This is a genomic window from Candidatus Limnocylindria bacterium (assembly GCA_036523395.1).
Lineage (GTDB): Bacteria > Chloroflexota > Limnocylindria > P2-11E > P2-11E > CF-39.
This window is the reverse complement of the sequence record DATDEH010000090.1, coordinates 1-54,964: the sequence shown is the minus strand read 5'-3', so window position 1 is coordinate 54,964 and position 54,964 is coordinate 1. Positions and strand designations below refer to the sequence as shown.

66 protein-coding genes are annotated in these 54,964 nt (G+C 68.4%); 34 read left to right on the top strand and 32 right to left on the bottom strand.

The window, feature by feature from the left end; genetic code table 11:
* Positions 1–383 (top strand): phosphoribosyltransferase family protein (locus VI056_12085; protein ID HEY6203767.1); only part of this gene is annotated, 383 nt, incomplete at its 5' end.
* 124 nt (positions 384–507) lie between these two features.
* Here the strand turns inward: VI056_12085 and VI056_12080 are convergent.
* Together VI056_12080 and VI056_12075 are read right to left on the bottom strand one after the other, a co-directional pair.
* Complete coding sequence (locus tag VI056_12080; GenBank protein ID HEY6203766.1) at positions 508–1,257, bottom strand: SDR family oxidoreductase; 750 nt, start codon at positions 1,255–1,257, stop codon at positions 508–510.
* 115 nt (positions 1,258–1,372) lie between these two features.
* Entirely contained in the window at positions 1,373–4,030 is a 2,658-nt protein-coding gene (locus tag VI056_12075; GenBank protein HEY6203765.1) for a GNAT family N-acetyltransferase, read from the bottom strand.
* Between the two features lie 186 nt (positions 4,031–4,216).
* Between VI056_12075 and VI056_12070 the strand changes: the two genes are divergently transcribed.
* Positions 4,217–4,369: a hypothetical protein gene (locus VI056_12070; GenBank protein ID HEY6203764.1), complete on the top strand. Its 153-nt coding sequence runs from the start codon at positions 4,217–4,219 to the stop codon at positions 4,367–4,369.
* Between the two features lie 93 nt (positions 4,370–4,462).
* A complete protein-coding gene (locus tag VI056_12065; GenBank protein ID HEY6203763.1) occupies positions 4,463–4,936 on the top strand; it encodes an SRPBCC family protein in 474 nt (157 codons plus the stop codon).
* A 26-nt stretch (positions 4,937–4,962) separates the two neighbouring features.
* Here VI056_12065 and VI056_12060 read toward each other — a convergent pair whose 3' ends face one another.
* The gene (locus tag VI056_12060) at positions 4,963–5,196 is read right to left on the bottom strand and encodes a BON domain-containing protein (GenBank protein ID HEY6203762.1); all 234 of its coding nucleotides are present in this window, start codon (positions 5,194–5,196) and stop codon (positions 4,963–4,965) included.
* A gap of 357 nt (positions 5,197–5,553) precedes the next feature.
* Here VI056_12060 and VI056_12055 point away from each other — a divergent pair, with 357 nt between their 5' ends.
* Positions 5,554–8,004, top strand: coding sequence for an HAD-IC family P-type ATPase (locus VI056_12055; protein HEY6203761.1), 2,451 nt, complete (start codon positions 5,554–5,556; stop codon positions 8,002–8,004).
* A 74-nt stretch (positions 8,005–8,078) separates the two neighbouring features.
* Here the strand turns inward: VI056_12055 and VI056_12050 are convergent, their stop codons facing one another.
* From VI056_12050 to VI056_12030, 5 genes are all read right to left on the bottom strand, one after another.
* A complete protein-coding gene (locus VI056_12050; protein ID HEY6203760.1) occupies positions 8,079–8,216 on the bottom strand; it encodes a hypothetical protein in 138 nt (45 codons plus the stop codon).
* 45 nt (positions 8,217–8,261) lie between these two features.
* A complete protein-coding gene (locus VI056_12045) occupies positions 8,262–9,977 on the bottom strand; it encodes a thiamine pyrophosphate-dependent enzyme (GenBank protein HEY6203759.1) in 1,716 nt (571 codons plus the stop codon).
* Positions 9,974–10,372, bottom strand: a complete 399-nt coding sequence (locus tag VI056_12040; GenBank protein ID HEY6203758.1) for a CBS domain-containing protein — start codon at positions 10,370–10,372, stop codon at positions 9,974–9,976. Before VI056_12040 ends, VI056_12045 begins: the two co-directional genes overlap by 4 nt.
* Positions 10,372–12,312, bottom strand: a complete 1,941-nt coding sequence (locus VI056_12035; protein ID HEY6203757.1) for a 2-oxoacid:acceptor oxidoreductase family protein — start codon at positions 12,310–12,312, stop codon at positions 10,372–10,374. The genes VI056_12040 and VI056_12035 overlap by 1 nt, the downstream gene beginning before the upstream one ends.
* A gap of 125 nt (positions 12,313–12,437) precedes the next feature.
* A complete protein-coding gene (locus tag VI056_12030; GenBank protein HEY6203756.1) occupies positions 12,438–12,671 on the bottom strand; it encodes a sulfurtransferase TusA family protein in 234 nt (77 codons plus the stop codon).
* Between the two features lie 401 nt (positions 12,672–13,072).
* Between VI056_12030 and VI056_12025 the strand changes: the two genes are divergently transcribed.
* The gene (locus VI056_12025; protein HEY6203755.1) at positions 13,073–13,363 is read left to right on the top strand and encodes a hypothetical protein; all 291 of its coding nucleotides are present in this window, start codon (positions 13,073–13,075) and stop codon (positions 13,361–13,363) included.
* On the opposite strand, the gene VI056_12020 is transcribed toward VI056_12025, so the two are convergent.
* Positions 13,360–14,292 carry a universal stress protein gene (locus VI056_12020; GenBank protein HEY6203754.1) on the bottom strand — a complete coding sequence of 311 codons (933 nt, stop codon included), beginning with the start codon at positions 14,290–14,292 and terminating at the stop codon, positions 13,360–13,362. The two genes, VI056_12025 and VI056_12020, sit on opposite strands and share 4 nt — an antisense overlap.
* 204 nt (positions 14,293–14,496) lie before the next feature.
* Between VI056_12020 and VI056_12015 the strand changes: the two genes are divergently transcribed.
* The 3 genes from VI056_12015 to VI056_12005 all read left to right on the top strand — a co-directional run bounded on the left by VI056_12015 (position 14,497) and on the right by VI056_12005 (position 15,840).
* Positions 14,497–15,168 (top strand): BON domain-containing protein, encoded by a 672-nt coding sequence (locus VI056_12015; protein ID HEY6203753.1) that lies wholly within the window; start codon positions 14,497–14,499, stop codon positions 15,166–15,168.
* 18 nt (positions 15,169–15,186) lie between these two features.
* A complete protein-coding gene (locus tag VI056_12010) occupies positions 15,187–15,489 on the top strand; it encodes a hypothetical protein (protein ID HEY6203752.1) in 303 nt (100 codons plus the stop codon).
* An 81-nt stretch (positions 15,490–15,570) separates the two neighbouring features.
* Positions 15,571–15,840 (top strand): hypothetical protein, encoded by a 270-nt coding sequence (locus VI056_12005; protein HEY6203751.1) that lies wholly within the window; start codon positions 15,571–15,573, stop codon positions 15,838–15,840.
* On the opposite strand, the gene VI056_12000 is transcribed toward VI056_12005, so the two are convergent.
* Both VI056_12000 and VI056_11995 read right to left on the bottom strand, forming a co-directional pair.
* Positions 15,837–16,853, bottom strand: coding sequence for a hypothetical protein (locus tag VI056_12000; GenBank protein ID HEY6203750.1), 1,017 nt, complete (start codon positions 16,851–16,853; stop codon positions 15,837–15,839). The two genes, VI056_12005 and VI056_12000, sit on opposite strands and share 4 nt — an antisense overlap.
* 80 nt (positions 16,854–16,933) lie before the next feature.
* Positions 16,934–17,212 carry a DUF4342 domain-containing protein gene (locus tag VI056_11995; protein ID HEY6203749.1) on the bottom strand — a complete coding sequence of 93 codons (279 nt, stop codon included), beginning with the start codon at positions 17,210–17,212 and terminating at the stop codon, positions 16,934–16,936.
* Between the two features lie 154 nt (positions 17,213–17,366).
* On the opposite strand from VI056_11995, the gene VI056_11990 reads away from it, so the two are divergent.
* A complete protein-coding gene (locus VI056_11990) occupies positions 17,367–17,735 on the top strand; it encodes a TraR/DksA C4-type zinc finger protein (GenBank protein ID HEY6203748.1) in 369 nt (122 codons plus the stop codon).
* Between the two features lie 10 nt (positions 17,736–17,745).
* Here VI056_11990 and VI056_11985 read toward each other — a convergent pair whose 3' ends face one another.
* Positions 17,746–17,868, bottom strand: a complete 123-nt coding sequence (locus VI056_11985; GenBank protein HEY6203747.1) for a hypothetical protein — start codon at positions 17,866–17,868, stop codon at positions 17,746–17,748.
* Positions 17,869–18,074: 206 nt separating this feature from the next.
* Here VI056_11985 and VI056_11980 point away from each other — a divergent pair, with 206 nt between their 5' ends.
* Positions 18,075–18,800 carry a HAMP domain-containing sensor histidine kinase gene (locus VI056_11980; GenBank protein ID HEY6203746.1) on the top strand — a complete coding sequence of 242 codons (726 nt, stop codon included), beginning with the start codon at positions 18,075–18,077 and terminating at the stop codon, positions 18,798–18,800.
* On the opposite strand, the gene nirK is transcribed toward VI056_11980, so the two are convergent.
* The 4 genes from nirK to VI056_11960 form a co-directional block, all read right to left on the bottom strand.
* Entirely contained in the window at positions 18,797–19,918 is a 1,122-nt protein-coding gene (gene nirK / locus VI056_11975) for a copper-containing nitrite reductase (GenBank protein ID HEY6203745.1), read from the bottom strand. The two genes, VI056_11980 and nirK, sit on opposite strands and share 4 nt — an antisense overlap.
* Before the next feature lie 271 nt (positions 19,919–20,189).
* On the bottom strand, positions 20,190–20,399 hold the full coding sequence (locus VI056_11970; protein HEY6203744.1) for a hypothetical protein: 210 nt from the start codon (positions 20,397–20,399) through the stop codon (positions 20,190–20,192).
* Between the two features lie 265 nt (positions 20,400–20,664).
* On the bottom strand, positions 20,665–20,922 hold the full coding sequence (locus tag VI056_11965; GenBank protein HEY6203743.1) for a dodecin family protein: 258 nt from the start codon (positions 20,920–20,922) through the stop codon (positions 20,665–20,667).
* 9 nt (positions 20,923–20,931) lie between these two features.
* Positions 20,932–21,804, bottom strand: a complete 873-nt coding sequence (locus VI056_11960) for a universal stress protein (protein HEY6203742.1) — start codon at positions 21,802–21,804, stop codon at positions 20,932–20,934.
* Between the two features lie 111 nt (positions 21,805–21,915).
* Here VI056_11960 and VI056_11955 point away from each other — a divergent pair, with 111 nt between their 5' ends.
* The 5 genes from VI056_11955 to VI056_11935 all read left to right on the top strand — a co-directional run bounded on the left by VI056_11955 (position 21,916) and on the right by VI056_11935 (position 24,982).
* On the top strand, positions 21,916–22,419 hold the full coding sequence (locus VI056_11955) for a hypothetical protein (protein ID HEY6203741.1): 504 nt from the start codon (positions 21,916–21,918) through the stop codon (positions 22,417–22,419).
* Positions 22,420–22,505: 86 nt separating this feature from the next.
* Positions 22,506–23,204 carry a sensor histidine kinase gene (locus VI056_11950; GenBank protein ID HEY6203740.1) on the top strand — a complete coding sequence of 233 codons (699 nt, stop codon included), beginning with the start codon at positions 22,506–22,508 and terminating at the stop codon, positions 23,202–23,204.
* Complete coding sequence (locus VI056_11945; protein ID HEY6203739.1) at positions 23,201–23,827, top strand: response regulator transcription factor; 627 nt, start codon at positions 23,201–23,203, stop codon at positions 23,825–23,827. Before VI056_11950 ends, VI056_11945 begins: the two co-directional genes overlap by 4 nt.
* Positions 23,811–24,020, top strand: coding sequence for a hypothetical protein (locus VI056_11940; GenBank protein ID HEY6203738.1), 210 nt, complete (start codon positions 23,811–23,813; stop codon positions 24,018–24,020). Before VI056_11945 ends, VI056_11940 begins: the two co-directional genes overlap by 17 nt.
* Positions 24,020–24,982, top strand: coding sequence for a GerMN domain-containing protein (locus VI056_11935; protein ID HEY6203737.1), 963 nt, complete (start codon positions 24,020–24,022; stop codon positions 24,980–24,982). Before VI056_11940 ends, VI056_11935 begins: the two co-directional genes overlap by 1 nt.
* Here VI056_11935 and VI056_11930 read toward each other — a convergent pair.
* On the bottom strand, positions 24,979–25,140 hold the full coding sequence (locus VI056_11930; protein HEY6203736.1) for a hypothetical protein: 162 nt from the start codon (positions 25,138–25,140) through the stop codon (positions 24,979–24,981). The genes VI056_11935 and VI056_11930 overlap by 4 nt on opposite strands.
* Positions 25,141–25,149: 9 nt before the next feature.
* On the opposite strand from VI056_11930, the gene VI056_11925 reads away from it, so the two are divergent.
* From VI056_11925 to VI056_11885, 9 genes are all read left to right on the top strand, one after another.
* Positions 25,150–25,530 (top strand): PCYCGC motif-containing (lipo)protein, encoded by a 381-nt coding sequence (locus tag VI056_11925; GenBank protein HEY6203735.1) that lies wholly within the window; start codon positions 25,150–25,152, stop codon positions 25,528–25,530.
* A gap of 268 nt (positions 25,531–25,798) precedes the next feature.
* The gene (locus VI056_11920) at positions 25,799–26,404 is read left to right on the top strand and encodes a DoxX family protein (GenBank protein ID HEY6203734.1); all 606 of its coding nucleotides are present in this window, start codon (positions 25,799–25,801) and stop codon (positions 26,402–26,404) included.
* 80 nt (positions 26,405–26,484) lie between these two features.
* Entirely contained in the window at positions 26,485–26,808 is a 324-nt protein-coding gene (locus VI056_11915; protein ID HEY6203733.1) for a hypothetical protein, read from the top strand.
* Between the two features lie 8 nt (positions 26,809–26,816).
* Entirely contained in the window at positions 26,817–28,232 is a 1,416-nt protein-coding gene (locus VI056_11910; protein ID HEY6203732.1) for a GAF domain-containing sensor histidine kinase, read from the top strand.
* Complete coding sequence (locus VI056_11905; GenBank protein ID HEY6203731.1) at positions 28,229–28,879, top strand: response regulator transcription factor; 651 nt, start codon at positions 28,229–28,231, stop codon at positions 28,877–28,879. The genes VI056_11910 and VI056_11905 overlap by 4 nt, the downstream gene beginning before the upstream one ends.
* A gap of 176 nt (positions 28,880–29,055) precedes the next feature.
* Positions 29,056–30,117, top strand: a complete 1,062-nt coding sequence (locus VI056_11900) for a copper oxidase (protein HEY6203730.1) — start codon at positions 29,056–29,058, stop codon at positions 30,115–30,117.
* Between the two features lie 16 nt (positions 30,118–30,133).
* On the top strand, positions 30,134–31,252 hold the full coding sequence (locus VI056_11895; protein HEY6203729.1) for a demethoxyubiquinone hydroxylase family protein: 1,119 nt from the start codon (positions 30,134–30,136) through the stop codon (positions 31,250–31,252).
* A 112-nt stretch (positions 31,253–31,364) separates the two neighbouring features.
* Positions 31,365–32,684 carry a citrate synthase gene (locus tag VI056_11890; protein ID HEY6203728.1) on the top strand — a complete coding sequence of 440 codons (1,320 nt, stop codon included), beginning with the start codon at positions 31,365–31,367 and terminating at the stop codon, positions 32,682–32,684.
* Positions 32,685–32,717: 33 nt separating this feature from the next.
* Positions 32,718–32,942 carry a hypothetical protein gene (locus VI056_11885; GenBank protein HEY6203727.1) on the top strand — a complete coding sequence of 75 codons (225 nt, stop codon included), beginning with the start codon at positions 32,718–32,720 and terminating at the stop codon, positions 32,940–32,942.
* 16 nt (positions 32,943–32,958) lie between these two features.
* Here the strand turns inward: VI056_11885 and VI056_11880 are convergent, their stop codons facing one another.
* From VI056_11880 to VI056_11870, 3 genes are read right to left on the bottom strand one after another with little or no spacing between them, the layout of a single operon-like run.
* Positions 32,959–33,735: an enoyl-CoA hydratase-related protein gene (locus tag VI056_11880; GenBank protein HEY6203726.1), complete on the bottom strand. Its 777-nt coding sequence runs from the start codon at positions 33,733–33,735 to the stop codon at positions 32,959–32,961.
* Complete coding sequence (locus VI056_11875) at positions 33,732–34,808, bottom strand: zinc-binding dehydrogenase (protein HEY6203725.1); 1,077 nt, start codon at positions 34,806–34,808, stop codon at positions 33,732–33,734. The genes VI056_11880 and VI056_11875 overlap by 4 nt, the downstream gene beginning before the upstream one ends.
* Positions 34,805–35,251, bottom strand: a complete 447-nt coding sequence (locus tag VI056_11870) for a hemerythrin domain-containing protein (protein ID HEY6203724.1) — start codon at positions 35,249–35,251, stop codon at positions 34,805–34,807. Before VI056_11870 ends, VI056_11875 begins: the two co-directional genes overlap by 4 nt.
* Positions 35,252–35,450: 199 nt before the next feature.
* On the opposite strand from VI056_11870, the gene VI056_11865 reads away from it, so the two are divergent.
* Positions 35,451–35,903 (top strand): DUF2269 family protein, encoded by a 453-nt coding sequence (locus VI056_11865; protein HEY6203723.1) that lies wholly within the window; start codon positions 35,451–35,453, stop codon positions 35,901–35,903.
* Here VI056_11865 and fabG read toward each other — a convergent pair.
* From fabG to VI056_11825, 8 genes are read right to left on the bottom strand one after another with little or no spacing between them, the layout of a single operon-like run.
* Complete coding sequence (gene fabG / locus VI056_11860) at positions 35,900–36,661, bottom strand: 3-oxoacyl-ACP reductase FabG (GenBank protein HEY6203722.1); 762 nt, start codon at positions 36,659–36,661, stop codon at positions 35,900–35,902. The two genes, VI056_11865 and fabG, sit on opposite strands and share 4 nt — an antisense overlap.
* On the bottom strand, positions 36,648–37,634 hold the full coding sequence (locus VI056_11855; GenBank protein ID HEY6203721.1) for an enoyl-CoA hydratase-related protein: 987 nt from the start codon (positions 37,632–37,634) through the stop codon (positions 36,648–36,650). Before VI056_11855 ends, fabG begins: the two co-directional genes overlap by 14 nt.
* Positions 37,631–38,437, bottom strand: a complete 807-nt coding sequence (locus tag VI056_11850) for an acyl-CoA dehydratase activase (GenBank protein HEY6203720.1) — start codon at positions 38,435–38,437, stop codon at positions 37,631–37,633. The genes VI056_11855 and VI056_11850 overlap by 4 nt, the downstream gene beginning before the upstream one ends.
* Complete coding sequence (locus VI056_11845) at positions 38,434–39,234, bottom strand: acyl-CoA dehydratase activase (GenBank protein ID HEY6203719.1); 801 nt, start codon at positions 39,232–39,234, stop codon at positions 38,434–38,436. The genes VI056_11850 and VI056_11845 overlap by 4 nt, the downstream gene beginning before the upstream one ends.
* Entirely contained in the window at positions 39,231–40,535 is a 1,305-nt protein-coding gene (locus VI056_11840; protein ID HEY6203718.1) for a 2-hydroxyacyl-CoA dehydratase family protein, read from the bottom strand. Before VI056_11840 ends, VI056_11845 begins: the two co-directional genes overlap by 4 nt.
* Positions 40,532–41,698 (bottom strand): 2-hydroxyacyl-CoA dehydratase, encoded by a 1,167-nt coding sequence (locus VI056_11835; GenBank protein ID HEY6203717.1) that lies wholly within the window; start codon positions 41,696–41,698, stop codon positions 40,532–40,534. Before VI056_11835 ends, VI056_11840 begins: the two co-directional genes overlap by 4 nt.
* Entirely contained in the window at positions 41,695–42,126 is a 432-nt protein-coding gene (locus VI056_11830; protein ID HEY6203716.1) for a GNAT family N-acetyltransferase, read from the bottom strand. Before VI056_11830 ends, VI056_11835 begins: the two co-directional genes overlap by 4 nt.
* A 37-nt stretch (positions 42,127–42,163) precedes the next feature.
* Positions 42,164–43,255, bottom strand: a complete 1,092-nt coding sequence (locus VI056_11825; protein HEY6203715.1) for a winged helix-turn-helix domain-containing protein — start codon at positions 43,253–43,255, stop codon at positions 42,164–42,166.
* 107 nt (positions 43,256–43,362) lie between these two features.
* Here VI056_11825 and VI056_11820 point away from each other — a divergent pair, with 107 nt between their 5' ends.
* From VI056_11820 to VI056_11805, 4 genes are all read left to right on the top strand, one after another.
* Positions 43,363–43,494 carry a hypothetical protein gene (locus VI056_11820; GenBank protein HEY6203714.1) on the top strand — a complete coding sequence of 44 codons (132 nt, stop codon included), beginning with the start codon at positions 43,363–43,365 and terminating at the stop codon, positions 43,492–43,494.
* Complete coding sequence (locus VI056_11815) at positions 43,487–43,720, top strand: hypothetical protein (GenBank protein ID HEY6203713.1); 234 nt, start codon at positions 43,487–43,489, stop codon at positions 43,718–43,720. Before VI056_11820 ends, VI056_11815 begins: the two co-directional genes overlap by 8 nt.
* A 199-nt stretch (positions 43,721–43,919) precedes the next feature.
* Complete coding sequence (locus VI056_11810; protein HEY6203712.1) at positions 43,920–46,121, top strand: ATP-binding protein; 2,202 nt, start codon at positions 43,920–43,922, stop codon at positions 46,119–46,121.
* Between the two features lie 11 nt (positions 46,122–46,132).
* The gene (locus VI056_11805) at positions 46,133–46,810 is read left to right on the top strand and encodes a response regulator transcription factor (GenBank protein ID HEY6203711.1); all 678 of its coding nucleotides are present in this window, start codon (positions 46,133–46,135) and stop codon (positions 46,808–46,810) included.
* A 199-nt stretch (positions 46,811–47,009) separates the two neighbouring features.
* Here VI056_11805 and VI056_11800 read toward each other — a convergent pair whose 3' ends face one another.
* Positions 47,010–47,378: a hypothetical protein gene (locus tag VI056_11800; GenBank protein ID HEY6203710.1), complete on the bottom strand. Its 369-nt coding sequence runs from the start codon at positions 47,376–47,378 to the stop codon at positions 47,010–47,012.
* Here VI056_11800 and VI056_11795 point away from each other — a divergent pair.
* Together VI056_11795 and VI056_11790 are read left to right on the top strand one after the other, a co-directional pair.
* A complete protein-coding gene (locus VI056_11795; protein HEY6203709.1) occupies positions 47,368–47,784 on the top strand; it encodes a hypothetical protein in 417 nt (138 codons plus the stop codon). The genes VI056_11800 and VI056_11795 overlap by 11 nt on opposite strands.
* Before the next feature lie 13 nt (positions 47,785–47,797).
* Positions 47,798–48,766: a plastocyanin/azurin family copper-binding protein gene (locus tag VI056_11790; protein HEY6203708.1), complete on the top strand. Its 969-nt coding sequence runs from the start codon at positions 47,798–47,800 to the stop codon at positions 48,764–48,766.
* Positions 48,767–48,844: 78 nt separating this feature from the next.
* Here the strand turns inward: VI056_11790 and VI056_11785 are convergent, their stop codons facing one another.
* A complete protein-coding gene (locus VI056_11785) occupies positions 48,845–51,250 on the bottom strand; it encodes a phosphoketolase family protein (protein HEY6203707.1) in 2,406 nt (801 codons plus the stop codon).
* 38 nt (positions 51,251–51,288) lie between these two features.
* Here VI056_11785 and VI056_11780 point away from each other — a divergent pair, with 38 nt between their 5' ends.
* Positions 51,289–52,398: an acetate/propionate family kinase gene (locus VI056_11780; protein HEY6203706.1), complete on the top strand. Its 1,110-nt coding sequence runs from the start codon at positions 51,289–51,291 to the stop codon at positions 52,396–52,398.
* Positions 52,399–52,452: 54 nt separating this feature from the next.
* On the opposite strand, the gene VI056_11775 is transcribed toward VI056_11780, so the two are convergent.
* Together VI056_11775 and VI056_11770 are read right to left on the bottom strand one after the other, a co-directional pair.
* Entirely contained in the window at positions 52,453–52,677 is a 225-nt protein-coding gene (locus tag VI056_11775; protein ID HEY6203705.1) for an SHOCT domain-containing protein, read from the bottom strand.
* Complete coding sequence (locus VI056_11770) at positions 52,677–53,468, bottom strand: hypothetical protein (GenBank protein HEY6203704.1); 792 nt, start codon at positions 53,466–53,468, stop codon at positions 52,677–52,679. Before VI056_11770 ends, VI056_11775 begins: the two co-directional genes overlap by 1 nt.
* Positions 53,469–53,680: 212 nt before the next feature.
* On the opposite strand from VI056_11770, the gene VI056_11765 reads away from it, so the two are divergent.
* A complete protein-coding gene (locus tag VI056_11765) occupies positions 53,681–54,115 on the top strand; it encodes a hypothetical protein (GenBank protein ID HEY6203703.1) in 435 nt (144 codons plus the stop codon).
* Positions 54,116–54,130: 15 nt separating this feature from the next.
* Entirely contained in the window at positions 54,131–54,736 is a 606-nt protein-coding gene (locus tag VI056_11760) for a hypothetical protein (protein ID HEY6203702.1), read from the top strand.
* The last annotated feature ends 228 nt before the right edge of the window (positions 54,737–54,964 follow it).

The following is a 54,964-nucleotide window of genomic DNA, read 5'->3' as shown; positions in this document are numbered from 1 at the left end:
CGGACCTCGAGCTCGTCATCGAGCGCGAAAGCGCCGAGCTCCTGCGGCGCGAGCGTCGGTATCGCTCAGGACGCGCGCCGCTCGACGTACGCGGGCGCACGGTGATCCTTGTCGATGACGGCGTCGCGACGGGCGTAACGGCACGCGCCGCCATCGCGTCGCTGCGAAAACTCGGAGCACGCCGCATCGTTCTCGCGGTCGGGGTGTGCGCCGCTGGGACCGCGATCGAGCTGCGCCGCGAGGTCGATGATCTCGTTTGCGTGCTCGAGCCGTCCGACATGGCCGCGGTCGGCCTCTACTTCGATGACTTCGAGCCCGTACGCGACGAGGAGGTCGTCTCGCTGCTCGAGGCGGCCCGGCGTCCAGCGACGGTGTCGCGGTGACGGCCGACATCGCTCGGATCGGGCGCCAGATCCTCCTACCGAGCTGGGCCACCCCATACCGGGGCGTCGCCGACCGCACGAGCGCCGTGCGGCGCAGTACTACAACGTCAGCGCTCTTCGTTTGCTACACAGCGGTCCAGCCGCCGTCGACATAGACCTCGGAGCCGGTCATGTACGAGGCCTTCGGTCCGCACATGAAGGCGATGACATCACCGATCTCCTTCGAAGTACCGAGGCGGCCCATCGGCGTCGACTCTTCGATCGTCTTCTCCATCGGCGTGCCGCGGACCGGGGCGACCATCGGCGTGTCGATGAAGCCGGGGTGGATCGAGTTCACTCGGACGCGCTCTTTCGCATAGCGGATGGCGGCGTTCTTCGTCATGAGCCGCACGGCGCCTTTCGAGGCGTGGTACGCGACCGAGCCGCCGAAGCCACCGACGGCACCGAAGATCGATGACACGTTGACGACGCTCCCGCCTCCGTTGGCCTTCATCGCGGGGATCGCGTACTTCATACCGAACCAGACCCCCATCTGATTGACGGCGATCACCTTGTCCCAGCCCGCGCGTGTCTCCTGCTCGACGTCCTCGAACGTCCCGATCCCCGCGTTGTTCACGAGGATGTCCACGTGGCCGAACTCGCGCACGATGTCGTCCACGAGCTGTTTCCACTGCGCCTCATCGGTGACATCGAGGTGCGCGTAGCGGACACACTTCCCCTGACCAGCGAGCCGCTTGGCGAGCGCCTCGCCCTCGTCCAGCACGTCGGCGACGAAGACGAACGCGCCCTCGTCACAGAGCGCCTCCACTGTCGCCGCCCCGATGCCGCGCGCACCACCCGTCACGATGGCGACCTTGCCCTCAAGCTCTGTCATGTCGATGCCTCCAACGCACGCCTTTTTGTCGAGTGTTGGAGGACCGGAGGAGTACCAATAGAGTCGAACGACGTTCGGCCGACGCCGTCCGGACCATACCGTCGGGAAGCCAGGGTCAGGAGCCCCGCTGCGCCTTTCGCTCCACGCGCACGCGCGCGTCCACGATGAGAGCGCCCGTCGGATGCGCGACGAGGGGATTCGCGTCGAGCTCCGCGATCTGCGGATGACGTTCGACCATCGCGGACAGCCGCAGGAGCGCCTCCTCTACCGCGGCGACGTCGCACTTCGCTGCGCCCCTGAACCCATCGAGCAGCGGGAAAGTGCGCAGCGATCGCACCATGTCATGAGCGTCGTGATCGGTGAGCGGCGTGACACCGACCGTGACGTCCTTCAGGAGCTCAGCGGTCACTCCACCCGCGCCACAGGCCACGACCGGCCCGAACGTCGGGTCCTGAACGACACCCAGCAGGAGCTCCACGCCCGCCGGCGCCATTGGCTGTACGAGGAATCCCGTCGGCTCGTGGCCGTGCGCGCGCACCACCTCCGCGAGACGACGCGCCTCCGGTCCCACCTCCGACGCCGCTACGCCGAGGCGGACGGCCCCGACCTCGGTCTTGTGAACGAGCGTCGGCGCGATCACCTTCAGCGCGACGGGCCCGCCGAGCTCGGCCGCCGCGGCCGCGGCGGCTTCCGGCGTCGGCGCGGTGCGCGAAGCGATGAGGGGCAGCCCGTAGCACGCGAACAGCGTCGCGACCTCAGCTGGGGTGAGCCATCCGCCACCGCGCGCGACCGCGCCCTCGAGCAGCTCATCCGCGTCTTCAGCGCGCACGGGAAAGCGAGGAATGGTGCCGGACGGCCGCGCGCGCCAGCGCGCATACCGCACCACGTGGGCGAGCGCGCGCGCTGCGTCTTCGGGATACGCGAAAGACGGGATCCGCACGCGTTCGTCGGAGAGCTCCGGCGGCACACCCGAGAACGACAGGAACACCGCGAGGACCGGTAACGCGCGCGGAAGCTCGCTCACCGCGGCGCGGATCGCGCGCGCGACATCGGACGCCCGCGTGACGAGTGGCGGGGTGAACATGACGATCACGGCGTCGATCGCTGGATCCGAAGCCAGCACGGCGATCGACCTCGCGTATTCATCGGCTCCCGCGGAGGCGATCATGTCGATGGGGTTCGCGGTCGAGGCTTCAGCCGGCAGAAAGGCGCGCAGCTTCGCGGTGGTGTCGTCCGAGAGCGGCGCGATCTCCAGACCCGCCGCCTCACACGCGTCGGTCGCCAGGATCGCCGGCCCGCCCGCGTTGGTCAGGATCGCGACGCGACCGCCGGCGGGCAGGGGCTGGTTGGCGAGAAGCGCAGCGACGTCGAAGAGCTCGGCGAGGGTCCCGGTGCGGATCACGCCGGTCTGACGGAAGAGCGCGTCGGTGGTCACGTCGGAGGCGGCGACGATCGCGCCGGTGTGCGATGAGGTCGCGCGGGCGCCTGCCACCGAGCGACCGCTCTTCACCGCGACGATCGGCTTCTTCGCGCCCACGCGGCGTGCGATGCGAGCGAACTTCCGCGGATTGCCGAAGGACTCGAGATAGAGCAGCGCCACGTCGGTCCGCGGATCGCTCTCCCAGTACGAGAGCAGGTCGTTGCCGGATACGTCTACCTTGTTGCCGACGGACACGAAGGTCGAGAGGCCGATCCCACGCTGGACGGCATGCTCGATCACAGCGAGCCCGAGCGCGCCGCTCTGCGACAGGAATCCGACGCGGCCCGGCGGTGGATACGACGGTGCGAACGTGGCATTGAGCCGCACCTCGGGATCGGTGTTGATGACACCCATGCAGTTCGGACCGACAAGCCGCACCCCGGACTCGCGACAGATCCGGACGAGCTCGCGCTGGCGCGCGACTCCCTCCGGCCCGGCTTCTGCGAATCCCGCCGAGATCACGACCAGCGCGGCGACGCTCTTGGATGCGCACTCCTTCACGACCGCGAGGACCTGCGCTGCCGGGACGACGACCACCGCGAGGTCCACGGGCCCGGGGATCTCGGTCACGCTCGGGTAGGCGCGGACCGACTGAACCACCTCGGCCGACCGGTTCACCGGATAGACCGGGCCGTTGAACGTCGTCGCGAGGAGGTTATGGAAGATCTCCGCCCCGATCGTGCCTCGCGTCCGCGAGGCACCGACGACCGCGACACTGCGCGGCGACAACAGGCGCTGCAGCGAGGTGCGGAGTGCGACCGCCTCGCGTACGTCATAACGGTCGAGCGCGGCGTCCGTCAGATCGGTGGAGAGCTGCCAGCACTGGAAGCCGTCGCGAGGCGCCGACGTCGCGGTGAACCCGCTCTCGCGCAGGACCTCGGCCATCCGTCGGTTGTCGGGAAGCACGAACGCCTCGAACGTCTGGATACCTCGCGCGCGGGCATGCGCGGCGAGGTCAGCGAGGAGCAGCGTGGCAAGACCCAGACCGCGATGATCGTCGGCCGTCGCGAAGCTCACTTCGGCCCTTCTTCCGTCGATCCGCACGTATTCGGCGTGGGCGATGAGGCGAGCCTCGGGTCCTTCGACGGCGACGAGTCCGTAAGTGTCCGGTCCGACTTCCGCCCAACGAGCGGCCGCGGCGCCCAGATCGATCGCGAGGGAGTTGAAGCGCATGTACCGAGCGTCCCGCGACAGCGAGCGAAGGAACGACTCGAGCGCGGGCCGGTCGGCGGCGAGGACGGGACGGACGCGCACCGTCGTGCCGTCGCGCAGGACGACGCCCTGTTCGATCACAGGAGGGATTGTCCCCTCAGGGTGGAGCCAGCCGCCTGGCGCGTACCTTCCGGTCCACTTCGTGCAGGTCCCGGAGCGAGCTGATCGTGTCGTCTCCACGGATCCCGCACGTTTTGACGGTAGATGCGTTCACGGTGACCCCCATAGGGTCAAAAGGCTCGACGTGGCAGGACGACATGGCCCGTCGTGGCAGATCCGCTCGAGGAGCGTGTCCGGCAGCGCCCGTCGTCGGACGCTGCGAATGCCCGCCAGACCGCGTTCGCCGCGGATTCGACCATGCCACGCACGCCGCTCGACGAGTGCGTCGCGCGGGCCCAGGCGACGCTCGGCCTGTGCTGACGACCGCGATCGAGAGCGCACTTTCGGAGGCCAGCCTGGTGCGACAGGAAGAGATCCGGTCGAGTACGAGAGGACGACTCTAAGGAGGGGCACGTGATCGAGGCCAGAGTACGGATTCACATCGCCCGAAACCCGGAGGATACGTTCGCGTTCTTCGTGGATCTGCGCAACGAGCCTGCTTACAACGCTCAGGTCCGGAGGATCACCAAAACGTCGTCAGGTCCCATCGGCCCCGGCACGTCCTTCGAAGGGGAGCACGTCGGCTTTGGCCGAGTCACGTGGCACCTGCGAGAGTTCGAGGCTCCGCGTCATGTCGTCATCGAGGGCGAGGTAGGCGGGTCGCCTTACCGCTGGGTCGGTGACTTCGCGCCCTCAGGCGACGGCACTGACATGATTGGGCGGATGCAATGGGAGCCGCAAGGCGTCTGGCGTGCCCTCGGTCCGCTTGCCCGCGTGCTGCTTGCCTTCAACGCACGGCGTGCATTCGGGCGTTTCCGCGACACGTTGGAGCAGAGCGACCCGTCACGCTGGGCGTCGCCCCCACAGCGGCACCTCAGGGCGAAGTGATGGTCGACGCATTGCCACCAAGTCGGTCATGCCACGGGCTCGCGGAGCGTCAGCTGCTCGGCCACGCGCCGCACGCCGCGTACGCGCAGGGCGACCTCCGCCGCGTTGTCCGCGTCCTTCAGATCATCGGCGCGACCGCGGAGGATGGCGACCCCATCGCGCACCTCGACGTGTACGTGCAGTGCGGCGGTCGACGGGTCCTCGCGTAGCTCGCGGCGGATCGCTTTCGCGATGACCTCGTCCGCGCGTTTCACGCTCACGTAGGCGACAGTACGAAGCGGCGTGGCGGGGATCGTCGTGCGTTCCGGATGCGACTTCGAGGGCCACAGGTCGCATCGACCGATGCTCGCCGCCCATTCTCACGTAGGTGATTGCCTGAACAGTCTCGCCGAGCCTCAGCGCGTCTCGCTCCTGTTGGGCCGTCGCTGCGCTCAGCGCAGAGCGACCCACCGATGACCATCGCCGGCCTCCGTCGCGGGTTGTGTCCTCCGCAGGCTACCGGCGCGGAACCGGCCCGCCTGTAGGGCCGGCGACCACTCCGACATACGGCCAGACCGCACGCCGCGATGGACCGGGCGGCACTACTGCTCGCGGACGCCTGCCCGTACGGTGTCTGCGTGATCGAGCCCACACCGATCGGCCTGTCCGACCGTGAGGCTGCGGAGCGGCGCTCGCGCGGCCTGGGTAATCCGCAGCCGCCCGCCACGGGAAGGACCTATCGCGAGATCCTCCGCGACAACGTCTTCACGTTCGTGAACGGCGTGATCTTCGTCATGGGGCTCGCGCTTGTCGCCCTCGGTCAGTGGAGCGACGCTCTCGTCTCTGTCGGGGTCGTCACGATCAACGTGGTCGTCGGACTTGCGCAGGAGGTGAGGGCCAAACGCGTACTCGACCGGATCGCGTTGCTGACGCGTCCGCGAGCACGGGTGATCCGCGACGGAGCGGAGCGCGAGATCGATCCGGCGGAGGTCGTGCTCGGCGACGTGCTTGTGGCGCGCCCGGGCGATCAGATCGTCGTCGATGGAAGGATCTCCGGCACCGGGCAGATGGACCTCGATGAATCGTTGATCAGCGGGGAGTCGGAGCCCGTCGCGAAAGGCCGCGATGACGAAGTGCTCTCGGGCAGCTTCTGCATCGCGGGGGCCGCCGCATACGAGGCCGTCCGCGTGGGCGAGGCAAGCTACGCGAATCGCATCACGGTCGGAGCGCGGGCGCCGCGCCGTGCGTTGACGCCATTACAGCGGCAGGTCGATCTCGTCGTGCGCGTGATCCTGTTCGTCGCGGTGTCATTCGGGATCATCCTCGTCGCATCCGCGATCATCGAGGGCCAGCCCGCGGTCGAGGTGGTCAGACTCGCCGTCGTCGTTCTCGGGCTCGTGCCCAATGGGCTGTTCGTAGCGATCGCCGCGGCCTACGCGATGGGCGCGGTGCGCATGGCCAGTAAGGGCGCGCTGGTGCAGCAGACGAACGCCGTCGAGTCACTCAGCAACGTCGACGTCCTGTGCCTCGACAAGACTGGGACGCTGACATCGGGTCGACTCGTGCTCGAGGCGCTGCGGCCGTTCCACGTTGACGAGTCCGCGGCGCGGGGGGTCCTCGGCGACGTGGTCGCGAGCCTCAGCACACTCGATCGCACGACCACTGCGGTCGCGCGGTCGTGCGAGGGTCGACGCCGTCCGCTGGCCGATGAGGTCTCGTTCACATCCGAGCTGCGCTGGAGCGCGCTGGCATTCTCCGATGAGGACGGGTCGCCGCTCTTGCTCGGGGCCCCGGAGGCGCTCCGCACGCGTCTGACGGTGGGGGACGCCGCTGATGTCGATCGTGTGTCCTCACAGCTCGCCGAACGCGGCCTGCGCGTGGTCCTGCTGGCCCGCGCACAGGAGCCCGCGGCCCTCCGCGACGCAGGAGGGCGTCCGGTCCTTCCGCCTCACCTCTCGCCGATCGCCGTCGTCGCGCTACGGGACGAGCTGCGCCCCGAGGTGCGCGAGACGCTCTCGCGTTTCGCGCAGGTCGGTGTGGCGATCAAGGTGATCTCGGGCGATCACCCGAAGACCGTCGGTGCGATCGCCACGAGCGCCGGCATCGAGCCCGTCGGCGGCATCGTGACCGGCGCGGACATCGAACGGATCGAGGGTGACGGGCTGCGGCAATTCGCGGCGGAGCATGCGATCTTCGCGCGCGTCGCTCCGCACCAGAAGGAACGACTCGTTCAGGCCATGCGCGAGGACGGACGGTACGTGGCCATGGTGGGCGACGGCGTGAACGATGTGCCCTCGCTCAAGAGGGCCGACCTGTCGATCGCGCTGCACGGCGGCACGCAGGCGGCTCGCGCCGTCGCGGACCTCGTGTTGCTCGACGACTCCTTCGCGGCGCTGCCCGTCGCATTCCGTGAGGGCCAGCGGATCCTCCAGGGCATGCAGGACGTGCTGCGCCTTTTCCTCACGCGTATCACCTTCATGGCGCTGCTCATCGCTGCCGCCGCGCTGGTGGACGCGGGCTTCCCTTACACGCCGAAGCAGACCGCGCTTCTCACGCTCCTCACCGTGGGGATCCCGGCCATCGCGCTGGCCGCCACCGCGCGCCCGACGCCACGCGTTCGCGAGCGGCTGGTCCGCTCGCTCATCCATTTCGTGGTGCCGGCCGCGTGGTCGCTGGCGCTCGTCGCGCTGCTGTTGTTCGTCGCGTACACCGCGTTCGGAGACTCGCTCGAGCGTGCACGGAGCACGCTCACGACGTTCTCGATCCTGTGCGGCCTGATGCTCGTCGTCTACGCCGCGCCGCCGACGCGCCGCTGGACCGGTGGTGAGAACAGCGTCGCCGGTTGGCCGACAGTCGCGCTGATCGTTCCACTGCTCGGCGCGTTCGCGTGGGCCATCACTGCTCCGGAGTTGCGTGCGTTCTTCGACCTCGGCACGCTCCAGGGCGTAGATCTCGCCGTCGCGGTGGCCGCGTGCTCGCTCTGGGCAGTGGCACTCCGCTGGACGTGGCGGCAACGGCTGTTGGAGCGAGCGCTCGGGATAACAGAAACGTATGCGGCGCAACGACCCCAACAGATGGTAGGGAACTAAGGGCGGAACATCTCGCGCAGCCGGTCGGCGAGAAGGTCGAGAGAGCTCGCCACCCACAGCGCACTATCGCCCGCTTAGCCTGCCTGGCCCGCGGAGAACACCTGCGCGAAGATCCACAGCGCCGCGAGTAACGCGACGCCTGAGGCGGCCAGAACGGTCATCGCCAGTGTGAACGCGTACCGGTGATCCGGGACGTCGCGGCGGGCCGGCACGGCGAGCCTCGCCGAGGGGCACCGGCGCTGTGGGGCAGAACGACCCTACGGGGCGACGAGCGGCGCCGACACGGGGTTTGACGGACCGGAAATCGCAGTGGTGGTGGGTGTGCCGCGGGTCCCGGCGAGCTCCTGAAGCGTTCGCCAGTTCTGAAGACGATCCTCCTGTGTCGCGCGTATCTCAGCGCTCGACGTGCCGTCGTCGCTGAAATGCGGCGCGAAGCGGCCCTCGGTGCGCGCGAACGTGAGAAAGTCCACGACCGTTCCGTCGGGGAGCGTGGACCAGTCAGCCGCGAGTTGTGGGTTCCCTTGCAGTGAGAGTCGCTCCTTCAGGGTCGCCCCCTTCCGCGGGTCATACGTGAAGAGCGGGAAAGCGCGTGAGTCGACCGCGAGCCGCGACTGGCGATTCGATGCGTCGTCGGAGATCCCATGCTCGGGCTGGCACGGCGCGTAAGAGATCACGACGGCGGGTCCGGGATAGCTGTTCGCGTCGAGGATCGCCTTGTAGAAGTGGTTCACGTGCGCCGGCGTCGTCTGCGCGACGAACACGTCACCGTGCGCCATGAGGATGCGGCCGAGCTCCTTGCGGCGCTCGGGACGTCCGTGCAGCGACTTGCCGTACGCGGACAGCTTCGTGACCTGTCCGCCGAACGACGCGGTCGATGCCTGGCCACCAGTGTTCGAGTACACCTGCGTATCCAGCACGAGCACCTTGATGTCGGCGCCCGCTGCGACCATCCGCGACAGCGACTGGAAGCCGATGTCGTACATCGCGCCGTCGCCTCCGATCACCCAGATGCGACGCTCGGACTTGCCTTCCTGATCCCAGCGCGCACGGATCCCGAGGGCATCTGCCGGACCGTTCTCGAAGAGCGAGTTCGTCCACGGAACGAGGTACGGGTTGTATGGGTAGGTGCTGCCGAACACCGTGTTGCACCCGGTGGACGCGACGATGCCCATCCCTTCGCTGCCGTAGGTCTGTCGCGTCGCAGCGACCAGCATCCGGATCGCGGTGGCCTCGCCGCAGCCGGAGCACGAGCCCGCGCCCCCGACGTACCCCATCGCGTGCTCGCCGAGCATGAGGTCCGCGAGGGCCTTCTCATTGCGATACTCCCGCGGCGTCGGCGGAAGTGATCGGAAGAAGCGCATGTCGCGCGCATAGCGATCCAGCGTCGCCTCGGCGCTGGGGCCCTCCGGCGCCTTGTCGACCATCGCCAGCGCGTCGTAGCCGAGCGCGACGCACACCTCGACGCACTCCGCGCAGCCCTTGCAGTGCACCGGATCGACGAAGATGCCGAAGAGCGCAGGTTCGAGCCCACGCTTTGCCGGCACCTCGCCGTACTTACGCGTTTCGACGAAGTGCGAGCGCGCCGTCTCGGCCGCCCGCGCCGCGTTCGGCTCGGTCTTCGCGAACGCCGCGGTCCGCTCTTCGACGGCGGACTTCTGGAGCGCGATGCCGAGGATCGCCGTGTCGGGACAGGTGTTCACGCAGCTCATGCAGCCGACGCAGCGGTCGGCGATGAACTCCGGGATGCGCGGCGCTAGGTGACTGAAGTCGCGTGTCGCGGCAGTGCCCGGCGGGATGATGCTCCGGGCGACCCCCCGGTCGGCCGGAAGCTCGACATCCGCGGCGTTCGCGCGATATGCGTCCATGACGGCGCGATTGAAATCGTCGACGTACGCGTGCACGTCAAAGAGATGCTGAGCGTCGGCGACCGCGTGTGTCTCCATCGGAGCGCCGGGCTGCTTCGTGAGCGTCATCTGTGCGCCATTTCGTGAATGACGTCGGAGACGGACAGCACGCCGACCGGCGTGCGTCCATCCTCGGCAACGACCACGAGCCGATGGATCTGTTCCTTCTCCATCAGAGCCGCGGCGTCGTCGAGCGCCATGCCCTCGCTCGCGGTAACGGCGGGTGCGGTCATGAGGTGGCGTACGGCCAGGCCGGGCAGCGCTCTCCAGAGGTGATCGATGACCCGCGCGCGCAGGAGATCGGTCTGGGAGATCACGCCGACGAGGTGCCCATCTCGATCGACGACCGGCATGCCGCTGATGTGGTACGTGTCAAGCAGGCCGGCGGCCTCGCTGAGCGGGGCATCCGCCCGGACGTTGATGCTGGCCTTCGTCATGACATCGCGCACGATGCGTCTGGTCATCACGTCACCTCCTGAAGGTGGGGGGTCGCGGCGGCGCCGATGATCGCCTCGGTCACGTCGATCACACCGTCGTACGCAGCGCGGACCACGGCCATGTTCGCGTCGACGACCGCCCCGCCGCGCTTTCCGAAGAAGCGCGTCAAGCGATCGCGCACCGCGGCCATGAGCTGGTCCTCGCTCAGTCCGGCACGCTGCGCGAAAGGCGCGACGCGGAGGAATACACCGACGAGCGCGACGCCCTGCATGCGCACGAGAAGGTCGGGCCGTGGGGAGTGGGTGCGCGCCAGCGCGGCGGTGTCCTGCGCCACGACGCGAACGCGCCGCGCGAGGATCTCGGTGCGTGCGCGGACCGGCAACGATGCCCAGATCCGCTCGGGGTCGGTGAGCGGCGACTGAACGAAGACCGTGCCGCCATCGACCAGACCGTGGAGCGGCGCACCCTGAGAGAACGCGGCGACATCGTGGAGCGGCACGAAGTCAACGCGTTCGAGCTCGGCGTGCGTGCGGATAGGTCCCTCCGCGATCGTCAGGAAGTACGCGGTCGGCAGACCCTTCTTCTCGGAGCCGTAGCGCGGGTAGGCCTGAACACGAAGGCCGAAGAGATCGCCGACGAGCGCCGCGAGCAGCTTGTTCGTCGTCACCGAGCCGAACCCGCCGATCGAGTGCCCGCGCATGCTGTACGCGCCCTTGGGTCGGACATCGAGCTCCATGCGTTCGAGCGCGAGCGGATGACGGATGCCCAGAACGGCGAAGCGGCGCTCGCTGCTCAGTGGCTCCTGGAGCCAGCGGAAGACGGCGGCGATGTCGCCGGCCGCCACGTCCCGCGAGCCGAGGCCGGCCGAGACCGACGCGACGAGCGGGATGTGTGCCCCGCTCCCTGCGACGTCCGCGAGCGCGGCCTTCACCTCGCGCGTGAGAGGGTTGTCGGCTGCCGCGGGTTCATCGGTGCGCTCGATGACCGCGACGGCACGGGCGTGCTTGAGCGCGGCGGCGATCCGCGCCGCCGGGAATGGACGGAAGCTCGTGACCCCAACGCAGCCGACCCGACGGCCCGCGCGACGCAGCTCGTCGACGACGGCGATCGCCGTGTCGGCGATCGTGCCCATCGCGACGACGATCGTTTCGGCGTCTTCGCAGCGGTACGCATCGACCAGGTTGTATGGCCGGCCGGTGAGGTCCGTCCACACGTGCATCGCAAGGCGGACTTCCTCGGCGAGCCGGTGGTAGAACACACGCTGCCCGATCCTCCCCTTCATGTAGGCGTCCTGGTTCTGCACGACGCCGGTCATCAGCGACTCCTTCGGGTCGAAGTAGGAGCGCACGTGCTCGCGTGGGTCGCCGACGAACTCTCGCAGGAGCGCGTCCTCCGGAAGCAGCACGTTCTCGAACGTGTGCGTCGTGAGGAAGCCGTCCTGCACGACAAGGAACGGGGTCTCCGTTGCCTCGGCCGCGCGCCGCGCGATCGCGGTGAGGTCGGCGGCCTCCTGCACGTTGCGCGCGAAGAGGATCCCCCAGCCCGTGTCGGCGACGCCCATCACGTCGTCGTGTCCGGCGTGGATGTTCAGCGCCTGGCTCGTGAGCGCGCGCGCACCGACATGGAACACGGCGGGCAGGCGCTTGCCTGCGATGACGTAGAGGACTTCTTTCATGAGGATGAGCCCCTGGCCGGCGGTGAAATTCGTCACGCGTCCGCCGGCGAGCGCGAAGCCCTCGGCGGCCGAGGCCGAGGAATGCTCCGACTCCGGCTCGATGAACCGCAGCGGCGTGCCCCAGAGATTCGCCGCGCCGTCCGCGACCGCTGCCTGGTACAGGGCGGCCATGGTCGTGGAGGGGGTGATCGGGTACGCGCAGGAGCCTTCCGATATCCGCGTTTCGACATGCGCGATGGCCTCGGAGCCATCGGCCACGACGGGGATGCCGGGGTAGCGCGGGGCCGTCATGAGAGGAGCCTGAGCGGACGGATCGCACCTCGACACGGCCGAACGGCCCAACCGGAGTGGCCGACCGTCCTCTACAGCGATTACCTGACGGAGACGGCTGGCAGACAGCGCGGCCGCTGCGCTTGCTACAGCTTGCGGACGACGAAGCGGAGCACGTTCCCGAACTGACTGGACTCGAGAAGGGCGTTGCCGGTGGCGCGGGACCAGGTGTCGAGCGCGCGCACCGACCCGGGGTCCGTGGAGAGGACCTCGACCAGCTCGCCGTGGGAGAGCTCGCTCATGGTGTTCGACACACGACTGAGCGTGAGCTGCCAAGGGACACCCTGGAGATCGAGCCGTCGGTGGATCAACATCGCCATGCCCATAGGGTCCGCCAGGACACGCACGCGGGCGAGAGCCGTTACGCCGCTTAATCGCGGCCATTCGACACCTGAGAACTGGGATGCTCGGGGGACGTGAAACCCGAGCGACCTGCCGTTCGCCGAAGTCTTGTCATGACTCGTCTTCTTCGGTCGAAGGAGCCGATCCACGATCTTCCTTGGATCGTGATCGTGTTTGATGCCGCTCCCAGTTTCGCGGTCGTTGATGGGATCTCTGACCCGCGATTCCCTCGGCAGGCCCCTCGGGACGTCTTGGATGTTCGCACGCTTTTCGCGACGTGGCAGGGCCGATCGTCGCACCGTTGCGGGCCAGAGGTCGCGGACCGCGTCGGGTCGGGACTTACACCTGTTCTTGGCGGCGCCGACTTTCGCCTTGCCCCGTGGCCGGTAGCGTGGGGCCGATGGTGATCATCCTCGCGCTCATCATCATCGCGCTGGCCGGCTTCGCCGCGTACGCCTACCTTCGCGCGTGCGGGATCGCGACCGCGGGCGAGGAGCGTCTGGCCATCGTGTTCGGGTTCGCACTCGCCCTCGTGTTGCGTCCGGATAGTCCGGTCGAGCTCGTCACCGAGTTCGTCGCGGTCGGCACCGCCGTGCTCGGCATCGCCTCGATCGCGCATCTGGCGGCGGTCACGCTCCGCGATCCTCGAGCGGCCGGTGCGCCCGGCTAGTTAGCAGCGGCGAGGACCTTCTCGCGTGCGCCGGCGGCTGCGACCTTCGTCGCGCGGACGATCAACACAGAGCACGGGGCGTTGAAGAGCACCGCACGCGCGACGCTACCCAGGAAGATCCGGGTCACGCCGGTGCGGCCGTGGCTTCCGATGACTATGCAGTCGGCGTGCTCCTCGACCGCCGCGGCGATGAGCTGCTCAGCCGCATCACCCTCGCGGACCTTCGAGGTCGCGTTCAGCCCCGCAGCCCCGAGCGCTGCGGCGCGCTCGTGCGCGATCTTGCCGATCGCCTCACGAAGCGCGGGGAGCGAGTCGTAGTAGGCCTGCACGGCCCCGTACGTCGCCATCGGCGCATCGCCCGCGGCCAGGGTCGAAGGGAACGGAGCATCTACCACGCTGACGACACGGACCTCGAGATCGCTCAGCGCCGGCGCCGTTGCCAGTACGCGGGCGCCCGCGGCCGCGGTCTCCGAACCGTCCTCCGCGAGGATCACCCGCCGGAGCGCGGGACCGCGCGCGACGAGCACCGGGCACGGTGCGCGATCGACGACCTCAGCGGAGACGGAACCCAGCAGCCCCGACGCGATCGCGCGACGACCGCGGCTCCCCATCACGATGATGTCGGCTTTCGTTCGCTCCGCCTCTTCGACGATGACGTCCGCGGTCCGGCCGATGACGAGGGCTGTCCCGACGTCGCGTCCGGCTGCGCGGAGCGTGGCGGCCGCCGTGTCCAGCTCGGCCTGGAGCTGCAGCTCCGCGGCTTTGCCGATCTCGACGATCGCCGCGGGTGCGAACGCGGTGATCTCCGGAAAGGGCTCGATGACGTGGAGTATCCGGATCGTCGAGCCCGACGGGAGTGGAAGTCTCTTGACGATCGTCACGGCATCGTTGGCGTGCGGTGAGAAGTCGGTCGCGATGAGGACGCGCATGACGCACCTCCGGCGCAGGTCTCCGACAAGGGTCGCGCCGAGGTGCGAGATGCGCGTGAGGCGAACGACTCCCCCCGGCAGGTCCGAACGGCACGCGAACGGCCCCAAACCGCGTCGGGCACCGACCCACGCCGCAACGGGTACAGCCTGACTGCGAGCGCTCCGCGGCCTGCCTAGCCTGCCCGGTGGAAACGGAGGTCTCCGATGAAGACGACCGTCGTCAAGACGGACGCGCAGCTCCGCCAAGATGTCATCGACGAGATCGAGCGGGATTGGCGGTTCAAGGCGGCCGAGCTCGGCGTTGCGGTCGATCGGGGCGTCGTCACGCTCACCGGCACGGTCTCGAGCTACCCCAAGCTCATGGCCGCCGCCGATATCGCAGCCGAGATCGCGGGTACGCAGGGCGTCGCGAACGAGCTCGTAGTCCGCAGTCCGGGCCTCACGGGCCCGAACGACACCGAGCTCGCCAGCGCGGTGCGCACCGCGCTGAAGTGGGACGTCGACATGCCCGAGGAGAAGATCGAGGTGATCGTGCGCAGGGGCGCTGTCACGCTCAAAGGGTCGGTGGATTACTGGTATCAGAAGCGGGCAGCGGGCGACCGTGTGGCCGCGCTGAAAGGGGTGTCCGCGATCAACAATCACATCACCGTCGTCCCCCCGTCGATCCCGGCCCACGCCATCCGGACCAGCGTCGAAAGAGCGATCGAGCGTCGGATCCCGCTCGCCGCTCGCCACATCACCGTTGGCGTGATGGACGGTCTCGTCACGCTCTCGGGCAACGTCGAGTTCTCCGGCGATCGCGCGCTCGCTGAGAAGGCCGCGTGGATGACCGAAGGCGTCCGGGCCGTCATCAACAAGCTTGTCGCCGCCTGGTGAGAGAAAGAGAGGAAAGAAATGGGCTTCATCCCCTTCGCAGGCATCGTCATCATCGCCGTCATCGCCGGTTTCGCCGTGCAGATGTACGAGAAGAGGTCACTTCCGTATGAGTGGCTGATCATCGCGATGTCCGGAGCATTCGGCGCGTACTTCGCGAGCGAGAACGTCCCGGGCGCAACGGTCCCGGTGCTCGACGCCATCAAGGACTGGGGTCCGAACCTTGACGGGATGTTCGTGATCCCGGCAGTCGTCGGCGGCGTGCTTCTCGCCACCGTCGCGTACTTCGGCACGCGCACGAGCGAAAGCCTCCAGCCGGCCTGATAAAGAACACACCGGTCCGTTGACGACCGCCGGCGCGACGAACGCGCCGGCGGTCAGGCGCACATCGACGTGGGAGGACGGATGAGCATCAAGCGGAAGCGACCAGCCTCATGCGTAGGCGACGAGCTCTCGTGCCTGTACTGCGGGCACGACACGGCCGCGCCCGCGTGGGACGCGCACGGAGTGCCGCGCTGCCCGCGTTGTGCGGCACGGCTGCTCATCGAGCTGCGCGATCGCTCACAGCGCGGTCGGACGAGACCCCATCAGACCCACGCAAGAGCAGACGAGGAGCGCGAGGACGAGTACGCGCGTGAGGACGTTTACGTCGGCGCGCCGGAGACAGCCGACTAGCGACGCGCGGCCGCGAGCGCCCCGCGCGATCCCGGGCGCCTCCGCCGTACGGCGATCGCCATGGTGGCGGCGAAGGTCAACACCGCGATCGCGTTCAGGGTGGCTCCCGAGTCACGCCAATCAACACGCTCCATGATGTCGCCGGCAACACGAAGGACCATCGACGACTGCAGCAGCACGAGCGGGATGTAAAGCAACGGACTGTATGCCACGGCCACTCCAGCGATCGCCGGAAGGATGATCGGACCATGCGCAAGGATCATCGTCATCACGAATCCGATGAACACGGAGTGCACCAGGGCGTCATAGCGCCAGCCGGCGGGCACGCCGTCGTACGTGAGCATGAGCAGCGCGCCCACGGCGAGCCAGGCGTACGAGATCGCGATCGCCGTCCCGATGTAGCGCGGCATCGGGAGCGAGCGCGACGCGGCGGGCGGGTGGTCGCGCACCGCCAGCCACAGGGCGAGCACGAGGAGGGCCCACCCTGATACGCGGATGCCGAGCCCGAAGTCCACGAGCGTGACGGTGACGCCGAGCACGAGCAGGACGGTCACGACGATGAAGACCGCAAGGGCGCCGGACGATGGTCGCAGCGCGCGAGAGAGATCCATGCGCTCGGCCGCCACCGTGAGTACCAGGAACGCCGCCCACCATGGCACGGCGCGGAACGGCTCCGCACCGACCGCCCATAGCAGGGCTCCGACGGCCCAGGACGCCGCCCCGGCGGCCATCACCGCCATCACGATGGTCGGACCGGGCGTCACCCCGAACAGCGTGATCGCGACGAGCGCCACCGCTGCGACGGCGATCGCCAGGGCGGGCAGTGGCTGCGGCGTGCCGAGGATCACACCGATCGCGCCGAGCCCAGAGCAGAGCGGAGCGAGGAGTGCCCACCCGCGGCGCGCGACGAGGGCGCGCTCGAGACAGATGAGCGTGCCAACGAAGCCCGAGACCATGAGCGCGCCGTGCTCGCGTGCGGCGCTGCCGACGTCGGCGGCGGGTAGCACGCCCATGCGTCCGAGGCCGGCCCACCCGGCCGTGATCAGAGCGAGCGCGCCGCACGCGAGGAGCGGCGCGCGCGCCCAGAGCGCTCTTACGACGCCGCGGGGTCCTTGCGCTCGAGCTGGATCGTGAAGTCCGCAGCGATCGCCGCGATCGCAGCGATCGCGGCCCACACCGGCACGAGCGCGGCTCCGACGAGGCTCAGCGTCAGTGGGACCTCGATGAGCGTGACGCCGCGCGCATCCTTCACGATGACCCGGCGCACGTTGCCTTCGTGGATCAGCTCTTCGATCTTGGCGATGACCCTGTCCACGTTCTCGCGGTCGAGTTTGAATGTCTCGATGATCGTGTCTTTGATCTGTGTTGCCATCCCTGGGGTCCTCCTCTGTCGCGTGTGCGCAGCAAACGCCTACGCCGCTGCCACGGTAGGCTCACTGCACCACGTCGGGGAGAGCCGCAGGTCCCCGACTGCCGGGACCAGCGGCCCTACGCACGCTCAGCCGCGGCGTGCATGCTGCGGACCGATGAGCCCCATGGACGCTCGCTCACGGCTCGAGGTCGAGCGCAGCGGTCTGCTCGCGACCATCGCACGCGAGGAGACCGAGCTCGCGACGCCGCTGGATGACAAGGGCGAAGACCTCACCGCGTCCCAGCATCCGGCCGATGTTGCCTCGGACCTCTCCTATCGCGAGTTCGCCGTGTTGACCGAGCTCACGCTCAGGGAGGCGGTTGCCCAGGTCGACGATGCGCTCGCGCGCATCGCGCACGGGACCTACGGCATCTGCGTCGAGTGTGGCCGCGCGATCGATGCCGAGCGCCTGGCGGCGCGTCCGCAGGCCGCCAGGTGCATCGATTGCCAGCGTCGTGAGGAGCGTTCCGCGTCGGCGAAATGACCGACGTTCGCTAGAAGCCCGGCGAGTGCAGTCGGCGCTGCGTGTCCCTGAGGATCGCGATGAGCGTGGCGATGAGCCCGGCGGTGGCAGCCAAGAGGATGCCGGCGTCGCTTTGCAGGGGCGAGATGTCCATGAGACGACGCTACGGCGGGTCCCGCTGGAATACGACAGGCACAAGGCACCATCCCCAGCGGTCGAGGTCCGCATCAGCGTGGGGCATTACCCGATGGGCCTGCGCCCGACGCGTGGATGACATTCAGCCGGTCCGTGCGAGCCCTTGGCCTCACGCTCGTGCTGCGCCTGAGCGGGAGTGTGGAACGCGAATCGAGGGAAGAGCACATGGCAGTGACAATCACGACTCCAGCGGACCCAACTCAGCCGATCTCCTCACCAGCGGAGATGGACTTCTTCGCGACGACGGTCCACGACCTGAGGTCACCGCTCACCAGCATCAGCGGCCAGGTGCAGCTGGCACGCCGGTTCATCGACAAGGACTCCGCGCGTGAGCGCGAGGCCCTCAGCCTTGCGTTGGCGCAGGTGGCGCGCATGGATCGGCTGCTCGACGAGCTCGTCGACCTATCGCGCGTCACGTCAAGGGCGGCCGCGACGGAACAGGTCGTGTTCGACGTTCGCGTCGTGGTCACCGACGCGATCGCCCGGCACGAGAGCGGTGACGCCACGCGGGTCGCAAGCCAGCTGGGCGACGAGAGCATCGAAATACGCGGCGATCCCGAGCGGATCGGGCGCATCCTGGACAACCTGCTGGACAACGCGGCCAAGTACAGCCAGGCGGGCACGCCGATCGATGTCTCGGTCCGCGTCGTCGGAACAGGGGCCCAGATACGTGTGGAGGATCACGGCGTCGGCATCCCCGCCGATGCGCAGGAACGACTGTTCACGCCGTACTTCCGCAGCTCGCGCACCCGGGAGGTTCCCGGGACGGGGCTCGGTCTCCACATCAGCCGGCGCATCGCCGAGGAGCATGGCGGGCGCCTCTGGCTGGAGACCAGCACGGAGGCCGGAAGCACGTTCTGCCTCGCGCTGCCGCTGGCCGTCGGCCCCTAGTGCCCTGCGCCTCCAAGTGGTCCGCTGTAGATCGACGTGTCGTGGTCCCCGGTCACATTGAGCTGTGCGGCTGTGCCTTTGGCCAGGGCGCGTCCAAGCGCGTGATCAACGAGCGTGTATGACCCTGGCACCTGGACCTTGAACTCGACGATCGTCGCCCCGCCCGCCGGCACCAGCGTGGTCTGGACGTTGGTATTCACCGCGCTGCCCATCGCGCCTTCCGGGTAGACGCGGTCGAAGATCTCGCCGATGAGATGCAGCGATGAGGGCAGGAAGCCGCCGACACCGAAGAAGATGCGCACCGTCTCGCCGACCTTCGCGGTCAGCGCGTTGTCCCCGGTGAGTGACCCGACCTTGCCGTTGAAGACGATGTAGTCAGGCTCCTCGTTGCCCATCTTGATCATGTCGACGTCGTGGTGGCCCGGGGTCCCGAGGACTCCGGTCGTGTAGAGCTCGGCCTGCATGACGTAGAACTCGCGGTCGACCGGCGGGAGGCCACCCTCCGGCTCGACCAGGATCAGTCCGTACATGCCGTTGGCGATGTGCATCGGGATCGGCGCCGTCGCGCAGTGGTAGACGTACAGACCAGGGTTGAGCGCCTTGAACGTGACGACCGACTCCTTGCCGGGGCCGGTCTGGGTCGCGGTCGCGCCACCACCCGGTCCGTTCACGGCGTGGAGGTCTATCGAATGCACGAGCACGCTGCTCGCGGAGTTCTTGAGGTGTAGCTCGACGGTGTCGCCGACACGTACCCGGATCATCGGACCCGGAACGGTGCCGCCGAAGGTCCAGTAGGTGAACGTCTCACCTTTCTCGATCTCGGCGACGACCTCCATTGTCTCGAGGTCGACGCGCACCGTCGCAGGTGCTGCCCGGCCGAGCGGTGCGGCCACGGCGGTCGCCGGTCGCGAGATCGTTCTGGCCGTGAACGCCTTCGCCGGCGCGAGCGATGCCCGCGCCGGGTTCCCGGCTTGCGCGGTGGGCGTCACCACGTTCGCCGGCACGCTGGCGGCCGGGGCCGCGACCGTCACCGAGCGGATGTTGCCGGTCGCTCCGGCGACGGCGACGACCAAGGCCGCGGCCATCGCCATGCCGACCGCACCAAGGACCGCACCCATAGCAGCGTTGGCGAAGCTCTCGGATCTCGCTTCATGTGCGTGAGCAGTCACTTGATGCCTCCCGGGCCGCTGCCATGTTCGGTCACCGGCCTCATGCGGAAACGTTGACGGACGCGGCGCTCGATGGAAGGTGCCGAAGGTCCCGAGTCGACAGGACCAACGGAACCGCCGGACAGCACGGGCCAAACGGCATCGTCCGGCTTCGGTCGCGCGCCGTCATGACGAACCAGTCATCCCCCGCCCGCGGAGCGGAGCCGCGACGCGTGTCCCTCTACGGCGCGTCGCGGCCGGCGACGGCGAACGACTTGGGGTCGTGAACGAACGTCGCCTTGCAGCCCGGTGCACAGAACAGGTACTCGCGCTCGGCGAAGGTGATCGCGAGTTCGTGCTCGAGCGCCTGCGCGCGATCGACGCTCATGCCGCAGACCGGGTCGATGTCATGCCTGAGCTCACGCGTTTGGGCTTCGGTCAGGATGGTCATACGTCCCCCCTCTCGTCTTCCGTGCATCGGATGAACAACGTCACCGCGTCTTTCATGTCCTCGATGGCGCTCATCGCGCCGGCCGGCTCTCCGATCCCCTCGACAGGTCCTCGCGCTTCGACCCCATCACGTCCATCGTCACTGACCTCCGTCGCGCGACCAGGTGTCGCACCGACATGAGCGTCAGGTCTGGAAGGCCCCGTGACGAGTGCCGTTACGCCGCTTCGTGGTGCCGTTCGACACCAACCGCGGTGGACCCCGGTGCTTAGTCCCCGTCTTCCTCGTCCACGTCGAGCGCGAATGCGATCTTGAGGTCGACGCGGTACTCCGTGATCTTGCCGTTTCGCACCGCGACGGTCATGTGCTTGACGTCGGCCCCGCTGATGTTGCGCAGTCTGTGCGTCGCGGTCGCGATGCCCTTGGCGATGGCGTCCTCGAAGCTCGTGCTCGACGTCGCGACAAGCTCGATGACCTTCACCACAGGCGCCGCATCGACGCCATCATCGAGGAGGTCCTCGATCACTTTCATCTCTTAGAGTGCGACCGCCGTGCGCGGCATGGCCAGCCATGGCTCCGCCACGACCCTCGGCTTCAGCGCGGCTTTGGCGACGAGCACGGCGCAGTGGGCCTGGCTCAGCACGTGATCCGCGACGCTGCCTTGTAGGAGTCCCGCGGCCTGAGTCTGGCCACGTGAACCGAGGACGATGAGATCGGTCTTCGTCAGCGCGGCGCGCGCGAGGAGCTGCTCGGCGACGTGGCCACGCTCGACGACCGTCTGATCCACCACGTGCGGGGAGAGCATCCGGGCGGCCTGGGCCAGCACGATCTCGGCGCGCGCCTCGTCTGCGCCGTGCTCGAGCACGTGCACGAGCGTGATCTCGGCTTCCCCAGGCAGGGGCATGCGCGCGAGCAGAGCGATCGCGGCACGCGCGTCGTCCGAGCCATCGACCGCGACGAGGATGCGCCGGGGCGCGGTACGGCATTCCCGCACCACGAGCACCGGGACCGATGCGTGGCGAGCGAGCGCCCGCGCGACACTCCCGAGGATCGAGCCGGCGAACGCGCCGAGGCCGCGTGACCCGATCACGATGACGTCGACCGCGTACTCGAGCGCCGCGATCTCGATCGCCTCCGTGACGGGCCCCGACCGAACGTCGATGGTCCCAGCAACGTCACGAGCGCTGAGACGCTCGAGTGCGCGCCCGGCGATCGCGCGCGCGGACGCGTCTCCGCGGTCGGCGAGCAGATCGCCCTGCCCGCGTTCGAGCACCGGCGTACCGATGAAGGAGTACGTCGGAACGGTCAGCACCGTGACGTGGTCGGCGCACGCGAGCGGGAGCGCGCTGACGAAATCGAGCGCGATGTCCGCTCCGCGGGAACCATCGGTCGCGAACAGGAGGCGCATCGCGTCGAGCATCAGGGTCGTCCGGTCCTGCGTCTGTCGGGCATCGCCCTCTCGCGGGAGGGTGGCGCACCGGACGGCCATCGGCGCCGGTCGGCCATAGCGTCGGGCCGTATGGCAAGGGCGTCCGGGACGTTTGTGGCGATCCTCGATCGCGACCGCGCCACCGCTGTCTGCGAGGCGGGTCTACGACGATTGGCGTCGGACGCGGAGGCGATGGTCCGACCAGAGAGTGGCGATCGAGTGGCGCTGCTGTCGGTGCGCGGGCCGCTCTTCCTCAGCGACGCGGCGTTCGTTGGGACGGCGGACGTCATCGGGAATGACGGCGCAGTGTTGAGGCTCCGGCACCGCGTGCTGACCCCGCCCGCGTACCCCGTTCCGCTGCGGACACTTCCCTCGCTCCGCGTGTCGGCCGGCTGGACCCATGCCAGGCTGGGGGTGCTTCGCGGCGGGATGGTCCGCTGCACCGCCCGCGACGCGGGACGGATCGAAGCAGCGCTGCTGGCCGTGGCACGGGCACACGGGCCGCGCGCAAGGCGCCCGGCACATCACCGCCCACGCACACCCGGTCGTCGCGCGCTCATGGCCGGCCGCGCCGCGGTCGGGCGCCGCCCGTAGCCGGCCGTCCGATGGGGACCAACGGCGTGGCAAAACGGGCCGAGCGGCCGGTTTCCGCGGGAAACGACGGGCCTACGGTCGCAACCGTGACGCAGCAGGTGGCCGAGCTCGAGGCCTATCGCGTCGGCGCTCGCGCGCTCGCCGCGCGCATCCTCGACGCGCAAGAGGCGGAGCGTCTGCGAGTGTCGCGTGAGCTCCACGACGACACTGGCCAGGCGCTGACGCTGCTCCTGGTGCGGTTGCAGCTCGTCGAGAACATGTCGTCCGAGACCGAGATCCGCCGGGAGCTCGCTGAGCTGCGCGAGCTCGTCGGGGAGACGCTCGACGGCGTGCGCCGTCTTGCGGTGCAGCTCGGCCCGAGCGTGCTCGACGACCTCGGGCTGTGCTCCGCGCTCGAATGGCTGACCGACCGTGTCCGGGCCGAGACCGGTCTCGCTGTGGACGTGCGGCTGGACTGCGAGTCCGGGCACGCGTCTCCCGTGGTGGCAGTCGCGATCTTCCGCGTCGCCCAGGAGGCGCTCACGAACGTCGTGCGTCACGCACGCGCGACGCGCGTCGAGGTCAACCTCAAGATGGATGGCGGCTCGCTCGAGCTGTCCGTCGCCGATGACGGAAGGGGTTTCGCCGTCGCGCAGGCGCAGCAGCGGCCCTCGGCCAGCATCGGTCTCTTCGGAATGGCCGAGCGCATCGCCCTCGTTGGCGGCAGCCTCGAGATCGACTCCGATCCGGACAGTGGTACGCGCGTTCGCGCCTCGGTCCCGCTTCGCGAGGAGGCGTTCACATGATCCGCATCGTGCTCGCTGACGACCACCAGATCCTGCTGGCCGGACTCAAACGACTCATCGAGTCAAAGGGTGACATGGAGGTGGTCGCGACGGCCACCGATGCGACATCGGCGATCGAGGCCGCTCGCAGTCATCGCCCGGACGTGCTCGTGCTCGACATCTCGATGCCCGGCGGCGGGCTCGAGGTCGCGCGGCGCGTCCGCGAGATGGAGCTGCCGACCAAGATCGTGATCCTGACCATGTACGCAGAGGACCGGTACGTCATGGAGGCGGTTCGGCTCGGTGCGGCCGGGTATGTTCTGAAGCGCGCCGCGGACAAGGAGCTCATCGACGCGATACGCGCCGTTGCGGCCGGAGATGCCTATCTCACGCCCGCTGCTGTTCGGCTCCTTCTCGCCACTCAACAGAACGAGAACGGCCGCTCCGAGCCCGCCCTGTCGCCGCGAGAGCGTGAGGTGCTGCGCTTCACCGCCCGCGGCTTCTCGAACCTCGAGATCGCCGAGCGCCTGTTCGTCAGCCCGAAAACGGTGGACACCTACCGCTCGCGGATCATGGCGAAGCTCGACCTGCACCGCCGCTCGGAGCTCGTCGAGTACGCGCTCGGGCATGGGCTTCTCGAGTGACCTCGGCATGACGAAACAGGTGCACCTCATCGGCGATGGACGCGTCTTCTGCCGGCGTGACGGCCGCTACGTCGACTTCGAGCGTTGCCTGGTCTGCCCGCTGCTGCGCGACATCGACCTCGATTCGCGTCACCCCAAGGTGGTCTGCCAGCTCCCGGCAGAGGTCGAAGACCGGCTCCTCGCAGCGGTCTGATGCGCCGGCTCATCGCGTCGATCGCGACCGCGGGCGTCGCGCTCGCGGCGTGCGGCGACGCCACCCCGATAACGACACCCACCTCACCGCCGACCCGGGCCACCGAGCGCGTGCAGATCTTCTACGCCCGTGCTGACGAGGTGCCGGTCGCCACCGCGCTCGAGATCCCGGCCGGCATGAACGTCGATCAGCGCATACGTGCGCGACTGGTGGGGCTGTCGACCGCGCCCTGGCTGGGACCCCAGGGCTCGTTCAACGTGCTGCGCGACGCCGCGCGGATCGCCGGCGTCTCGGTAACTGGTGCTGTCGCGGCGCTCGATTTCGCGGCCCCCGAGGGCGATTGGGGTCTCCCCGGTCGGACTGCGCTTCGCGCGTTCACGCAGCAGGTCGTCTTCAGCGCGACCGACGAGAAGTCCGTCTCCGAGGTGCGGCTCACGCAGGACGGGGGCAACGACGCGGTGATCGTGACGAGTGACGCGATCATCAGCTACCGCACAACGCTCACGCGCGAGATGGTCGCGCCGTACGCACGACAGGACCACACCGTCGCGTATTACGCGCGCGACCAGGGCGGTCCGGTCGCAATGTTCCTTCCGGGTGCCGGGGCTGGCACGACCGCTGAAGAGCGCATCTCCTCCCGGCTCGTGGCGCTCGAGAACGGACCGGCACACGCCGGAGCTGATGCGTTCAACGTCGTCGCGCCGATGAAGGCGCACCTGCAGCAGGTCACGATCGCGGACGATCTCGTGACGATCGACTTTCGCGTCCCCGCCGACGATTGGGGCGTGAACGGGAGCGCGTCGCTACGCGCTCTGGTCCAGCAGTTGGTGTTCACCGCGAGCGAGGAGCCCGGGATCGTTCGCGTGCTCATCACGCAGAACGGAGGCCGTCAGGCGGTCATCGGCGGCGAGGGTCTCGTGATCGATCGAGCGCAGACACGCCTCGGTCTGCTCGGGGGCTAGCGGCTGACCTCATGAGTGCGATCGATGGCGTCCTCGGCCTCACCGCGGCTCGCGTGGAAGAGCAGGCGCGCGGTCAGCGCTCCGGCGACGATCGCGGCAGCAACGGCCAGCAGGATGCCGGCGGTCACGAGGACGATGGTGAGCAGATCGATCTGCACGTTGGGACGATGGTCGATGGCGAGCCCCCAGCGGAGGTAGGGCCAAAGGTCACCAATACGCTGGGCCGGCGACGTTTCCTGGCCGGCGCCGGACTGTTCCTCGCTTCCGCTTGCGCACCTGCCGCGTCACGCCCTGCGGCCATCAGCGCTCCCGCGTTGCCGGCGCTGGAGGCTGATCCGAAGAACGGCATATGGCCGATCCAGTACCTGCGCGCGCCGGCGAACGTGCGCGAGGCCTACAGCTGGGCGGTGGCACAAGAGCAGACCCTGCGCTTCATCCCGTGCTACTGCGGATGCGGCGCTGATGGCCATACCAGCAACTACTCCTGTTACGTGCGGTCGGCGCTCGGCGGCGGCCGGGTGATCCTGGACACGCACGGCTTCGGCTGAGGCGTCTGCGTCGGGATCACGCGTGACGTGATGGCGATGTCAGCGCAGGGCCAGAGCCTGCGCGAGATGCGTGCCGCGATCGATACCCGCTGGTCATCCGCCGGCCCAGGCACGCCGACCCCCCTGCCCTAGCCGGGCTCCGCGAGAGGTGGCCCGGAGGTCCTTGTCGGGCAGGACCGGACGGACGCAGTCTTTGGGTCGCGCGGCCCTGTTTGGTGGCCTCGCCGGACCGCAGTGTTCCACCCATACGAGGAGGTCTTCAAAAGAAATGTCAACTACTCGAATCGCAAAGAACACGGTCGTCGCGGACCCACCGCTCGCTCGTTTCCTGTTCTCGGACACGCGCATGGCCCCCGTCTGGCTGCTTCTCCGCATCTATATTGGCTGGGCCTGGCTCGAGGCCGGATGGCACAAGGTCCAGGACGTCGGTGCGACGTCGAACTACATCATCGACGGTGCCGGCATCCTGGCGTTCTGGAACCGCATCGCGGCGATCCCCGCCGCGCCGGCCAAGCCGGTCATCACCTACGACTGGTACCGCGGCTTCATCCAGTTCCTCATCGACAGCCACGCGCAGGTGTTCATGGGCAAGGTGATCGCGTTCGGTGAGACCGCGGTCGGCCTCGGACTCATCTTCGGTGCGTTCGTCGGCATCGCCGCGGTCAGCGGAGCGTTCATGAACCTCAACTTCATGCTCGCCGGCAGCTCCAGCACCAACCCCGTCATGCTCCTGCTGGGCTTCCTCCTGGTCCTCGCCTGGAAGACCGCGGGATACATCGGACTCGACCGGTTCCTCCTGCCGCTCCTCGGTACGCCCTGGAAGGCCCCGAAGATCGAGGCGAAGGCCGCCGCTCGGACCCCTGTCATCGCGTGACCACACAGAAAGCAATCGCCGCAGGGAAGAGCGGAGCGATCCGCTCTTCCCGCGCGTCAGCTCCCACCACGGTCCTCGTCATGAGCAAGGACCCGCTGGTGCGCGAGGGTTGGGCGCGAACGTTCGAAGCCCTCGGCATGAGAGCCATGCGCTGCGCCGGACCGGAGAACACCTCGTGCGCACTCGAGAAGAGCGCGCGCTGCCCGCTGCACGACGACGCGGACGTCGCCTTCTACGACCAGGACAGCGTCACAGCCGCGCTCGCTGTGCAGCTCCTCACGCTCCCGCGGACGCTCCCCATCACGCTCGCTCGCGATCGCAGCACGCCTGAAGGTGGCCACGAGCCGATCCCGGTGCAGCTGCTCGACGCTCGCGGCAAGGGAACGCGCCCCCGCAGCCGATAATCGGCGGCGTGAGCAAGTCACGAGCCCGCGCCACCAACGCCACGTACTCACGGCGGCTCCGGATCGCGGCGGTCGTCCTTCCCTCGCTCCTCATCGCGGCGCTCATGGCGCTCGACTACTTCCTCGCCGAGCGGCTTTTCCCCAGGGGCATCTCGCACCTGGTGACGACGATCGTCGGCGTCGCCGGCGTCCTTGCCTTCTCGGCGGTGATCTTCGGGCAGCTCGCGAGCCTTCAGGGACGCGATCGCGCGAACACGGACCGGCTGCGCCAGCTGGCCGACGCGCTCGAGCAGAGGCGCCTTCAGCTGCAGGCCGTGAACGCCGCCGGCCTCGCACTCACGTCGGAGCTCGACCGCAACGAAGTGCTACAGCGCGTCGCGGACCAAGCTCGCGCGGTCGCGAATGCGAAGTACGCCGCGCTGGGTGTCTTCAACGATGAGGGGACCGTCGAGACGTTCACGACGTCGGGCATCTCGCAGGAAGAGCGTGCGCGCATCGGGCCTTTGCCCCGGGGCCTGGGCCTCATCGGACACCTGCAACAGGAGCGAAAGCCACTTCTCCTCCGCGACCTCCACGAGCACCCCGCATCGATCGGCTTTCCGAAGAACCACCCTCCGATGCGTAGCTTCCTGGGAACGCCGATCGTCCTTCGTGGAGAGCCGCTCGGCAACCTCTATCTCACCGAGAAGCAGGGCGCGGAGGAATTCACCGTCGACGACGCCGAAGCCCTCGAGACGCTCGCCGCGCAGGCAGCGATCGCGATCGAGAACGCCCGTCTCTACGAGCAGGCGGAGCGCATATCCGTACTCGAGGAGCGCCAGCGCATCCGTATGGACCTCCACGACGGCGTGATGCAGTCCCTGTACGGCGTCGGCCTGCTCCTCGAAGACATCGCCGAACGCGTGGACACCGAGCCTGTGAAGGCGAAGGATGAGCTCAGGCGTTCGGTCGATCGACTGAACGCAGCGATCGCGGATCTCCGTGGGTACGTGCTGGGCCTGCGGCAGGTGCAGGCGAGCGACCAGCCACTGACGGAATCGTTGCCGCTCCTTGCGGAGCAGGCGCGTTCGAACGCGCTCATCGACGTGGACGTGCAGATCTCGGCTGGGGCCGCTGGGCGCTTGGACCAGCCGCGCCAGGAGGCCGCGTATTACATCGCCGCGGATGCGCTCGGGAACATCGCGCGCCACGCGCGCGCGCGTCACGCGTCGGTGCGCCTGTTCGACGAGAACGGTGGTGTCGTGCTGCAGATCGCGGATGATGGCGTGGGGTTCGACTTCGCGGCCAGCACGAGCGGCCACGGGCTGCACAACATGCGTGAGCGAGCGTTCGCGGTCGGTGGCACCCTTCGGGTGGAGAGCCAGCCCGGACGCGGTGCGCGAGTACGCTTTGAGCTGCCGGCGACGGAGAGGGAGACGGAATGAGCGATGCGCAGGTTCGGGTCATGCTCGTCGACGATCACGAGGTGGTGCGCGAAGGCCTCCGCACGCTGATCGGACGCCACAAGGAGATGCTCGTCGTTGCCGAGGCCGGCACGACCGCCGAGGCGATCGCGATGGCGGCGAAGGCCAAGCCCGACGTCATCATCATGGACGTTCGCCTCCCCGACGGAAGCGGTGTGGAAGCGTGCCGGACGATCCGCGAGGCGCGACCCGAGACGAAGGTCGTCATGCTCACCTCGTACGCCGACGACGAAGCCCTCTTCGCCTCCATCGTGGCGGGGGCCGCCGGGTACCTCCTCAAACAGACGCGCGGCCAGGCGGTGATCGACGCGATCACCGCCGTCGCACAGGGACGCTCGCTCCTGGATCCGGATGTCACGGGCAAGGTGCTCGAGCGCGTGCGCCGCGGCCGCGGCGATGAGGATCCGGCGTTCGCGTCGCTGACAGACCAGGAGCGCAAGGTGCTGGAGCAGCTGGCGGAGGGAAAGACGAACCGCGAGATCGGCGAGTTGCTCTTCCTGTCCGAGAAGACCGTCAAGAACTACGTGAGCCGCATCCTCGACAAGCTCGGCCTGGCACGCCGGGCCGAGGCTGCCGCGTACGTGGCCAAACGCCGGCCGCGCTTCTGATCCCCGGTCTCCACAAGAGAAGAGGACTTTCGGCCCCTGGCCGCGCGGACCCCGCAACGCCGGCTCGGCGATACAACGGACCTCGCGCCCGTCGAACGTCTGTGAGTGCCGAACGTCCCCAGAAGAGGGGCCGCTCGCCCATAGAGCCTCGGCTGACGCGTCCGTAGGGTGTTCGCATGACAGAGACCGAGGACGCGGGCGGCACGATCGCGCGACGGACGCTGATCGGCGCGATCGGGTTCGCCAGCCTCGGCGGCATCGCGGCGGGCGCGCTCGGCCTCACCGGTCGCGGGGCCGCCCCAGCTCGCATCGCGACCGCGACGTCCACGGCCACCGCGACCGCGGTCCGCACGACGGCGCCGGCAACCGCGGCGCCGACGGTCGATCACGACGCCCACGCCGAAGCGCTGGTGAAAGCCTTTCCGGCGAAGACGCAGGGCACCGGACTGCAGGAGCTGGCCTCACGCGTGGTCGACGGTTCGCGCGAGTTCGAGCTCGTGTGCGACAAGCTTCGCTGGGAAGTCACGCCCGGCGTCGTTGTCGATGCCCTGTCGTACAACGGCCAGATACCGGGTCCGATCATCCGCGCGACGGAGGGCGAGCGAGTCCGCGTGAAAGTGACCAATAAGACCGACCAGACGACCAGCGTGCACTGGCACGGGCAGCGCGTCGTCAACAAGATGGACGGCGTCCCGTTCATCACGCAGCCGACCATCAAGCCCGGCGAGACGTTCGTGTACGAGTTCATCGCGAAGCCGTTCGGCAGCCACATGTACCACTCACACCACAATGCGACGGAGCAGGTCGGCCGAGGCATGCTTGGGCCGCTCCTGGTCATGCCAAAAGACGCGTCGACGGATCCCCGGTATGACAAGGACGAGCTCTTCATCTTCAACGATCAGCTCGGCGGTCTGACGGTGAACGGCAAGGGATTCCCGGCGACGTTCCCCTACACCGCGAAGCTCGGTCAGCGCATCCGCTTCCGGTTCATGAACGAGGGTGTGATGATCCATCCCGCACACCTTCACGGCCTGACACTCGAGGTCTTCGCGCGTGACGGGTATCCCCTGCCTCAGCCCTTCAAGTGCGACACGCTGAACGTCGCGCCCGGTGAGCGCTGGGACGCGATCGTCGTAGCCGACGAGCCCGGGGTTTGGGCATTCCACTGTCACATCCTCAATCACGCCGAAGGCCCGACCGGCATGTTCGGGATGGTGACCGCGCTGATCGTCGACTGACAGGAGGTCTCCCTCGATGACGACACGGACGAGCGATGTCGCGCGCTGGCGCGCGAACCTGCAAGGCGAGACCGATGGCATCGCGATCTACCGCGCGATGGCAGACGCCGAACCGCAGCCGACGCTTGCATCGGTGTACCGGAGGCTCGCAGAGGCGGAGGTGCGTCATTCGGCTCTCTGGGAGACAAGACTTCGCGACGCAGGCGTCTGGGCCACCGCGCCACGCCCGTCATGGCGCGCGCGTGTGCTCGCGTTCGTCGCGCGACGCTTCGGCGCGGGCTGGGTGGCTGCGACCGTGGCCGGACGCGAGGCGAAGGACCAGACCGGCTACGACGACCAGCCTGAGGCGGCCGGCACGTCGCTGCCGCGCGATGAGCGATCGCATGCCCGAGTGCTCCAGGAGATCGCCGGCGGTGGGATGACCGGGCCCGCGATCGCGCGCCTCGAAGGACGCCATCGCGCCACGGCGGGGAACGCGCTCCGGGCGGCGGTGCTCGGCATCGACGACGGGCTCGTATCGAACTTCAGCCTCGTCATGGGGGTCGCGGGCGCGAGCGGCGACGGTCGCGCGATCGCTGTCGCCGGCCTCGCCGGGCTTCTTGCCGGCTCGCTCTCGATGGCCCTCGGGGAATGGCTGTCGGTCCAGAGCGCACGCGAGCTGTACAGCCGGCAGATCGGCATCGAGCGCGAGGAGCTCGCGGCCGCTCCGGAGGAGGAAGAGGCGGAGCTCGCGCTCATCTATCAGGCCAAGGGCGCGAACGCGGCGCAGGCGCGCGCCCTCGCGCGGCAGATCGTCAGCGGCGACCGCGCGCTGGAGACACTCGCGCGCGAGGAGCTGGGCATCGATCCAGACGAGCTCGGTGGTTCGGCCCACGTCGCGGCCGCAACGTCCTTCGCGATGTTCGCCAGCGGTGCGGTCGTACCGCTGATCCCGTTCGCCCTCTTGTCGGGCACGACTGCCGTTGTCGCTTCGGCGATGCTGAGCGGTGCAGCCTTATTCGGTATCGGGGCGCTCATCACGCTCATCACGGGCCAGCCCGCGCTCCGCGCGGGCCTGCGGCAGCTGGCCATCGGCGCGGCGGCCGCGGGTATCACTTTCGCCGTCGGGAAGCTCCTCGGGGTCGCGCTGGCCTGACCCGGCGAGAAGAAGTTGGGCCGCTTCGGCCCTCGCGGGGTGACCTTCGGCCCTTCGCCCGACCCGAACTGGGGACGAGCATTCAGGTCGACTCGATAGGAGGGCTGCCACCATGGCGATCGAAACCGCACCCGTCACGCTCCCGCGGCCTGCCGACCGCGCCGATTCGCTCACCGTACGTGACGACCGGACCGGCAGGACATACGTGATCCCGATCGAAGACGGCGCCATCAGGGCGACCGAGTTCAACAAGATCCGCACCGCTGCGGACGACCCGGGCCTTCTCACCTACGACCCGGGCTTCATGGCGACCGCGGCCGTGAAGAGCGCCATCACTTACATCGACGGCGACGCGGGCATCCTGCGTTATCGCGGCTACCCGATCGACGAGGTCGCGGAGAAGCTCGGCTTCCTGGAGGTCGCGTCGCTCCTACTCGAGGGAGAGCTCCCGACGGACGGCGAGCTCGCGACCTGGAAGGACGAGATCGTTCACCACACGTTCATCCACGAGAACATCAAGAAGTTCATAGACGGCTTCCGGCACGACGCGCACCCGATGGGGATCCTCATGAGCACCGTCGCCGCGCTGTCCACTTTCTACCCCGAAGCGAAGAAGTTCACGGAGAGGGCGACACGCCGCAAGCAGATCGTCCGCCTCATCGCGAAGATGCCGACCATCGCGGCGTTCGCGTATCGCCACGCGGTCGGACTCCCGTATTCGTACCCCGACAACGACCTGAGCTACGCCGGCAACTTCCTGGGCATGATGTGGAAGACGACGGAGCTGAAGTACAAGCCGGATCCGATACTCGAGCGAGCGCTCGAGGTCCTGTTCATCCTCCACGCGGACCACGAGCAGAACTGCTCGACGAGCACCGTGCGCGTCGTCGGCAGCGCCAAGTCGGACCCGTACTCGGCCGTTGCCGCGGGCGTCGGCGCGCTCTACGGTCCGCTCCACGGCGGCGCCAACGAGCAGGTGCTCCGGATGCTCGAGGACATCGGCTCGGTCGACCGCGTGCCCGAGCACATCGAGCGCGTGAAGAGCGGTGACCTCCGCCTGATGGGCTTCGGCCACCGCGTCTACAAGAGCTATGACCCGCGCGCGAAGATGATCAAGAAGATCGCCGACCAGGTCTTCAGCATCACCGGCCGCAACCCTCTGCTCGACATCGCGCTCGAGCTCGAGAAGATCGCACTCGAGGACGAGTACTTCATCGGCCACAAGCTCTACCCGAACGTCGACTTCTACTCGGGCCTCATCTACCAAGCCATGGGATTCCCAGTCGACATGTTCCCGGTGCTCTTCGCCATCGGACGCACACCGGGCTGGCTGGCTCAGTGGGAAGAGGGCCTGCTCGACCCCGACCAGAAGATCGCGCGTCCGCGCCAGCTGTACGTCGGGCCCCGCGAGCGGCATCTCACGAAGGCGTAGGAACGACAAGACAACAGGGAAGGTGGTGCTCCGGTGATCGAGAGCAGTCGGCTGCGGGACCAGCTCTACCTGGCGGCGGTCGTCGCTTTGCTCCTATTGATGTCGCTCATGAGCGGCTATGTGGCGGTCGCGGTCGCGGCGCTCCTCTTGCTGATCGGATTTGTGCTCTACCCGAGCATGCGACGGACCGCGATCGTCTCGGCATCCGTCGCAGCGGTCGTCGCGATCCTGGTCGTCCTGATCCGGTCGCTCCTCTAGCCGGACGGCACGCGCGCTAGCGGTGCGTCCAGCGCGGAGGACGCTTCCCCAGGAAAGCGCGCAGCCCCTCGTCGGCATCCGCCAGTCCGGGTAGGCACCTGCGCTGCTCCGCATCCGCGGCGGAGATCGCCGCGAGGAGCTGCGGCGTCGCCGCCAGTGCGAGCGTCCGCTTCGCGAGGCGAAGGCTCGCCGCGCTTCGCCCGCGGAACGCCTCGATCACGACCCTCGCATCCTCCTCGAGTCGCTCCGGCGGCACCGCGCGCCAGATGAGGCCCCACGCCGCGGCCTGCCCGCCGGTGATGAGCTCACCGGTGAGAACGAGCGCGCGCGCCCGCTGCCGACCGACGAGCGACGGGAAGACCACGGCGCCGACCGGCGGGACGACACCGAGCGTGATCTCGGGTGTCCCAAGCTTCGCGTCCTCGGCCGCGATCGCGAGGTCGCACAGCGCCACGAGCTCGCAGGCGCCGCCGAGTGCCGGACCGTGCACGACGGCGAGCACGGGGATCTCGCTCTCGACGATCGCGCGCGCCGCGCGATCGAACGCATCGAGCATGGGCTCCAGATACCCACCGAGATGCTCGGCGACCTCGACGCCGGCAGAGAAAGCGCGTCCCGCGCCACGGATGACGATGAGCCGCAGGTCACGATCGCCCTGCAGATCGCGGACGGCGACCTCCAACTCGCTCAGCAGCGCGATGTTGAGGACATTGAGCGGCGCACGGTCGAGCGTGAGGGTAGCCACGCCTGCGTCGACCTCGACGCGGACGCCGGTGAGCAGCGTCGTGCTCACGGGAACACGACGATGTGGCGGACGCCTTCTCCGCGACGCAGCGCGTCCAGACCCTCGTTGATCCGGTCGAGCGGGTAGCGATGTGTGACGAGCGGGCCGAGGAGGAGCTTGCCGCGACGGACGAGGTCGAGGACCGCCGGGAAATCCACCGGACGGCAGCCCAGCGTCCCGATGACCGTGAGCTCGCGATACGTGACGCGGCCACCCGGCAGCGCCATCGGCTCGGCCGAGTATCCGAGGAGCACGAGGCGGCCTCCCGTGCGCAACGACGCGAGCGCCTGCTCCTGCGTCTTCGGCAGGCCGATCGCCTCGATGGCGGCGTCCGCGCCGCCGTCGGTCTCGCGCCGCACCCGCTTCGCGGGGTCGCCGTCACGCGCGTCGATCGCGACCGACGCGCCAAGCTCGGTCGCGAGCGCGAGCTTGCGCGGATCGATGTCGACCGCGATGACGCGCGCGCCGACGAGCACGCAGACCTGAACGACGCAGAGCCCGAGACCGCCGCAGCCGTAGACGACCACCGACTCGCCGGCCTTGATGCGCGCGCGGCGCGTCACCGCGTGGAACGCCGTCGTCATCGCGTCCGCGATGACGCAGGCCTCCTCGAGCGGCACTTCCGGCGGGACCCCGAACGCGTCCCGCGCCGGCGCTGTGACGAACTCGGCGAACCCGCCGTCGACGGAATTTCCGAGCATGCGCTGGGCCGTGCAGACGTTCTCGCGTCCGGTCCGGCAGGGCACGCAGCCGCCGCACGTCGTCACCGGCGCGAGGAGCACGCTCGCGCCGACCTTCGCGGGGTCGACGCCGGAGCCTGCGCGCACCACGGTGCCGGAGATCTCATGGCCCAGGACGAGCGGCGGCGTCTTGAACGTCGGCACGCCATGGTCGAGGTAATGGAGGTCGCTATGGCAGAGTCCGCACGCGCTCACGCGCACGAGCACCTCGCCGGGCGCGGGTTCCGGACGCGCGATCGTCGCCATGTCGAGCGCGCGACCGGGCCCACTGAAGACGGCGGCGCGCATCGTCGTCGCGAGCTCGTCCGCCACAGGGTCCCAAACCGGCGCGCGCCCGCTCATCCGCCGACCGCCGCGACCGCCGAGCGCAGCTCACGGTCCAGACGCTCGAGACGCGGGTCATCGATGAGCTGGGACGCGGCCGGGAAGAGGATGCCCTCTTCCTTCTCGATGTGCCCGCGCAGCAGGCGAACGAATTCGTCAAGCACCTGCACCAGCTCCCAGCGCGGCGGATCGCCGGTGAGGCGATCGAGCTGACCGTGAAGCACCCGATGCTCCTCCGTTAGGACCGCGAGCGGACCGCCCTCGCCGCCGAGCGACGATGCGAGAGCCGGGAACAGCGCGCGCTCCTCGTTCTGCGCATGGACCAGGAGCGGTGCGGCGAGGGTGCGGATCGCCGCCACGACGCTCGCGACCTCCGCTCCGGTGCGCGTGAGCGTCTCGATCACGCCGAGTTGCGTGACGAACACGTCGTGCTCGCTGGAGAAGCGGTCGAGGATCCGCATTTCAGGCCTCCGACCCGGCGTCGTCCGGTCGAAAGCGACGCTACGACCGGATCATGTCGGACCCGTGTCAGCTGGATCCGCGCTGAAAAGGGAGAACGCCGGCGCGCCAGCACCGGCGTTCGCGGGTTCGCGCTCCCGACCCTAGCGCCCGATCGTGTCAACAGCGTGTTCGTCACGCCGCCTTGGATAGAGTTGCGCAGTGTCCGCCTACTCGCTGTTGAAGCTCGCGCACGTGCTCCTTGCGTTCATCGCGATCGGCGCCAATCTCACGTACGCGCTGTGGCTGCGTCTCGGCGAGAGCGACCCGGAGCACCTCGCATATACGATCCGAAGTATTCGCGCGATCGATCGCCGTATCGCGAACCCCGCGTACGCGCTCCTCCTCGTGACGGGCCTGGCGATGGTGCTCGCGAGCGGGATCCCGCTCACGGCGGCCTGGCTCGCGCTCGCGCTCGCCATCTACCTCGCGGCGGCGGCGCTGGGGTACTTCGTCTTCGGCCCGGTCGTGCGCGGAGAGCTGGCAGCGCTCGAGCGCGGTGGCACCGGTGACCCGGACTACGTCCGTCTGCGCGCCCGCGCGCGCACGCTCGGCGCCGTGACGACCACGATGGTGATCACCATCGTGGCGCTGATGGTGGTGAAGCCCGGCTAGAGCCGCTGCCCTCCGTCGACCTGGAGCACCGTCCCCGTGATGTGCCGGGCGCGGTCCGATGCGAGGAACGTCACCGCGGCGGCGACGTCCTCCGGTATCCCCAGGTGGCCGACGACCGTCTCCGCCACCGAGGCGGCACGCGCCTTCTCGGGCATTGCGGCGACCATGTCGGTCTCGATGAGGCCGGGTGCGACCGCGTTCGCGGTGATGCCGAACGCGGCGACCTCGCGGGCGACAGACTTCGTGAACGCGATGAGCCCGCCCTTCGCGGCCGCGTAGTTCGACTGCCCGAACTTGCCGCGGAGTCCGTTGATCGAGGCGATGTTCACGATGCGGCCGCCGCCGCTGTCGCGCATCGCCGGCACCGCGGCGCGCGTGAAGCGGAAGGCCGCGCCGAGGTCCGCGTCGAGGACGTCGTCCCAGGCGTAGTCATCCATCTTCCACACGACCGCGTCGCGGTTGATGCCCGCGTTGTTCACGAGGATGTCCAGGCGGCCGAAGCGCGCGACGGTGTCCATGACCGCGCGCCCGGCCGCGGTGCGGTCGGTGCCGTCGGCGCGGAGCGCGATCGCGCAGCGGCCCCGGGCTTCGATGACCCGCATCGTGAGCGCGGCGCCATCGCTATCGCTGCGGAAGGTGAACACGACATCCGCGCCGGCGCGCGCGAGGTCGGTCGCGATCGCGCGACCGATGCCACGCGATCCACCCGTGACGAGGGCGACGCGGCCTGTGAGTTCGCCGGCCTCAGCGCGCGGCAAGGACCGCACCCGGACTGGCGACGAGGGACGACCCGCACACACCGCAGAACGTGAACGAGTCCGGCAGTCCTTTCGCGCCGCACGACGGGCAGGCGCGCGCGTTCGGTCCCCAGAGCGTCTCCGACGAGCCGCCGTCGCGCGCTCGGGCGCGGATGCCGAGACGGTCTGCGCGGCGCTTCTCGGCGAACGCGGTCATGCCCTCGTATGGCTCCAGCGACGCGAAGTGGAGCGCGAGCCAGTCGCGCGCGTGCCCGATGGTCATGCTCCACGAGAGGTCCTTCCAGAAGTTCGTCTGCTGCTTCGTGTAGCGCATGCACTCCGGGAACGTGTCGAGGAGCTTCGCCGCGAGGCGCGCGACGGCAGCGTCGAGCTCCGGCACCGGCACGACCTCGTTCACGAGTCCCCAGGCGAGCGCGGTCTTCGCGTCGACCCACTCGCAGGTCATGAGCATCTGGCGGGCGCGCCGATCGCCGATGACCAGCGGGAGCCACTGCGTCGCGCCACCCGCGGCGACGCTGCCCACCTGCACGCCGACCTGGCGGAACCGCGCGGTGTCGGCGGCGATGGCGAGGTCGCAGGCGAGGTTGATCTCGTTGCCCCCGCCGACCGCCATGCCGTTGATGCGCGCGATCGACGGCTTGCCGAGGTTCTTGAGCGCCTCGATCGCGCCCGCGAAGTGCCCCATGTATTTCCAGTAATCGCGCGGCTTCCGGGTGTAGTCGCGCGCGTATTCCTTCACGTCGCCGCCGGTGCAGAACGCGTCGAGCCCGGCGCCGGTCACGACGAGAACGGCGATGGCGTCGTCGCGGCCCGCGTCGGTGAAGGCCTCCGTCAGCTCGCGCAGCGTGCGGGTCGTATACGAGTTGTACGCGTCCGGCCTGTTGATCGTGACCGTCGCGATCCAGTCCTTCTTCTCGTAGCGGATGTCCTCGAAGCCGAACGCCGCCGGGTCACGTCCACTTATCTCACTCATGCTGCCACCCCTTCCTGTCGTGCGAGCCGCTGGCGCGCGAGCAGCGCAGCGCCGAGCGCGGCGCAGAGCTCCGGCTGCCTAGCCACGTTCACCGCGTGGCCGAGCGCGGCCTCGAGTGCGCGCACCATTCCGTCCTGTAGCGCCATGCCGCCGACGAAGGTGATCTCGGCCTCGAGACCGACCCGCTTGAGCAGCTGGAACCCCCGCTGCGCGAGCGAGTCGTGGATTCCACGCACGATGTTCTCGACGCTCTGGCCCGCGGTGACAAGGTTGATGATCTCGGACTCGGCGAACACCGCGCACACCGACGAGATGACCTGCGGGCTGTCGGCCTTGTTCGAGAGAGCGCCCAGGTCCTCGAGCTTGATCTCGAGATAGCGCGCGGCGCGCTCGGCGAAGCCGCCCGCGCCGGCTGCGCACTTGTCGTTCGTCCGGAACTCCTTCACGCGGCCGCCGTCCAGCACGCGCATCGCCCGCGTGCTCTGCGCGCCGATGTCGAGGATCGAACGCGTGAGTGGGAAGAGCTCGGCTGCGCCGCGCGCGACCGCCGTGATGTCGGTCACCTGGACGTCGCGGAAGGGCACGTTGTAGCGGCCCATCCCGGTCGTCGCGACATATGCGACGTCTTCCGGCGACGCGTGAGCCACCGCGATCGCTTGGTCGAGGGCGTCGCGCGCGAGGCCGGCGAAGTCCGGCCGCATGCGGGCGATGCCCGAGCCAAGCATCGCGCCGCTCGGATCGAGCAGGACGGCCTTGGCGGTCCGGGAGCCCATGTCGATACCGGCGACGAGCGATGGCGTCATGCCATCACCTCCGCGCTCGCGAGCATCCGTTCGACGGCGAAGATCGCCGCACCGAGCGCGCCGGTGTAGTGCGAGTCGGCGCTCACGTTGATGGGGAGGCCGACCTTCTCCTCGATCGCCCGGATCATGCCGACGTTGCGAGCCACGCCGCCGGTGAACGTGACCTCGGACTCGGCGCCCACGCGGCGGACCAGCGCAACGGTGCGCGAGCCGATGGCGCCGTGCACGCCGGCGAGGATGTCCTCGACTTTCTTACCCGAAGCCAGGTACGAGAGGATGTCCGTCTCGACGAAGATCGTGCACACCGTCGAGAGCCGGACCGGGTTGCGCGACTCGAGTGACTTCGCGCCGATGGCACTCACGTCCATGCCCAGGGCCTCGGCCGAATTCGTGAGGAACCGCCCGCTGCCCGCCGCGCACTTGTCGTTCATCGCGAAGTCGAGCACCTCGCCGCGGTCGCTCACCTTGATCGCCTTCGTATCCTGCCCGCCGATGTCGATGACGGTGCGCGTGTTCGGGTAGAGGGCCCACGCCCCTTTGGCGTGGCAGGAGATCTCCGTGACCTGGTCGTCGCCGAACGCGACCTTGAAGCGTCCATACCCGGTGCCGATCACGTAGCCGACATCGCCCCGGACGACACCGGCTTCCGCGAGGGCCTTGTCGTACGCGCGCTCGGCAGCGCGCACCAGATAAGCGCCCGTATCGACGAGCGAGCGCGCGACGATGCGGCGATCCTCATCGAGCAGCACGGCCTTCGTCTGGGTGGAGCCGACGTCGACGCCGACGCAGTACCTCACCGCGCACCCCCGGCCGCGAGCTGCGCATCGGACGCGGCGGTGAGGCGCCTCTGCGAGAGCGCCTCGAAGAACGCGTCGATACGGTTGCGTAGCTGCGCCTGCGAGAAGTAGCGCGGATCCTCGAGGTCCGACTCGATCAGGAGAGTCGGGACCTCGCGCTCGCGCACGAAGTACTCGCGCATGTCGCCCTGCCCCGCCGAGAAGAGCCGGCAGCTCTTCACGGAGTGGATCACGACCGCGTCGGCGGACCACTCGTCCACGTAGCGGGCCATCTGGTCGTAGCGCTGCAGGAAGGTCCGGTTGCAGAGGTTGTACTGCAGCATGTGTCGCGCGATCGACTCGATCGGCCGCTGCGGATCGTGACGGAAACCGAACTCCCAGATCCCGCCGACCGTCGAATAGGTCGATGCGACCGCGACCGCGCCCCAGCGCGAGAACATGTCACGGAACACGCGCAGGAACGGCCACGGCGGCGGGCCTTCGATGACGACGCGGAAACGCTCCTCGGGCAGCGGCCCCTCCCCCTTCGCCGCGCGCCGCGAGAGCTCCTCGCGCGCGGCCTCGAAGAAGGTCACCGCCTCGTCGGTGCCGCGAAGGCAGTAGAGGACCGCCATCATCGTGACCGAGTCGAAGTACGCGTCATAAGGCGCCGGCCGCCGCTTCGTCAGGTCCTTGATCTCGGCCCACATCTCGCCGACGAGCGCCGAATTCTCCACGGTCCGGCGGAGCCTGGGCATATCGAGCGAGGTGCCGGTGATGTTCTCGAGCTGGACGATGAGCTCTTCCAGCTGTTTCACGACGTAGTCGACGTCGCCCGGCGACGGCTCGCCGTCAGCGGAGCGGACGAATGGGATGTCGATGTTCACCGCGGGCGCGCCGGTGAGCTCCGCGAGGTGCTCGAACCAGTTGAGGTACACGTTGCAGCCGACGTAGTTGCAGAGGAGGAGGTCGGCCTTCGGGATCGTGCCGTACGGCGCCTGATAACCGGAGAGATAGAGGCCGACGTCGGCCTTCACGTAAGCGCAATTGTCGACGGCGTAGCCCAGCTCCTCGGCCTTCTGGATGAGCGGCAGCGACTGTTTGCGCACCGCGAGCTGAAGGACGTTCACCTCGGGGAACACCGGGATCATGCCGAACGCGCGGACGAGCTCGACCGGGTTGCCGGCGATGAGCAGGTGCGCGTTCTTGGTGTCGGACCTTCCGGTAGCGATCGCCGTGAGCTGCGCGTAGTAGTCGCCCATGAGCTGTTTCTGCAGCTCGTGCAGGTGGCCCTGGTAACGGATCTCCTTTGTCTCGGTCATGTGAACAGCATCGATTCCACGAAGGTCTCGACCTCCGTTCGGATCTTGTCGTACATCCACATCTTCTCTTCGAACTCGAGGAAGAGATGCGGGATGGCCTCTTGCTCCAGTGCCTTCCGGTAGAGGGCGTAATCGAAGAGCCCCGGCTCGCAGAACTTCGCGCCGAGGAAGATGACCGCGTCGGCGCGGTGAGCTCGCGCGCTCGCGATGAGCGCGGCGGCGCGCGGCTGGCGCAGGTCGTGCTTCGTGCTGAGGTGGACGCTCCCATCGAGATACGCGAGCGCGAGCGCACGGAACGGATCGCCGTCGACGGCGATGTCGCGCTTGAAGAGTCGCCACCCGAGCAGGAAGTCGTCGTCGAGGATGTAGCAGCCGGACTCCTCGATCGCCGTGATGAGCTCGAGCGGCGGCTGCTCGCAGAACGAGCCGACCAGCACCACCCGGACGCGATCCTTCGGTCGCGACTCGCGGGCACGCGCGGTCGCGATGCTTTCGGCGATCAGCGGCTCGCTGTCGGCCGGATCGGTGAGCGTCGCGAGCCGCGCGAGGGTGTAGAGCTCGGCGGTCGAGATCTTTTCGGGCGACGACGCGCGCAGCTGGTAGATCTCGCGCAGGCGCGCACGAAGACCGTTGAATGCGCCGATCGCCGAGCGAAGATCCTCCGTGCCCACGACGTGCCCGCTCACCGTGCCAAGCTCGTCCGCCGCGCGCCGGTACTCGCCGGCGAGATAGTCGACGGTCGCGGGCGAAGTCATGTTCTGTGGCAGGTGCACGTAGGTGACGTGCCGGTCCGGGAAGTTCCGTGCCATCACGCTCGCGAGATTCCGCGCGGGGTCGCAGATCGACTCGAACATGAGCGCGTCGAACGGAGCCAGGCGATCGACGAACGCGAGCTCGAGCGTGCTCTTCACGATCGAGCAGATGAAAGACTGGAACCGCGAGTCGGCGTGCGCCATCTCGATCTGGTTACCCGCGCCGAAGAGACCGACAGGCAGCATCCCCGCCGCGTACGCGAGCTCCACCGGCGCGTAGACCGGGAAGCATCCGGTGACCATGCGTCCGGTGCGAGCGCGCCATTCGCGGACCGTGGGGAAAGCACGATCTTCGACGGACTCGCGGTAGCGCTCAACGGCCTCGATCGGCGCGGCCGTCGCCAGCGTCACAGCTCTCTCCCCAGCGGCGTGATCGGCTCGTCGCGGAAGCCCAGCTCGCGGAAGAACGGCGCCATCGTCCGGTCATGCAGCGGAACGAGCGTGAACACGTGATCGGCGCCCTCCGAGCGCAGACGCGACAACAGCTCCGCGAGGAGCGTTCGTCCGATGCCATGCCCGCGGTACGCGAGATCGACGCCGAATGCGTCGATCCACGCGGCTGGCGTGGCGCGTCCGAAGGATCGGCGCACCTCGGCGGCCGCGTACGCGACGAGCCTGCCATCCGACTCCGCGCCCAGCGCAACGGTCCCGGAACGCCCGAGACGGCCCGACCAGTCCCGCGCGCTGTCGGCGCCCAGACGCGCCGAAAGCTCTCCCAGGCGCACGAGATCCGGCCTGTCGAGGGTGACGACGAGAGGGGCGGTCGCGACCGTCCGCATGCCGGCGAGGCTATGGCTCGATCGTGTCCGACCGATGTCAGGCTGGGCGGGCCGACCCCTTCGGATCTTCTTCCGCGCGCGGTCGGAGCTGTAGCGTGACGAGCCCGTCGGCCTGGACCTGTCCGTAGGTGAGCGATACCGGGACGCGCTCCTCGCCTGCCTGGATCCGCGCGGGCATGTCGCGAAGTGCGGTGGTGCCCGGCCGCAGCGCACGGACGAAACAGCGCGGGCCGTCGAGCGACGTGCCCGCGCAGTCCGTGCACTGCAGCAGCTCGCCGCAGGTCCGTCCCAGAAGCTCGGTGCGGGGACGCGCGAACAGGCGCACGGCCGCGTCGTTCGCGAAGCGGATCATGCGGCGCGCGTCGATCACGAGAAGCGCGTCGGGCAGCGCGGCGAGGACGTCCTCCGCGCTGTCGCCGAGCTGCGCCGGTCCGGGAGCGTCGGTCGCCAGACGGTAGCCCACGCCATAAACGGCTTCGATGTAGCGAGGCTGCTTCGCGTCATCGCCGAGACGGCGACGCAGACGAGTCACGTGGAGGTCGATCGCGCGCTCCGACGGGGGCTCGTCATCGAGAGCCTCGATGCGCGCAAGGAGTCGTTCTCGCGGAAGAGCCACGCCGTTCGCCTCGAACAGCGCCGCCAGGATCGCGAACTGCTGTGCCGTGAGGACGACCGGCCGGCCGTGAAGACGGACCGCGTGCGCCGAAACGTCGACGGTGAGTCCGTGCAGCCGATGGACGGTCGCAGCGGCGCCGCGATCAGCGCGGCTGGCCAGCGTGAGCACCCGCGTCGTGAGCTCATCGAGGTCGCACGGAATGCGGATGACGTCGTCGGCGCCGGCGGAGAAGGCCGCGCGCCGCGTGCCCGCGTCGCCGCGGCGGTCGAGGACGATGGTCGAGAGCCGGCCCGCGGCCCGAGCGGCGTGCACGACGTCCCAACCCCGGCCGTCGTCCATGCCCACATCGGCCACGACGACCGTGGGGACGTGGAACGTGATCGCATCCAGCGCCACTCTCACCTGTTTACAGGCAGCGACCTGAGCGCCCGCGACCCGCAGCGCGTCCCGTTGGGAAGTGAGCGCGACGAGGTCGTCGCTGGCGACGACGACGAAGGGCGGTTCAGCGAGCATGCGTCCAGACTCAGCTTTGACACACTTCGGAATAGGGCCGGACCGGCCCATCCCGGTGGTCCGTTCGGCTCTTCACGGAGCGATCTCGCCCGCACCAGCATCGCCGGATGACCTTCGAGGTCGCACTCGGCGTCTGGGCCGTCGTGACGCTCGTTGCGCTCGTAGCGGCCGTCTATCTCCTTGCGGTCCTCACGCCACGCCTGCCGCGGCACCGCGCCGAACCGCGATCCGGTGACTGACACCCACCGCTCCTACTTGGCGGGGGGCCACGTGTACTGCACGATGCGCCGCGCCGACCTCGACATCGACGAATGCTTCGGCTGCCCATCGCTGAAAGAGCTGAACGACAGGGTCTCGCCACCGTACATCGTGTGCGAGCGCATCGAGCCTGCGGGGATTCGCGACGTGGACCGGAGTTACCTGGAGTGGTTGTACCAGCACCACCGGAGGATGCGGGCGGTCTAAGGCGCCGAGGCTCCAATGTGACGAACGGCTCGATCGCGCGGGCGGGTTTCAAGGGTCAGTTGAGCCGAACGGCCCATGCGCGTGAGGGGCAAACAGAGCACAACAGCGTGAGGCAGATCAGATGAACGGTCTTCAAGCCCGGGTGTGGGGCGTCGACAAACGGGCCCGCCTCGGACGTGCAGGACGAGCGATCAGAGCCTTGGGTCAACGCGCCTCCGGCCTTCCCCTGCGCTGGCAGATCGGCACATTCGTCGTCCTCGGCCTCATCGGCATCTTCTCGTTGTTCGGCATGCTTGGGTCCGCGATCGCCGACGATGGCAAGCAGCGCACCATCGGGCAGTGGCTCAGCGTGGCAACGTCCACCGCGAGCTTCATCGACTCCGACATCGAGCTGCGGTTCGGTCGACTCGAGCGCGTTGCGATGCTGGTCGGCCAAGCGTCCGGGGACCCGACGCGGCAAAGGCAGGTACTGGACGATGCGTTCGGCCTAGAAGACTCACGTGTCGGCGGGGTCGTTTTCCTTGGTGGGAACGGGGCCATCACCTGGTCTACGGCCATGGATCCGGGCCTGCGGGCCGACTACGTCGGTTCTCAGCCGTCGCTGCTCGCGCCGCTGGCCACGCGGACGCGGTACGCATCGGGGGTCCACACTCTCGAGCATCGGGTCGCGGCATTTCTTGCCGTGCCTGTCATTGGGATCGATGGCCAGGCGATCGGAGTCCTCGGTCTGGTGATGCGGCCCGATCAAGGCCCGATCCACGATCTCGTGGCGAGCGCGCGTGGTCTCGCCCACACCGGACACGCCGAGCTCATCGATCAATACGATCGCGTGGTCGCGTCGTCGGAGGCCGGGCACGCACTGGGCCCGGGCGAGCATCCCGACTTCTACGAACCACTTCTCGCCGGGCACGCGAGTGCTGTTGGATTGACCGCGCCCGTGGGACCGGTCGATCCCGCGGACCAGGGCCAGCGCCACGACATGGCCTTCGTGCCACTGCGGAGCGTCCCGTGGGGGCTCGCGATCGGCGGGTCGGACGCGGAGCTGTCGGCGGACGCGAGCCGCTGGCAACAGCAGATCATCCTCTTCGGAACGCTGTCGCTCGGGTTGGCGCTGGTCCTCGTTTGGCTCACGACGCGGAGCGTTGCCCGCCCGATCCTTGCGCTCGCGGCCGCCAGCCGCCAGATCGCCGCCGGCGACCTCTCGACGCCGGTCCCGCGCGACGGGGAGGGCGAGGTGCGCGTGCTGGCCGAGGCCTTCGACGACATGCGTCGCGAGCTCCAGGGCGCGCTGTCGGACCTGGCTCTGGAGAAGAGCCGATACGAAGGCATCGTGTCATCCATGGCCGACGCTGTCGTAACGACCGACCCGGATCTGCGGATCACCGCGTTCAATCCGTCGGCCTCGGCACTGACCGGCTGGAACGTCGAGGACGTCCTCGGCCGACCGTGTTGTGAGGTGATCTGCCCGAACGACGCGGCGCTCGACGATTGCCGGCGCGATTGTCCGCTGCTGTCTGCGCAGCCCGATCTGGGCGTGAGCAAGACCATCCTGCGCCGGCAGGGCGGCGGCGAGGCGAACGTGGCCATCACGCGCTCGGCCATCCGCGATCAGACGGGCCGGGTCGCCGGCATCGTCCACGTGCTGCGCGACATCTCCGCAGAGGCGGAGGTGGACCGCCTCAAGGAAGAGTTCCTGTCCACCGTCTCGCATGAGCTGCGCACGCCGCTGGGTTTCATCATGGGCTACGCCACGACCCTCCTGCTGCCCGATGCTCCGAAGGACACTGTCGCCATGCGGCACTGCATCGAGGTGATCGCCGACGCGAGCAACGAGCTCAAGGAGCTCGTCGACAACTTGCTGGACATGACGAAGATCGGCGCGGGCTCGCTCAGCGTGTCTCCGGTCCCGATCCGGCTGGGACCGCTCGTGCATGCCGCGGTCGAGCGCATCCAGCTACGCGGGACGGACCATCGCTTCGTGGTGGCCGTGCCTTCGACGCTGCCTCCCATCTGGGCGGACGCTCGTCGCGTCGAGCAGGTCTTGTACAACCTGCTGGACAACGCGATCAAGTACTCGCCGGAGGGCGGCAATATCGCCGTGCGTGCCACGGCCCACGGAAAAGAGATCGTCGTGAGCGTGCTCGACGAGGGCCTCGGGATCAAGGCCGAGGAGCTGGAAAGTGTTTTCGAGCGGTTCCATCGTGGACAGGTCGCACGAGCTCGAGGCATCGCCGGCACTGGGATCGGCCTCGCGATCTGCAGAGGCATCGTGCAGGCTCATGGAGGCCGGATCTGGGCGGAGAGCCCGCCGGTGGAATGGCGTCTGGGTCGCCAGCCGGGGACCGCGATCCGCTTCACCGTACCGGTCGCCATGGCCCAGACGGTCGGGGCATCGAACTGAAAACGACGACGGTGCTGGTCGTCGATGACGAGCGGAGGTACCGCGAGCTGCTGGAGATGAACCTCTCGCGCCGCGGCTACCGCGTGCTTCAGGCCGTCGACGGCCTGAGCGCTCTGAACGCGGTGGAGCGCGAGGAGCTGGACCTCGTCGTACTGGACCTGAAGCTGCCCGACATGGACGGGTATGAAGTGTGTCGGCGCATCCGCGAGCAGTCGACGGTGCCCATCATCATGCTGACCGCTCGCGCCGAGGAGGAACAGAAGGTCCGTGGCCTGAAGCTCGGGGCCGACGACTACATCACCAAGCCGTTCAGCGCGAACGAGCTCCTCGCCCGCGTCGAGGCCGTCCTCCGCCGCACGGAGGCCGCTCCCGGCGCGAGTCTCAGTCCGACATTCGACGCAGGGGATCTTCACATCGACCTCGATCAGCACAGGGTCACGCTGCTCGGGCGAGAGGTCGAGCTCAGCCCGGGGGAGTACCGCCTACTCGAGCAGCTCGTGGCGAACGCAGGTCGCGTCATCGTCCAGGATGAGCTGCTGCGACACGTTTGGGGGCCCGGTTACTCCGGAGCGACGGAGCTGCTGCAGACAGCGATCCGCCGGCTTCGGCGCAAGATCGAGAACGACCCGGCCTCGCCGCGGTACATCCTGACAAAGCGTGGTGTGGGGTACTTGTTCGCGAAGCCCTGATCACCCCAGCCCGCTCCGATTCCGTCAGACGACTGTCAGGTTCCGTCCTCGCGGGTCAGCCGGCCGCCGGTCCCTCCCGTTCGCCGCGATTTCCGATGCTCGTACTCGGGGCGTGCGCGAGGCGCCGACGCGAGTCGGCGCCTCGCCCGTATCCGCCGGAATAAGACCGTTTCCAGGGCGAGCTGCGGCGGCTGATCTGTCAGACGATCGTCAGATTTCGTGCGGGCGGGAACAGGGGTTCGTCAGACGGCGTCGGTAGCGTCTCAAGCGGAGGTCTGAGAGAAATGATGATCAAGAAGACCCGCACACCGATGAACGCAGGCATCGTGGCAGCCCTTTTCGGGCTGCTCGTCGCGGCCTGCTCCGGCGGCGCAGCCGCAAAGACAACGACCTCGTCAGCCAACAACGCACCCACAGCCGCGGTGGTGACCAACGCCACCGCACCAGCACCACCGGCAGAGGCCAGCCCGCTTGCCACCGCCAGCTCCGCCCCCACCTCGATCGCCACTCCGACCCACGACCACGCGGCGTCACCGACGGCGACCGAGGTCGCTGTCGTGTCGGCCACCCCGGCGTCGGCCACCTCGGCGCCCACGGCGCCGCCGGTCGTCACGCTCGCTCCGACGTCGCAGCCACAGTCCGGACCGGTCGCCGTGGCGCTCAGCGACATCGCCATCAAGCTCGATCGCTCATCCGCGCAGGCGGGCACCGTGACGTTCGCGGTCAAGAACGTTGGAACGGTGATCCACCAGCTCGTGGTGCTCAAGACCGACGTCCCACAGAACCAGATACCGGCGGACCCGTCGAAGCCGGGAATGGTCGCACAGCCGGGATTTGTCACGCAGACCCAGGTCATCAATCCGGGCGGGACCGCGACGCTCACGTTGACTCTGGGGGCCGGCAAATACGTCCTGCTCTGCAACCAGGTAGCGCACTACCTCATCGGCATGCACGTCGGATTCACGATCAATTGAGGAGGAGCCTGCGATGAAACGCTTCTTGACCTTCGCGACCGCGGCGACCCTCGCGCTTGCTGGGGCTGCGTGGACCGCGTCACCGGCGGCCGCAGAGACCAGCGCGGCCACCGCAACCCACGTGAGCGTCACGCTCAAAGAGATGTCGATCACTCTCAGCGTGGCGACCATCCCGGCGGGCCCGGTGATCTTCGACATCACGAACACCGGCGCGGCCGAGCACGAGCTCGTCGTCCTGAAGACGGACATCGCCGAAGGCGCACTCCCGGATAACGAGGAAGAGGCCGGCAAGGCCGCCGAGGTCGGGAACGCCGGAGAGATCGATCCCGTGCCGCCCGGAGCGAAGCTTAGTCTGTCGTTGACCCTCGGTCCCGGCAAATACCTTCTCGTCTGCAACAAGCCTGGCCACCACGGCGCGGGCATGCACGCCGCCCTGACCGTCAGCGGATCGGTCGGCGTGACCGAGAAGGAGATGTCGATCGGGCTTACTCAGAAGTTCGCCATCGCTGGACCGGTCACGTTCACCGTGACGAATGCCGGCACGGCGCTGCACGAGCTCGCCGTGCTCAAGACGGATCTCGCCGAGGGCGCGATCCCGGCGCGTGCCGACGATCCGAGCAAGGCCCAGGAGACCGAGAACGTCGGGGAGGCCGAGGATATCGAACCGGGCACGACAAAGACGTTCACGGCCACGCTCGATCCCGGGAAGTACGTCCTCATCTGCAACCAGCCGGGCCACTACGCCGCGGGCATGCACGTCTCATTCACGGTCTTGCCGACGCTGCCGAGGGCGGTCGCCGCCGCGATCGACGCCGCGCTGGCCGCCCACGGCGTCGGGGACCTCGAGGCCAGGGATGCATTGGTCAACGTCAAGGCCCTCCTCACCGCTCCCGGCATCCTGGTGACGGATGCCGACCGCGACGCGATCGAAGCAGGGATCCTCCCACGCGCGGTCAGCGCGGGCGGCGGGCTCCGCTACTAAATCGGGTTCTCTCAGACCACCCGCGCGCGAGCCCGGAAGGACTCGCGCGCGGTCATGCGTCACGGGTCGATCACCAGCTCACTTGCTCTTCGTCGGCCACGCCCACTGTGTGATCTCCGGCGCATCCTCGCCGTGCTCGCGCGTGTACGCGCGGCATGCGACCCGCCTCTCCTGCATCAGCTGACGCACGGCCTCGAAGCGCTCGCGGAGACCCGACACGCGATCGATGACGTCCATGACAAGGTGGAAGCGGTCAAGATCGTTGAGCATGACCATGTCGAATGGCGTCGTCGTCGTGCCTTCCTCCTTATACCCGCGCACGTGCAGGTTCGGATGGTTCCTCCGACGGTACGCGAGACGATGGATGAGCCATGGGTACCCGTGATACGCGAAGATCACCGGCTTGTCCGTCGTGAACATCGCGTCGAACTCGACGTCGGGTAGACCGTGTGGATGCTCGGTGTCCTGCTGCAGGCGCATGAGGTCGACGACGTTCACGACGCGCACGCGCAGGTCGGGGAGGTGTTGCCGGAGCAGATCGGCGGCCGCGAGCGTCTCGAGCGTCGGCACGTCGCCGCAGCACGCGAGCACCACGTCCGGCTCGCCGCCGTCTTCGCTGCTCGCCCAGTCCCAGATGCCGATGCCTCGCGCGCAGTGCTCCACCGCGTCGTCCATCGACAGCCAGTTCTGCTCCAGCTGCTTCCCCGCCACGATCACATTGACGTAATTGCGGCTCCGCAGGCAGTGATCGGTCACTGATAGGAGGGTGTTGGCGTCGGGCGGCAGGTACACGCGGATGACCTCGGCCTTCTTGTTGACCACGTGGTCGATGAAGCCAGGGTCCTGGTGCGAGAAGCCGTTGTGGTCCTGTCGCCACACGTGCGACGAGAGAAGGTAGTTCAGCGAAGCGATCGGCCGGCGCCACGGCAGCGCGCGCGTGACCTTCAGCCACTTCGCGTGCTGGTTGAACATCGAGTCGACGATGTGGATGAAAGCCTCGTAGCAGTTGAAGAGACCGTGGCGGCCGGTGAGGAGATAGCCCTCGAGCCAGCCTTCGATCATCTGCTCCGACAGCACCTCCATGACGCGCCCATGCGGTGCGATGTGCTCGTCCGTCGGAAGGATCTCATCCCTGAAGACGCGCTCGGTCACCTCGAAGACCGCACCGAGGCGATTCGATGTGGTCTCGTCGGGACCGAGGAGCCGAAAGCGATCCTGGTTGCGCACGATCACGTCGCGCAGGAACGTTCCGAGGACACGCGTGGGCTCCGCGGACGTCGCCCCTGGCGCGGGCACGGCGACCGCGTAGTTCCGGAAATCCGGCAGATCCAGATCCCGCAGTCGCACACCGCCGTTCGCGCGCGGGTTCGCGCTCATCCGTCGCTCGCCCGACGGCGGCAGCGCTGCGAGCTCGGCCGCGAGTCGGCCGTTCTCGTCAAAGAGTTGTTCGGGACGGTACGAGCGCATCCATCGCTCGAGGATGGCCCGGTGTTCACCATTCGTCCGAGCCGCGTCGACCGGCACCTGGTGCGAACGCCACGTGCCCTCGACCGGCTTGCCGTCGACCGTCTTCGGCCCGGTCCAGCCCTTCGGCGTGCGGAGCACGATCATCGGCGATGGCTGCCGGCGCGCGTGTCTGGCCGCGCGGGCGTCGTCCTTGATCCGACGGATGTCCTTCACGGCGCGATCGAGCGCCGCGGCCATCTGCTGATGCATCGCCTTCGGGTCATCGCCCTCAACGAAGATCGGGACGTGCCCGTATCCCTCGAGAAGCGCGCGCAGCTCGCGCTCGGGCATGCGCGCGAGGACGGTCGGGTTGGCGATCTTGTAGCCGTTCAGGTGGAGGATCGACAGCACGGCGCCGTCGTGGACCGGATCGAGGAACTTGTTCGAGTGCCACGATGCCGCGAGGGCCCCTGTCTCCGCCTCGCCATCGCCGATCACGCAGCACACGAGCAGCGACGGATCGTCCAGCGCGGCGCCGTATGCGTGCGCGAGCGAGTATCCAAGCTCGCCACCCTCGTGGATCGACCCGGGGATCTCAGCCGACACGTGGCTCGGCACACCACCGGGGAACGAGAACTGCCGGAACAGCTTCGTCAGGCCCGCGGTATCGCGCGAAACATCGGGATAGGTCTCGCTGTAGGTGCCCTCGAGGTACACATTCGCCAGAACAGCCGGTCCGCCATGTCCAGGGCCCGTGATGAAGATCGCCTCGATGTCCCACGTCCGGATCGCGCGATTCATATGCGCGTAGATGAAGTTCAGACCCGGGGTCGTGCCCCAGTGGCCGAGAAGGCGCGGCTTGACGTGCTCCGGCCGGAGTGGCTCGCGCAGGAGCGGATTGTCGAGAAGATAGATCTGCCCGACAGCGAGGTAATTCGCGGCGCGCCAGTACGCGTCGATGCGACGGAGTTCGTCCGCGGAGAGCGGGCCCGCCGCGACCGACTTTGTCCTCGTTGCCACCTCTTGCCTCCTGGTCATGCGCTGCATCTCAGGGCGTCGCGGCCTAGGCTCGCCGGGTGCGCGAACGCGTGCTCGTGCTGAATGCCGGATCGTCGACGCTCAAGGCAAGTGTGCTCGCTGCCGGCTCAGACGACGCGGAGGCGAGCACCACCGTCCCGATGCGAAACGTTGGCGATGCCCCAGACGCGCTCCGTCGCGCATCGCAGTCGATCGTGGCCGCAGGGATCGACCTGTCCGCGATCGGCGCCGTCGGGCATCGCGTGGTGCACGGTGGATCGCTTTTCACCCGAACGACGTTGGTCGACGACGCCGTGCTCCAGCGCATCCGGGAGCTTGCGTGGCTCGCGCCACTCCACAACCCCGTCGCCGCCGAGGTCATCGCCGCGGCCCGCGCCGCGCTGCCAGGCGTGCCGCACGGCGCTGCGTTCGACTCAGCTTTCCACGCGACCTTACCCGCCGAGGCATACGTATATGCCCTCCCCTATGAGTGGTACGCGGACTGGGGATACCGCCGTTATGGATTCCACGGCCTTTCCGTCACATGGTCCGTCGAGCGTGCGGGCGTGCTGCTCGGACGCGAGGACGTCGGCGTCGTCGTCGCGCACCTCGGTGCGGGCTGCTCCGTGAGCGCGGTGTGGCGCGGGCGCGCGGTGAGCACCTCGATGGGCATGACGCCGCTCGAGGGACTCGTGATGGGGACGCGCGCGGGATCGGTCGACCCGGGCGTGCTGCTCGCCGCGCAGCGGGACCACGGGCTCGATCCCCAAGCGCTCGAGGACGCGCTAGAGCATCGCTCCGGTCTGCTCGCGCTCTCCGGCCGGACGGCAGACATGCGCGAGCTCCTCACACTCGCGCCGACCGACGAACGTGCGGCTCTCGCGATCGCGGTGTTCGAGCGGTCGGCCGCTGGAGCCATCGCCGCCGCCGCGACCGCGCTCCCCCGCCTCGACGCGGTCGTGTTCACCGGCGGCATCGGCGAGAACGCGGCCAGCGTGCGCGCCGGCATCGTGCGCCGCCTCGCGGCGATCGGCGTGCCGCCGGTCGATGAGCTGTCGGTGCGGGCGGATCGTGCGCTCGTCGTCGGACCGGTCGCCGTGCTTGTCGTCTTCGCTCGCGAGGATGCGGTCATCGCGCGGGAGCTGCGCGCCCTTACGGCGGCGCGCTGAGCGTCGCCGGTCTAAGGCCAGGTGCAGGCAGCGTGATGCGGCCCGGCGGCGTGACTAGCGACCGATAAGAAGGGCGCGACGCGACTGGAATTCCTCTGCGTTGATCTCGCCGCGTGCGAGTCGCTGCTTCAGCATCTCGACGGCGTCGTCGCCTTCACGACCCGCCATGAGCTTGACGAAGACGAACGCCACAAAAGCGATCAGGGCGACCCACAGGACGACTGAGCCGAACATCATCCAGGCCATGTATCCGTAGTCGACGGTACCGGGGAACATCATCAAGAATCACCTCCTAACTTCAATTCTTCTGTGGCCGCGCCACGCTCCTTGCCATCTGACGACAGCAGCAGGAGCCTGCGCCCGGCCAGGATCAGGAAGGCCCACATCGGCAACAGCGATACGAGTGACAGGATGAGTCCCGGCGTGCCGATGGTCGGTGGCACCAGCGTCAGTACGCCCGCGAGGATTCCCGCGTACGCGGTGATCCTCCCGAATGGGCCACCCCGGAGCATGGCGATCGCGATGAGAAGCTGCGCCATGCCGGCGATAACGTAGCTCGCGCTGAACGCGGTGCCCTGCCAGGTCAGAAGCAGCACCTGTCCTACCGCGAGCGCGATCGTTCTCTCGGTGTCAGTGCTCGCAGCAGCGTACTGGCCGCTCGCCGAGAGCATCTCGAACGCGGTGGTCGAAGCGAAATAGGTCGCGATCGCGACGAGCTCGAGCGCCACGGAGATGGCCGCGATCGATGCACTTGTGCGCCGGAGCGTCACGAATAGCGCGAGGAACAACAGCGCGAACAAGATGTAGTCCGCGAGCATCAGGAGATCCATGTCGAGGAGGCCGATGAGGCCGTTGTCCTGGAACCGGCTGAACCATCCCAGAACGGTCGTCGGCGGAGGCCACACGACGAAGACCATCATTTGTATCGGCACGAGGGCGACGACACCGAGCGCAGCGAGTCCGCCGACCCGATAGAGGGTCCTCCACGCGGACTCGTCACTCTGGTCGCGCGTCGGCGCGGTGGGTATGTCTTTGGCGCGGACCGCGGCAGCCGCGACGACCGTGGTCATCACTCATGCCTCCTGCATGTCGTTCGCTCCAGAAGAGTCCACTGCGACGGCGATCCGCACTAGGGTTGATCGGACCTTCTTCGGCAGGGGCTGGGCGCCACGCGCGCGTAAGGCCATACCTGACAGAAGGACGATCTGGCCGACCCTATCGAGGGCACGCGGTGAGAGCCCACGCTCCTGATGGAACAAAGTGTTGGAACGAGGTGGGCTAGATGTCTGCTGACACCGCGCGAGGCTTGATCTTTGGCGCGCTCATGATCCATGGGCTTGGCCACGGCGGCGCGCTCGGCGCGCTCGCGTGGATCGCGCTGCGGCCCAGCGATCCGACGGGAGGATGGCAGGCGGCTCGGTCGTGGCTGATGCCAGCGCTGCCGATCGCCACCAGCACGGCCGTCGCGAGCGGGTTCTGGGTCATTTCGATGGTCGGCTTTGTCGCCGCGGCGCTGTCGTTCTGGGGCATCGTTCTGCCCGGAGAGGCCTGGCGGCCGCTCGCGATCGCCGCAGCGGTCGTCTCGCTGGTCGGCATCACGCTGTTCTTCGGGACGTGGCCGCCCTTCAACACACTGGCCGCTCTCGTGGTGAACGCTACGGTGCTCGTCAGCCTGCTGTTGCTGCGCTGGCCCGCGGAGGCCGTGGTGCGCTCTTAAGTCGCGAGCGGAGGGATGCGCTCACTGCTCAGCGCCTCCCTCGCCGCGATCCGTCGTGGCCGGGTGGCCATCCTCACGGTCGCCGCGACATACCTGTTGTCGCTCGTTGCGGGCATCGTGATGGTGAGCACGGGGAACAGCTTTGCGCTCGAGCGCCGCGACGCGATCGTCGGTGCCGCGCAGACAAGCGAGATCCTCGTGGCGCACCGCGGCGGCGACCACCTGCGGGCGGCTCTGCTGGACTTCGCGTCGAATCTCGTTCTCGGCGGCGGCACCGGCACGGTGACCGGGATCACGGTAGTTGGCTCGTACCCGATCGTCGCTTACCGCGGGTGGGTCGGAGGCATCGTTTCGGTGGACGCGCGCCATCAGAGCCGTCTCGATGATCCCGGCAGCGCGGCGTACTACCTCGTTACGTTGCTGCTCCAGCTCATCCCGTATTCCATCGTGGGCGGTATGGGCGTGTATCTCGGCGTCGGCGCATGGCGGGCTGTCCGAAAGGCACAAGGTGACACGTGGCTGGGCCTGCCGAAGGATCGCCCGCGCGATGTCGCGGTCGCGTACCTCGTCATCACTCCGCTGTTCCTCGTCGCGTCCTTGTGGGAGTTCTTTCTTGGCTGAACTACGCCTTGCCGCGCGCGCACACGGCCGCGCGCTCGGATTCGTGTTGAGGCTGCTTCCGATGCTTCCTTCGACGCCCCTCGACGCGTTGACTCGAGCACCCGTGATCGAGAACGTCAGTTACAACACGCGGGACGGGATGGCCCAGGCGGAGCTCTACCGGCCGCCTGGCCGCGGGCCGTTCCCCGCGGTGCTCATGTGCCTCGGCGTCGTTCCCGTCGGCGTCGA

Coding starts and splice junctions, on each gene's coding strand:
- VI056_11760 (HEY6203702.1), top strand. CDS start 54,131: ATGCGCTCACTGCTCAGCGCCTCCCTCGCCGCGATCCGTCGTGGCCGG.
- VI056_11935 (HEY6203737.1), top strand. CDS start 24,020: ATGCGCCGGCTCATCGCGTCGATCGCGACCGCGGGCGTCGCGCTCGCG.
- VI056_11970 (HEY6203744.1), bottom strand. CDS start 20,399: ATGACCATCCTGACCGAAGCCCAAACGCGTGAGCTCAGGCATGACATC.
- VI056_11945 (HEY6203739.1), top strand. CDS start 23,201: ATGATCCGCATCGTGCTCGCTGACGACCACCAGATCCTGCTGGCCGGA.
- VI056_11955 (HEY6203741.1), top strand. CDS start 21,916: ATGGCAAGGGCGTCCGGGACGTTTGTGGCGATCCTCGATCGCGACCGC.
- VI056_11765 (HEY6203703.1), top strand. CDS start 53,681: ATGTCTGCTGACACCGCGCGAGGCTTGATCTTTGGCGCGCTCATGATC.
- VI056_11830 (HEY6203716.1), bottom strand. CDS start 42,126: ATGCGGACGGTCGCGACCGCCCCTCTCGTCGTCACCCTCGACAGGCCG.
- VI056_12020 (HEY6203754.1), bottom strand. CDS start 14,292: ATGCGCGTCCTCATCGCGACCGACTTCTCACCGCACGCCAACGATGCC.
- nirK (HEY6203745.1), bottom strand. CDS start 19,918: ATGGGTGCGGTCCTTGGTGCGGTCGGCATGGCGATGGCCGCGGCCTTG.
- VI056_11990 (HEY6203748.1), top strand. CDS start 17,367: ATGAGCCCCATGGACGCTCGCTCACGGCTCGAGGTCGAGCGCAGCGGT.
- VI056_12005 (HEY6203751.1), top strand. CDS start 15,571: ATGAGCATCAAGCGGAAGCGACCAGCCTCATGCGTAGGCGACGAGCTC.
- VI056_11900 (HEY6203730.1), top strand. CDS start 29,056: ATGACAGAGACCGAGGACGCGGGCGGCACGATCGCGCGACGGACGCTG.
- VI056_11925 (HEY6203735.1), top strand. CDS start 25,150: ATGGTCGATGGCGAGCCCCCAGCGGAGGTAGGGCCAAAGGTCACCAAT.
- VI056_11855 (HEY6203721.1), bottom strand. CDS start 37,634: ATGAGTGAGATAAGTGGACGTGACCCGGCGGCGTTCGGCTTCGAGGAC.
- VI056_12000 (HEY6203750.1), bottom strand. CDS start 16,853: ATGGGCGTGCTACCCGCCGCCGACGTCGGCAGCGCCGCACGCGAGCAC.
- VI056_11905 (HEY6203731.1), top strand. CDS start 28,229: ATGAGCGATGCGCAGGTTCGGGTCATGCTCGTCGACGATCACGAGGTG.
- VI056_11995 (HEY6203749.1), bottom strand. CDS start 17,212: ATGGCAACACAGATCAAAGACACGATCATCGAGACATTCAAACTCGAC.
- VI056_11920 (HEY6203734.1), top strand. CDS start 25,799: ATGTCAACTACTCGAATCGCAAAGAACACGGTCGTCGCGGACCCACCG.
- VI056_11985 (HEY6203747.1), bottom strand. CDS start 17,868: ATGGACATCTCGCCCCTGCAAAGCGACGCCGGCATCCTCTTGGCTGCC.
- VI056_12010 (HEY6203752.1), top strand. CDS start 15,187: ATGGGCTTCATCCCCTTCGCAGGCATCGTCATCATCGCCGTCATCGCC.
- VI056_11875 (HEY6203725.1), bottom strand. CDS start 34,808: ATGAGCGGGCGCGCGCCGGTTTGGGACCCTGTGGCGGACGAGCTCGCG.
- VI056_12040 (HEY6203758.1), bottom strand. CDS start 10,372: ATGACCAGACGCATCGTGCGCGATGTCATGACGAAGGCCAGCATCAAC.
- VI056_11940 (HEY6203738.1), top strand. CDS start 23,811: ATGGGCTTCTCGAGTGACCTCGGCATGACGAAACAGGTGCACCTCATC.
- VI056_11775 (HEY6203705.1), bottom strand. CDS start 52,677: ATGATGTTCCCCGGTACCGTCGACTACGGATACATGGCCTGGATGATG.
- VI056_12080 (HEY6203766.1), bottom strand. CDS start 1,257: ATGACAGAGCTTGAGGGCAAGGTCGCCATCGTGACGGGTGGTGCGCGC.
- VI056_11840 (HEY6203718.1), bottom strand. CDS start 40,535: ATGACCGAGACAAAGGAGATCCGTTACCAGGGCCACCTGCACGAGCTG.
- VI056_11890 (HEY6203728.1), top strand. CDS start 31,365: ATGGCGATCGAAACCGCACCCGTCACGCTCCCGCGGCCTGCCGACCGC.
- VI056_11770 (HEY6203704.1), bottom strand. CDS start 53,468: ATGACCACGGTCGTCGCGGCTGCCGCGGTCCGCGCCAAAGACATACCC.
- VI056_11785 (HEY6203707.1), bottom strand. CDS start 51,250: ATGACCAGGAGGCAAGAGGTGGCAACGAGGACAAAGTCGGTCGCGGCG.
- VI056_11820 (HEY6203714.1), top strand. CDS start 43,363: ATGACCTTCGAGGTCGCACTCGGCGTCTGGGCCGTCGTGACGCTCGTT.
- VI056_11790 (HEY6203708.1), top strand. CDS start 47,798: ATGAAACGCTTCTTGACCTTCGCGACCGCGGCGACCCTCGCGCTTGCT.
- VI056_11915 (HEY6203733.1), top strand. CDS start 26,485: ATGAGCAAGGACCCGCTGGTGCGCGAGGGTTGGGCGCGAACGTTCGAA.
- VI056_11870 (HEY6203724.1), bottom strand. CDS start 35,251: ATGCGGATCCTCGACCGCTTCTCCAGCGAGCACGACGTGTTCGTCACG.
- VI056_12030 (HEY6203756.1), bottom strand. CDS start 12,671: ATGGCGATGTTGATCCACCGACGGCTCGATCTCCAGGGTGTCCCTTGG.
- VI056_11825 (HEY6203715.1), bottom strand. CDS start 43,255: ATGCTCGCTGAACCGCCCTTCGTCGTCGTCGCCAGCGACGACCTCGTC.
- VI056_12045 (HEY6203759.1), bottom strand. CDS start 9,977: ATGACGCTCACGAAGCAGCCCGGCGCTCCGATGGAGACACACGCGGTC.
- VI056_11850 (HEY6203720.1), bottom strand. CDS start 38,437: ATGACGCCATCGCTCGTCGCCGGTATCGACATGGGCTCCCGGACCGCC.
- VI056_11895 (HEY6203729.1), top strand. CDS start 30,134: ATGACGACACGGACGAGCGATGTCGCGCGCTGGCGCGCGAACCTGCAA.
- VI056_12015 (HEY6203753.1), top strand. CDS start 14,497: ATGAAGACGACCGTCGTCAAGACGGACGCGCAGCTCCGCCAAGATGTC.
- VI056_11960 (HEY6203742.1), bottom strand. CDS start 21,804: ATGCGCCTCCTGTTCGCGACCGATGGTTCCCGCGGAGCGGACATCGCG.
- VI056_11980 (HEY6203746.1), top strand. CDS start 18,075: ATGGCAGTGACAATCACGACTCCAGCGGACCCAACTCAGCCGATCTCC.
- VI056_12035 (HEY6203757.1), bottom strand. CDS start 12,312: ATGACGGCCCCGCGCTACCCCGGCATCCCCGTCGTGGCCGATGGCTCC.